Origin of the sequence: Candidatus Villigracilis proximus (assembly GCF_016717045.1) — a bacterium.
In the GTDB taxonomy this organism is placed as follows: domain Bacteria; phylum Chloroflexota; class Anaerolineae; order Anaerolineales; family Villigracilaceae; genus Villigracilis; species Villigracilis proximus.
Genome location: NZ_JADJUO010000025.1, coordinates 1 through 50371, shown reverse-complemented (window position 1 = coordinate 50371; position 50371 = coordinate 1). Strand labels below are relative to the sequence as shown.

The following is a 50371-nucleotide window of genomic DNA, read 5'->3' as shown; positions in this document are numbered from 1 at the left end:
CAGCGAGGCGGGTTGGGAAACGAAAAAACTCTATGTGTGGTTCGAGGCAGTCATCGGGTACCTCTCCGCTCCAATTGAGTGGAGTCAGGTATCGGGTCAGAAAGATGCGTGGCGTGAGTGGTGGATCAATCCACAGGCGAAACAATTCCACTTTATTGGCAAGGATAATATTTTCTTCCATACTTCGTTGTGGCCTGCCGAGTTGATGGGCGTCGGCAGCACGTTCATGGAATTCTTTGCACCCGAAGAAGAAGGCGGAAAGTTGATCCTGCCGTATGATGTGCCCGCCAATCAATTTATGAATCTCGAAGGCAAGAAGATCAGCGGTTCACGCGGATGGGCGGTCTGGGGACGTGATGCGTTGACCCGTTTTGACCCTGATGCGATCCGCTATTACCTGACCGTCAACATGCCCGAAAGCAAGGACAGCGATTGGGATTGGAAAGAGTTTGTGGCGCGCAATAATAACGAACTGGTGGGCGACGTGGGCAACCTCGCGATCGTGTACTGGCGTTTTGTTATAAGAACTGGGATGGGCAAGTGCCTTCATTTGAAACGGGCGGGGACGAGCCGCCGCCCCTACGCCCCGCGGACCTGGAACTGCTTGCCACCATTGAAAATGGATTCAACACTGTAGGCGCGGAACTCGATGCGGTGCGTCTGCGATCTGCGTTAGGTGAAGCCATGAAACTCGCCACGGTGGTCAATCAGTATCTCGATGTCAACGCGCCGTGGTCCGCCATCAAAGTGGACAAGGACGGCGCATCGAAAACCATTTACACTGCGCTCAAAGCCATTGATTCGCTTAAGGTGATGTTCGCTCCGTTCCTGCCGTTCACCTGCGAAAAATTGCACGGCTTCTTCAATTACGAAACTCCACTCTTCGGCGAGCAATACACCGAGACGGTCAAAGACTCGCTCGGCGAGCATACGGTGTTGAGATATAAACCTGTAGAAGGCTTACAGTGGAAACCAAGCGAATTGAAACCAGGTGCAAAGTTGAATCAACCTGGTCCGCTGTTCAAGAAGTTGGAAGAGATCGTTTCGGTGGAAGAACGAGCAAGATTAGGAAAATAAACCAAAAAATCGGATGTCGAGATGACATCCGATTTTGTTTTACACGTAGGGGCAGGCCTTGTGCCTGCCCCTTGCCCTATTCCTGATTTTCTTCCCCTTATTTTCTGCCCCCTGTGCCTGTCTCTTGTTTTCGGAGATGTTCATATCAAGGGCGGTCATAAAGAGGGCAGCCATAAAGGCCGCCCCTACGTGATCATATTTTTTTAAATTTCGGGTTTTCTTCATCCTCATCCCAATCAGCAGGATTGGATTGAATGTAATCGCGGATGCGTTCCAAATCGGCTTCATCACGGACAATGTGCTCATAATAATTTCTTTACCAAAGACGCTTATAGAATCGCGTCCAATTTTTATTATCCACACCGAGGATGTATTCATGGGTGGTAATGGATTTGAACGCCCCAACGATGTCACCCAATGTAGGGGCAGGCCTCGTGCCTGCCTTATTTTCGGAGTCAAGGGCGGCCATAAAGGCCGCCCCTACGACAATAATCCCGTGGAAATGATTGGGCATGGTTTGATATACATCCAATTCAACATTGGAAAATCTTTCGAGCAGGGCATTCCATTGTCCTTCGATCATCTTCCCTGCATCGTTTAATTCCATTTCGTAATTGACAATTTTTCCAAAAAGACATTCCCGATTCTGTACATTGATCGTGACGTAATAAGCCCCAGCCTGGGAATAATCATAGTCCTTCAAGCGAATCGATCGGCGGTGATGTTTTTGCGGGTCAAATTTCATTTGCGGTTTCCCCGAATATAAGATGGTCATCAAATTATACGGCAAGATTTACGTAAATTTTACATCGCAATAACAAATCATACATCGTCCGATTTTATAATCACTAAAAAATCAAACTGGAGAATATGATGCATAAAATTTCAAAAACACTGTCCGTTTTACTGGTTATATTTTTATTTCTGACCAGCGCCTGCAAAGCAATATTTCACGCAACAATGACGGCTCGTTCACCGTGGAGACAACCATCACCCAGCAGGAATTACAGGAAGCGATCAGCGCCGCGATCGCGGATCCGCTGGTACAGGATTTACAGGTTACTCTTCAATCAGGATATGTATCGGTCATCGGAACTCGTCAACGGTTGAATGACGCAAGCAAAACAGATGCATTAAGTTTTCGCCTTGATTTAAGTGTGAGCAACGGTCAATTAATTGCGTCGGTTTCAGATGCTCAAATTGACAACACTCCCCTCGATCAGGCCCGCGTGGACAATTGGAATCAAACCATTGCAAACCGTCTGTCAAAGATCGGGCAAAGGAATGAAAATAGCACACTGCAATCCATTAGCGTCACACCTGAAATTGTCACCATGACCTGGAATGTAGTCAGACAGTAGATCTCTTGCAAAAGCAAGTCGGTATAAATCAATTTGTGTCTTCGAGATTATCCTATAAGTTATCGTAAGAAAAGCGGCGGTTGATCTTTATACCGTCGCTTTTCTTCGGTCTGGGATCAGGAATAGCAAAAAACCAAACAACCTCAGACCGGAGCTCACCCACAATGCGCCGCCGAGACCGATATGATCCGCGAGCCAGGTGCCGATCAACGGGGCGGCAATGGCCGAAAGATATTGCATGGACTGTGCCAACGAGACGAAGGTCGCGCCATATTCCGGTGGAACTGTTTTCATCAATTCATCGAAGAAGACCAGATCAAGCCCCGCCTGGAAGAGTCCCGCAATGGCGGCGTAAAGAATGATGAGCGGCACTTGCGGAGTGGCGGCAGTCAGCGCGGGATAGAAGATCATGCCGAAGGTGGTGGCAAGCAGCACGAAGCGTCCGCCGTATTTGCGGGATGACCAGGGCCAGAGAAAGTATCCTGCGAGCATGACAATCGTCATCGCCATGGTGATCGTGCCGATCTGCGAGTCGGTCGCTTTCACTTCACGGACAAGAAACAAGGGCATAATGGGCGCACTTAACGTAATGGCGGAATAGTAAACGAATTTTTTTGTAGCGAAGGAAACAAAAGCTGGTTCGCGGCGAATTAGGGAGAAATAATTTCGGACTGAATCAAATGCCGATGAGGATGGAGCAAGCATGGGCGGAGTCTGATCCGGGAGTTTAATCTGCTTTGAAAAATAATAGCTGATCAATCCGCCAATGGATAATCCGAAAAACATCATTTCATAATTACGCGGGAATTCAATCAGGTCGATCATGCGCGTGACGAAAAAAGTCATCACCACACTGGTCAACCCGAAGATCGCCCAGCGGCGGCTGAGCAAGGCATAGCGTCCTTCCGGGCCTGCAACTGCGTTCATTACTACCGAGAAGGCAACGGCCAGCGCGGTTTGCGGAAGTGTAGCGAAAGCCCAAATAGCAAGCGTGGCAATCACTGCGTACTCTTTGGAAAGGATGAATGTGAGCAAACCGGTCAATGCATAACACGAGATGACCAGCAGACGCGAAAGGCTGTACCACGGCACAATATTTTTACGCGTTTGTAAAAATCGTCCAACGACAAGCGCAAGGATCAAGCCGGTAATGCCCGGCATGGATGTAAGCAAACCTACTTGAAAATTGCTTGCACCGAGACGGGTAAGAAAAACCGGAAGGAAAGGCGCGGCGACATTTGAAATGCTGACGCCAACGGCATCAATTTGCACGTAACGAAAATTATGTTTTTGAATTTCCTGTGATTCGGGTGTGTTTGTCATAAGAGTTTGGGCGGCGAAAAAGAATTATAACGCTCAATGAAAATAGTAAAATACAGACATGATCAATATCCTCCCCATTCAACCGCACCAAATCACAGAAGCCAAGTATCTGATCTCTGCCGTTGCGCAGCGCATCTTTGTGCCGGAAAAAACGGTACAGGAGTTTTATGATATTCTTGAAGAAGAAGGCGAACTGCGTGACATGGATCATTTCGAGCAAGCTTACGTAAAAAATCGCGGATTGCTTTTGGTTGTAATGGATGACGATCAATTAATCGGCACAGGCGGAATAAAAAAACTTGAAGAGAAAATCGCCGAGCTAAAACGCATCTGGCTGCTCGAAGAATATCACGGGCAAAAGATCGGTTATCAAGTGGTGATGCATTTATTGAATTTCGCGCGTACACAAGGCTATGAAAAAGTACGTTTGCAAACCGGAGAACAGCAGGAACGAGCCGTTCGTTTTTATACGCAGCTGGGTTTTTATCCAATTCCCAGCTATCAGGAAAGCATGGATAACATTTCGATGGAACTGAATCTTTAAATTTACGGGAACTTAAATCGAATGGGATCGTCTCAATCATAGGAGAAAATTATGAAATCACCCGCATTCAAATTATTTACATCTGTCATCACATTCAGCATGATGCTCGGCGCCTGTTCACCTTCGGCATCGTTGAATATGGCCGAATCAAACAAAAGCCGCAAAACAAATCTGACAATTGCCGGAGACGATCTCATCACACTCGTGGATGGGAATAACGCCTTCGCGCTGGATATTTATAACGCGCTTCACTCCGAAAGCGGAAACTTGATCCTGTCTCCGTATAGCATTTCCCTCGCTCTGGCAATGACGTATGCCGGCGCACGCGGCGAAACCGAATCTCAAATGGCACAGGTTTTACACTTCGCGCCGCAGGAACAATTGCATCCGGCATTGAATATGCTTGATCTCGCGCTGCAAAAAGAATCCATTCAAATGGATCAGACACAGGAACCGTTAAAACTCAAGATTGCGAATGCTGTCTGGGCCGAACAGACCACCCCCTTCCAAACAGATTTTCTGGATGTCATCGCGGTCAATTATGGCGCGGGAATCCATCTTGCAGATTTTATTAATCAAGCAGAATCTGCGCGTATGACCATTAATAACTGGGTCAGCGGCCAAACCGAAGACAGGATCAACGACCTGCTTCCAAAGGATTCAGTCGGCACAGACACGCGCATGGTGCTGGTCAACGCCATTTATTTCAAAGCAGACTGGCTGACCTAATTTGACGCGAACTTAACCAACGATATGCCCTTCTATTTAACAGACGGCTCGGAAGTCACTGCAAAAATGATGCAAAAAGAAATGTCCGGCGTCCCATATATGCAAGGACAGGGCTATCAAGCTGTGGAACTCGCCTATGCCGGTGAAACCGCCGCCATGGATATTTTCATCCCTGATGCCGGAAATTTTGAAGCCTTTGAGGCTGCCTTCAATCAGGAAACCCTGAATGAAACCCTGAATGAAATGCAGCCTGTTTCGATTGCGCTCGGAATGCCAAAATTTGAATTCAGCAAAGACTTTGGCGTATCAGACGCGCTCAAACAATTGGGCATAAGCGACGCCTTTGACAGCGCCCGCGCCGATTTCTCTGGCATGACCGGCAACAAAGAGTTATACATCGGCAATGTCATTCACAAAGCCTTCGTGGCCGTGAATGAGGAAGGCACAGAAGCTGCCGCCGCAACTGCCGTCATCATGGAAGGCAGAAGCGCACCAAGATATGATGTCTTATTACAAATTGACCGCCCCTTCATTTTCGTGATCCGCGACACGGTCAATGGGCAGATATTATTTATCGGGCGCGTATTAAATCCTGTGGAGTAATTTTTTAGAGGGGCGGGAGAATCCCGCCCCTCTAAAATTTATTTAATTTGATTCAACCACTCAGGCAACTGACGGAATAATTCACGCATCACGGTCTTTGTCCGCTCATGGAATAATTCGAGATTTCCATAGGCTTCTCCCCCGTCACCACCCACCAGATCACTTACCGCGCGCAAAATTAATACGCGCGTATTATTTTTTTGCGCCACCCATGCAATTGCCCCCGATTCCCAATCAGCGGCAACGGCGTCATATTTTTCGATCAGCATGGGGATATCTTCCACGATAATGTCACGATCAGCCGAAACCAAAAGGCCACGGACAGCAGGCAATTGCTCATGATTGATCCACGAGAGATCAATATCCGTTGCATAGTATTCAACCGCCTCTGCACCGTCTCCCATCTGCTCAATGATGTCGTAGACCAAAGTCCGCTCAACGAGAATGATCGTCCCGGTTTCAATGCGGCCTGTAAATCCGCCGCAGGTTCCCAAATTCACCAGGAGATCAGGGTTGAAATGATCGATCACATATTGCGCAGTGGCCGCCGCAGAAATTTTTCCCCATCCGCCATGAAACAATGTTACCCGTTGAACGTTCAATGTTATTTCTGCAAATTCACCATAGGGTGAAACTTGAATTTCAAGAGTTGGATACAGTTCCTTCACCACACGCCATTCGGCATTGGCTGAAATGATAATAACCGTGTTCATGCAAGTTTCCCCTCAAGATAATCAATAACAAATTGAAGCGCAGCCTCGGACGAATGATGTTTATTGTATACGCGGTCACCCTCCCAAATAAAGTGACGCGCCCATTCCCCAGTATTGGTAGCCAGTCCCAGCCAGGTGGAGCCAACAGGCTTATCCGGCGTGCCACCAGATGGGCCTGCGATCCCGCTCACAGATACGCCAATATCCGTGCCGAGTAATTTACGCGCGCCACGCGCCATTTCCAGCACAGTTTCCTTACTCACAGCGCCATGCGCGTTGAGCGTATCCCATGAAACACCGAGCAGCTTAACCTTTGCCTCATAAGCATAAGCCACCACACCGCCCGGAAAGAACTCTGAAGAGCCTGAAACATTTGTGATCCGATCTGAAACCAAGCCGCCGGTGCATGATTCAGCGGTGGCAAGTGTCATACCACGTACATGCATATATTCGCGCAATATTTCTTCAAGCATGATTGTCATTAAAGTCTCCTTGCAATTCGTTGCATTATACTATCGGGTATAATTTGCAAATGTCAAATTGGAATGGAAAAACTCTGGGAAAAGTCAAAATCGGCGAGTTGATCGCGCGCGGCGGCATGGCCGAAGTCTATCTCGGCGAGCATACAACGCTTAATCGCAAAGTTGCCGTAAAAATTATGCGCGACCATGTAGACTCTGACCCGGAAAACCATATCCGCTTTGAACGTGAAGCGCAGGTTGTTGCGGGGCTTCGTCACCCAAATATCATTCAGGTATTCGATTATGAACTGGTGGACGGGCAGCCCTGTCTGATCATGGAATTGGTATCAGGCGCATCGCTTGGAAATTATTTAAAAGCCCTGCACAAACGTGAAGAAAAACTCCCCCTAAATACCATTGCCCACATTCTATCTTTGCTCGCATCTGCCATTGATTACGCCCATCAACAAAATATTATTCATCGGGATATAAAACCCGCCAATGTGCTGCTGCGTTCAGCAAGCGGACCTGTCAACCCCGATCAACCTTTACCAGCGGATGTGGAACCGATTCTGACTGACTTTGGGCTGGTTCGCCTTCTTGATTCATCCATCCAAACCTCAACAGGGACCGTCTCCGGCACGCCATCCTATATGAGTCCCGAACAGGCTCGCGGCGATAAAGTGGATGCCAAAACAGATATCTACTCGCTGGGTGTGATGCTCTACGAAATGCTGGCCGGCACCGTGCCCTTTGAAGCGGAATCATCCTTCGGCATCTTGATGAAACACCTAAACGATCCCCCGCCGCCCATTTCCGGGATTTCATCTGACCTGCAAGCGATTATCAACCGAGCACTTGCAAAAGACTCCAAAGTCCGTTATTCATCTGCAAAAGAAATGGCCGATGAATTTATTGCAGTATTCAACGGGCAGACAATATCTGCACATACCTCAAATCTGGCAAAACTATCACAAAAGAACAATTCCAAAGCAAAACAAACAGGACAGCTATCATGGATCGGGATCGGAATTGGCGCACTGGTTTTAAGTATATTGGGCTTCGCCGCGTTCCGCTTCTGGATCTCACCCGCATTAAATAATAATCAGCCTGTCGGCCGCGTTTCATATCTCGATCAAAATGGATTGATGGATAAAGCAACCATTATGATCTCTGATCTTCCTGCGCCAAAAGCCGGCACGCATTACGAAGTATGGTATCTCGCGCAAGGCGGAGAGAGACGCCGCAATGTCGGTGTTATCGAAATCGACAAAAATAATCAGGGACAGTTGATCTTTACTGATCCAAATCAGGAAAATATTCTGGCGTTTTTTGACCAACTTGAAGTTACGGTTGAACCGGATAATGATCCCAACCCTGATGAATCTTCAGGCGAGGTTGCGGCATCCTCCATATTTCCTCCGCTTGCATTAATCCATGTACGGCACTTGCTTGTGTCATTTCACGACGCACCGGAAGGCATCGCTCTGATTCAAGGACTATGGGGTTCAGTGGATACGTTATACGGAACCACCGATGAATTACAAAATGCATTTATAAACAATGATGAAAAACTTTTTCGCAGCCGGAATGAAGAGATCATCAACCTGATCGCAGGAAGTGCGAACAAAGACCTGTATCGCGATTGGAATGAGAATGGCATGATTGACGATTCCAGCGATGGATTTGGTCTGCTCCATAACGGTCAACCGGGATACGCAGATCAGGGCTATATTAAACAGACAATCTCACACGCAAACTTTGCGGCGCAATCTGCTGATGCCACCGAAAGTATAAAAATTCATAGCGCGCATGTGGTTATTTGCGGAGAGAATATGACGGGCTGGTCTGAGCAATTGCTTGAAAAAGCCTTGCAGCTGCAAGAGATGCCCTTTGGCGCTGATATGCAGCCGGTCATTGCGGAAATAATAATACTCTCCAACCAAATAGTTTCCGGGGTAGACTCTAACGGGAATGAACTGATCGAACCGGTACTTGGCGAAGGCGGCGCCACCACCGCCTACGAACATGCCTATTACATGGCCGAAATGCCGCTCCTGCCGGGCATACATCGCATCCCACCGCCTGCGGTGCCAGGCAAGTAAATAGATTTGACCTCTTGCATAAGTAAAGCGTTGTAGACCACAAAGTCACAAAGACACTAAGTCACTAAGTAAGTTTTTCCTTTGAGTCTTCGAGACTTTGTACCTTTGTGGTAAAAAATGGACTTATGCAAGGGTTCTATTATAAAAATACATCCCGCTTGTACAAGCGGGATGTATTTTTATTGGCAGAAATTAATAATTTACGGAGCAAAACCCTGAAGCCCCTGAGTATACCCAATGTATGCACCGTAGGCGGCATTTCCGCAGCCCAGCAGCAGGCTAAGCCCGCACAATGCAATACCGATGATGGCTAATGTTTTTTGAGACGGGTCCTTCAATCCCATAACGCCAAGAACAAGCCCCACGAAAGCAAGGGGAATGCCGCAGATCGGTAAAAACCACGCGCATAAATTAATCACTCCCAATACAAGCGAAGCGATTGCCATGATCTTTTCATTTCCACCACCGGATTTGACAGGTTGGTTTGATACAGGATTATTTGAGTACGAGGGTTCCATTATAGATATCTCCTTTAAGATTGGTTTAAATACATTGTAAATTCAAAATAAAAAAAGTCAAACAGGACATTGGGGGCATAACGCCTGATTACAGCGCCGTTTGAAGGCTTTGATTAATCTCGCTAAACATATCTCCGGCGGTTGGCCCCAGGATCATCAAAACACCTGTGATCAATACAAGAACGCATTCCCCCTTGAATTTTTATTAAAAAAGTCAGAATTATAAAAGTCAACAGGAAATTGGGAGCAGGTTATTTTGGTTGCCTGCTGTAAATTATTCCTGCAGTTTTCTAATTTATAATAGCCGCCGATGAACATCTCTGAGAAACTACAGGGCATTCTTGCCACGCTACCTGCCAAGCCGGGCTGTTATATCTATCGCAATGCCGAAGGGACGATCATTTACGTCGGCAAGGCCATCAGCTTGAAGAATCGCGTGCGCTCTTATTTCCACTCGGATTCGAGTCACGATGCGAAGACACGCCGCCTGGTGCGTGATATTGTGGATATCGAATGGATCGTGGTCGGCTCGGAGCTTGAGGCGTTAATTCTTGAGATGAACCTTATCAAGAAGCATCGCCCCAAATACAACATCCGCCTCAAGGACGACAAGCGTTACCCGTATATCAAAGTCCACTGGAACGAGCCGTTTCCCAGAGTGACCGTCACCCGCCAAATGGACGAGGACGGCTCGCGTTATTTTGGTCCATACACATCGGCCTGGGCGGTCTATCAGACTTTGGAAGCGCTGCGCCGCATCTTCCCCTACCTGACCTGTGACCGTGAAATTACCGGACTCGACAAACGCGCGTGTCTTTACTTTGACATCAAGCTGTGTACGGCCCCCTGTATCGGAGCCATCGACCAGGCAGGATACCGCCAAATGATCTCCGACTTTATGGAGTTTCTCGGCGGACACAGTGAAGAGATCGTTTCGCGCCTCGAAGCTGAGATGCTAAAGGCCTCTGAAGAAATGCGTTTCGAAAAGGCGGCAGCAGTCCGCGATCAATTGAAAGCAGTCAGCTCGATCATTGAAAGACAGAAGATCGTTTTCGCCACCGATTACAAAGACTCGGACGTGCTGGCAATGGCCCGCTCTGACGGTGAAGCCTGTGTGCAGATCTTCTTCATCCGCGGCGGGAAGTTGATCGGGCGCGAATATTTTATTCTTGAAGGCACCGAAGATACCGACAATCAGGAAGTGATGACCGAGTTCGTCAAACAGTTTTACACTGAGGCCGCGAATATTCCCGAGCAGGTGATGATCCCTGAAGAAATACAAGTGGAGGAAGCGAAGATCATCGGGCAGTGGCTCAGATCCAAGCGCGGCGGACAGAAAGTGGAATTGATGGTGCCGAAGGATGGACAGCCGCATGACCTGGTAGAAATGGCTGCTGAGAACGCATCTGAAACTTTGCAGGCTTTGCGCGCCCAATGGCAGGCCGATGCCCACAAGCAGGAACAGGCACTCGGCGAGTTACAGTCTGCATTGAAACTATCAGCGCCGCCTAACCGGATTGAATGTTATGATGTCAGTCACACACAGGGCGTGGCGACTGTGGGCGCGATGATCGTCTTTGAGCAGGGCACGCCTGCCAAGAACCTGTATCGCAAGTTCAACATTGACAGCACCAGCATCGGCGCACCCGATGATTTTGCGTCGATGGAGGAAATGCTCACGCGTAGATTCAAAAGGTGGCGGGCTGCTCAGGAGACAGAAGCAGGCCCGGGGTCGAAGCCTGATGCGTCTTTTTCCTTCCTGCCTGATCTGATCATTATCGACGGCGGCAAAGGTCAGCTGGGACGTGTGGTCAAAGTCCTCGAAGAATTTGACCTGTTCGATAAAGTGCCGGTGGTGGGCGTCGCCAAGCAGGAGGAGGAAATTTTCTTCCCGCATAATAGTGTGCCGTTACTGCTCCCCCGCCATTCGCAGGGACTGTATCTGGTGCAAAGCATCCGCGACGAAGCGCATCGTTATGGCATCACCGCGCACCGCGCCCGAAGATCAAAACAGGGACTGGCCTCGCAGTTGGATTCCGTCCCCGGTATTGGGCCAACACGCAGAAAAGCGCTCTTGAAACATTTCGGTTCCATGGATAAGATTAAAGAAGCATCTCTTGAAGAATTAGCCGCAGTCAAAGGTATGAGCGGGAGTGCGGCGGAAAGTGTGAAGGCACATCTGGAATGAAAACAATCTGGATCGTTGATGATGATGAAGAAATGGGGCGGGCGGTTAGTTTGATGCTCAAACTGCTGGAATGTGAAACTAGGTATTTTTTTAATCCGCGTTTGGCGGCGCAGGCTTTGCTGGCCGGCGGGCGCCCCGATTTGATGGTACTGGATATCAACATGCCGGAAGTCAGCGGATTGGATATGCTTGAGTTTTTGCGCCGCCGCAAAGAGTGGAAGGACCTGCCGGTCATCATGCTTTCCTCTGAAGCCGCAGACGTCATGGTGGATAAAGCCATGCAGCTCGGCGCAGACGGATACGTGATGAAGCCTGTTACAATTGAAGAACTTGAAAAGGTGATGTCGCAAGCCTTTTACAACCATATCATTAAGTGAGTATAAACATGCCTGGAAAATCCTCAAAAAACAAGAAACAAACCAAGTCCCCTGAAACCACCCAGAACCGCACAGCGCAGATCATCTTTGCGATCTTTGCGCTCATTTTGATCCTATCCATGGTGCTCTCCTCAGTCGCAAATTACTAGCGTAGTTTCTGTTGGTATAATTTCGCCCGCGCGGCTTTAAGCCGCGTTTTCTTTCGCATATTTTTATTATAGAAAAACGGATAAACCATGCTCGACAAATTACAAGCAATCGAAGAACGCTACGAACAACTGGGCGAGGAATTGCTCGATGTGACCATTAACTATCAACGCGCCGGCGAAGTCAACAAGGAGCGCGTGGACCTTGAGCCGCTCATCATGAAGGCGCGTGAATATCGTCAGGCCATGAAAAGCCGCGATGAGGCCAAAGCTCTCATTATTTCAGAAAATGATTCAGAAATGATCGCGCTGGCCAAAGCGGATATTGAAGACCTTGATCCAAAGATCGAAGTATTGGAAAAGGAAATTAAGAGTCTGCTTGTGCCGAAGGATCCGCGCGATGACAGAAACGTCATCTTTGAAATCCGCGCCGGCGCCGGCGGTGACGAAGCCGCCATTTTTGCGGCGGACCTTTTCCGCATGTATACACGCTACGTGGAAGGCAATCGTTGGAAGGTTGAACTCATGTCTGAAAGCGCCATTGGTGTTGGCGGCTTTAAAGAAGTGATCTTTGAAGTGAAAGGCAAGGGTGCGTATTCCCGATTGAAATATGAATCGGGCGTGCATCGTGTGCAGCGTGTGCCGGCCACCGAATCTCAGGGACGCATCCATACTTCCACAGCCACAGTCACCGTGCTGGCTGAAGTGGACGATGTGGAAGTGGACATTCCTGAAACCGATATCATTATCGAAGTCTATCGCTCCTCAGGCGCCGGCGGACAGAACGTGCAGAAGAACTCCACGGCCGTGCGTTTGTATCACAAACCCACCGGCATGATCGTCACCTGTCAGGATGAACGCTCGCAATTGCAAAATAAATTACGCGCCTTGAGCATTTTGCGCGCGCGTTTGTATGAGATCGAAGAACAAAAACGCCGTGCCGAACTCGAAGCAGACCGCCGCTCACAAGTCGGCTCGGGTGACCGCTCGGAGAAGATCCGCACATATAATTATCCGCAAAGCCGCGTGACCGATCATCGCATCGGATATTCAAGCTATAACCTGCCCTCAGTCATGGACGGCTCGATCGATCAATTCATCGACCAACTCTCCACCCAGGATGAAGCCGAAAAACTGGCTTCCACGGGCATGGATGACGACGAATAAAAAGAACGTAGTATCCATTATCGCCACAGAGATCATTGAGGACACAGAGATTTTTTACCGAATCTCCAGATTCTCTCTGGCCTCTGTGGTAATTATTTAATGTAAATAACGGGCCCATCCCCCTCCCTCGGGAAACTTTTAAAAAATTCTTGTCCATATGGTTTTTTTTTTAAAAAACACAAAAAACAAAAAAAAGGGAGGAAGAAGGGCCCCTTGAAAGAAACCCCCCCAAAACCTGGGGTGAGCCGCCTTCCTCCGGGGTAAATCTTTAAAAAAATTTTTTTCCCTACGCTAAATAACCATCAGGAGAAAATCATGAACGACAACCCTGCATTCGGCGCCGGACTCCAACCTTTTATGGGTATTCCATCATTTATGCGTTTGCCCGTCACACGCGAATTAAAAAATATAGATGCGGCCATCATGGGCGTCCCCTACGATAGCGCCGTCTCTTATCGGAGCGGAATCCGCTTCGGGCCAAGAAAGATCCGCGAAATGTCGCTTCTGCTTTGGGGACATAATTCCACACTGAATGTCACTCCCTTGAAGGAACTCAATGTTGTAGATTACGGCGACGTTTCCGTCATCCCCACTTCCATTGAACACACCATGGCCGCCATCACAAAAATGGCTGGTGAAATTATTGAGACCGGAACCAAACTTATAACCCTCGGCGGCGATCATTCCATCGCGCTGCCGCTGCTGCGTGCCCATGCAAAAAAACACGGCCCCGTTTCCCTCGTCCACATTGATGCGCACATTGACACATGGGAATCAGAATTTGACGCCGTCCCCTACAGCCACGGCACACCCTTCCGTTACGCATTACAGGAAGGACTGATCCGCAAAGACGAATACATGCAGATCGGCATCCGCGGACCGCTGAGCGGCGCGAACGATTATGCCGAAGCCAAAGAACTTGGCGCGCGGACCGTTACTATTCACGAAGTGATGGAAAAAGGCGTAAAGGAAATTCTCAAGGAAGTACATGAGCGCATGACAGGTCCGGTCTACGTCACCGTGGATATTGACTCGGCAGACCCCGCCTACGCTCCCGGCACAGGCACACCCGAAGTCGGCGGACTTTCCAGTTATCAACTGCTGCAACTCGTCCGCGGATTGCACGGCCTCGACCTGATCGGCTTCGACCTCGTCGAAGTCTCGCCGCCCTTCGACCACGCCGACATCACCGCCATCCTCGCCTCAAACATCGTCTTTGAGTATCTCTCCCTGCTCGCAATCAAAGAAAAAAAATGAACGCCGGAGAACTGCTCAAACAACTCAATTCAAAACTTAAAAAACGATTCCACAGAACTGGACGCGCAGCTCATCCTCGCCCACGTGCTGGGACATCCACGCACGTGGCTGCTCGCCCATTTGGATGCGCATCTCACCCCGCCGCAAATTGAATCAACAACCCAAACATTCGACGAATACCAGGCAGGCACTCCCCTGCCATACATCCTCGGCCACTGGGATTTCTTCGGCCTCGAATTTGACATCACCAAAGATGTGCTCATCCCGCGCCCTGAAACAGAAATGCTTGTTGAAAATGCAATAGACTGGCTGCGCACCCATCCCGAAAAAAGAACCATCGCAGACATCGGCACAGGCTCCGGCGCGATCGCGATCACCCTCGCCCTGCAAATTCCAGATGCGCACATCCTCGCCACAGATATTTCACCTGCCGCATTGCAAGTGGCAAAACACAACGCCGAAAAATTCAACGTGCAGGATAAAATCGAATTTATGGAATGTGACCTGCTTCCTCCTTCCTCCTTCATCATTCCTCATTCCTCATTTGATCTTATTTGCTCCAACCCGCCCTACATCCCGACCGGCACATTGCATCAGCTCCCCATCTTTGGCCGCGAACCCACCCTCGCCCTCGATGGCGGCACAGACGGACTCAACGCCTACCGCAGACTCTTCAAACTCGCACCCGATTGGCTTGCCCCGCACGGAATGATCCTGCTTGAAACTGAAGCCACCATCGGTGTGCACGTCCTCAGCCTGGCCTACGACTCATTTTCCAATGTCGCCATCCATTTACATCAAGACCTTGCCGGACACGACCGTCTGGTACAGATCCAATTTCATTCATAGTAAACCGGACAGTGAAATAATCCGATAAGTACGATATATTTATTCAATTGCAGGCAAAGTTGCACGTATGATGGAAACTCCAAATCAACACCCAAAAAAATGGTGGGATCACTTCGCCGGAATGGTGAATATCCAAACCACCGATCCTGATGTAGAACGCAAAGGAAAAATACTTGCGCTCTATATCATGCTGCTCTTTGGGATCGTTGTATACATACTCATTAACAACATATATGTTATTGCTGTATATAAAATCCCCGAATATGACCTCTACCTGATCCAGGATATCGTCACATTCATCCCCCTGCTTCTCTTTTGGAAATTAAATCAAAAGGGATATGTAACCCTCACCGCGTATAGTGCAGTCCTCTTTTCAATTCTCGCCGCCGTTCTGGGAAGCGAGACAAAGTTCATGGAATATCTGATGGTAGTCTTTGCCCTGCCCATCGGCATTTCCAGTTTTGTCATCAAACCATCCAGTTCAATTTTCTTCGCCCTGCTTACCGCAATTGCATACACCATATCCAGTATTCTCGAAGGCTATATCTGGGAATACAACCTAACTGCCATCATCGCATTGTTCAGCCTTGCCATCATGACCTGGGCGATAGCACATCAACTTGAACAAACGCAGCAAAAAAATGATGCGCTAGTCCGCACTCTTCGAAAATCCAACCGGGATATTAAAGACGCCTATGAGACCACTCTCGAAGGATGGTCACACGCACTTGAGATCCGCGATCACGAAACAGAAGGTCACACCCAGCGCGTCACAGACTTCACGACTCGCATCGCCATCAAAATGGGCTTTAGCGAAGAACAATTGATCCAGATCCACAGAGGCGCTTTGCTGCACGACATTGGCAAACTTGGCATCCCCGATGTGATCCTGCACAAACCGGGCCCATTAACAGATGCCGAAATGGCAACCATGCGCACGCACACACAGATCGCCTACAACCTGCTCTACCCCATTGAATATCTGCGTCCGGCACTCACCATTCCCACTTACCACCATGAAAAATGGGACGGCACCGGCTATCCGCACGGCACCAAAGGAAACGACATTCCGCTCGAAGCGCGCATCTTCGCCGTCATTGATGTCTATGATGCGCTTTCCTACGACCGCCCCTATCGCAAAGCATGGACCAAAGAAAAAGTCATCGAATATATTAAATCCGAATCTGGAAAACATTTCGACCCCGATGTGGTGAAAATCTTTCTCCAGGAAATTATAAAAGATGGAAACTAAAATCATCCCCGCGGTAGAGATAGAACACGCGCTTGGCATTCTCCAAAGCAGCGGCATCATCGCCTTCCCTACCGATACCGTTTACGGCCTCGGCGCACTGGTCTTCAATCAAAACGCCATCGAAAACATCTACCCCGCGAAAAACCGTCCGATTGAAAAGGCCATTCCCATTTTGATCGGAGACTTAAGCGACCTCGATCAGATTGCAGTCGATATCCCAAACATGGCTCTCCGTTTCGCCGCCCGCTTCTGGCCCGGACCTCTAACCTGCATCGTCCCCAAAAAGCATACTCTCCCTTTGGCAGTTTCTGCCACACCCACCGTCGCAGTCCGTATTCCAGACCACCCAGATGCGCGTGCCCTGCTCCGCGCCGCCGGCCCCATGGCGGTCACTTCTGCTAACATCTCAGGCCAGCCAAGCCCCACCACCGCACAGGATGTATACGATCAACTCAATGGCCACATCCCATTAATTTTAGACGGCGGCACAACCCCCGGCGGAATCCCATCCACGCTGGTTGATTGCACGGGAGAAAAACCGGTTATTCTGCGTGAAGGTCCGATCACACTGGCAGAGTTACTGGCGGCACTAAAAGACTTCGGAAGTCTTTTATGAGTCGTTTTAATCGTGAAGCCTCCAGGCAGACTTCCGAAGTCTGCCCAAAAACGCACCAATTCTCTTATCGAATTCTTAATCAAGCTTCAGGAAAAACTTAAGTGCCATATCTATAATAGCAATACATTCTCCTAATGTGAAGCGCGGATCGACTTGGGCAAGTCGGTCCGCGCTTTGCGCTTAATGGGGAATATGAAGAATTTATCTGCCGACTTGTGATAACGGCCAGGTTGGCAGCACATCAAGATTCAATTCTGAAACATGGCCGAGTGCGTAGCGGTGATAACCCGCCGATGCGATCATGGCGGCGTTATCGGTGCATAAAGATAAGGGCGGAATGTGAACCGGGAATTCAGTCTGCGCTCTGAAGGTCTGGCGCAGCAAACGATTGGCAGAGACGCCGCCCGCGACCAGTATTTCCTTTGCGCCAAATTCTCGCGCTGCATTCATGGTCTTCTTGAAAAGCACATCCACTACCGCTTTTTGGAAGGAAGCCGCCAGATCAGAGACAGGCAATGAATTGCTCTTCTTTTTCAGCTCACGCACTTCATACATAACAGAAGTCTTCAATCCGCTAAATGAAAAGTCCCATGTGCCATCCAGCCAGGCGCGCGGAAATTTAAATCGATTCGGGTCACCCTCTTCAGCCGCGATCTGAATGGACGGCCCGCCCGGGTAGCCAAGCTCCAACAGCCGGGCAACTTTGTCGAAGGCCTCACCAGCCGCATCGTCCAGAGTTGATCCGAGCCGTTGATACGTCAAATGATCGGTCATGAGATTCAGTTCGCTATGTCCGCCAGATACCAGCAAAGCCATCAAGGGGAATTGCGGCGCAGCAGGGACGACATCTCCGGCATCATGCACCCAGGCCGAATATAAATGCCCTTCAAGATGATTGACGCCCACCAGCGGCAACCCTGAGCCCAGCGCCAGCCCCTTGGCCATGTTCATGCCAACGACCAGCGAGCCCGCGAGGCCGGGGCCTTGTGTGACGGCCAGCGCATCAATATCTTTAAGGGTAAGATGCGCCTGCGCGAGCGCCTGCTCCACTACCGGCATGATACTCAAGACATGCTGACGCGAAGCCACTTCGGGAAACACGCCGCCGTAACGCGCATGGATCTCCATTTGCGACGCGACAACAGAAGATAAAAGCGCGCGTCCATTTTCAATGATGGCGCAGGCAGTTTCATCACAAGAGGTTTCAACAGCAAGGATACGGGCGGGTTTTAAGTCGGTCATTGGATTCCAGTTATTAGTAATCAGTATTAGTTATTTGTTATAAAAACAAGTCATAGATGTCTTAAAAAAGAGTTGGGACTGTTCAAAAAATCCTTCGTTAATTTCACGTGCTCAAGTTCGTCATATTGTACCCGTTTCACTTCGCCGCGATCAAAACTCAAGATCTCCGCATCTGGAAAGGCCAGAATGATCGGTGAATGTGTGGCAATAATGAATTGCGAATTCTGTTCGACCATCTGTTTGAGCGCGGAAATAAAAGTCAACTGGCGCATGGGAGAAAGCGCAGCTTCGGGTTCATCGAGTAGATATAATCCGCCGGGAACAAAACGCGCTTGAAACAAGGCCATAAAACTTTCACCGTGCGAACTTTGATCGAGCTTATCACCATAACGCTGTTGAATGGCAGAGAGTTCATTTTTATAAGGCAGGCTTGCCAATGCGGCGGCATATTGCGAGCGGTCTTTATACTCATGCTTTACATCGTTTAAATCCTGCTGAAACTCATCCTGAGTCTGACGCATTTGTTTGGCGTATCCAAAAAAATCTTCGGCGCGCAGGAAAAATCCTTTATGAGTGCGCTTGTGCCACGCAAGGCGGAAATATTGAGCCAGCCTGCGCACCGCCGCCAGTGACTTATCTTTCTTAACGCTTTCACTGCCCACCGTAATAGACTCAATCGCGCAAGCCAGCGTTTCAAGCACGGTGGATTTGCCCGAGCCATTCTCTCCCACAAAAAATGTGACTGGTGCTGAGAATTCCATTCCACGCAGAGATTTGATCACTTCCAGATTGAATGGAAATAAATCAGCATCCTGCTCTTGAAATTCACGTACCGTGACAGATTTTAGATGAAGCATGGCAAATTTGCGAAATAAAATCTTTTATTTCTTTTTCCAATTCTTCATTGGTAGAACGAAATCGTAGGGATAATCCGCGAGGATCTCCATGCGGCCATCGGGGCGGACCCAAAGTGTATCTTCGATGCGGAAGCCCATACCTTTTTCGGGATAATACAATCCGGGTTCGGAAGTGACAATTACCCCTGGGGCGAGTCTTTGATCATCGCCGACGCTAAATCCGCTGAATGGTCGTTCGTGGATATTCAAGCCCACGCCATGTCCCAAACTGTGGACGTAGCCCTCGATCGGTGCTTTGGTATGCAGCGGAGTCTGGTGGCCTTTGCCTTCAAAATATTCGCAGGTCATTTGCTGATAATTTTTGAAAGGCACATTCAGATCAAAATTATCATTTAATGTATCGTAGATTTCCTTGACCTGATCGAACAATTCCTGTGCTTCAGGTGTGGCATAACCCAAACTCCAGGTACGCGTGAAATCGTAGTAATATCCGCCGCCCGCTTCGGCAGGATAAATATCGAAGACGATGGTCTGCCCAAGTTTCATCAGGTCAGTTGGGTTGCCAGCGGAATGCGGCACGCCCGCGTCACGTCCGATCGCGAAAATAAAACCTGAGGGTAATTCGGCGCCATGCTCGGCCACCCACAAGCGAATCTTCGAATGCACATCACCAACGGTCAATGCAGAATTATCTTCATTCAACAGGACTTCATCCTCACGTACTTTGCATGAGGTGAGAAACTCCGCGGTCTTGCGCACCACGTCTTTGGCGGCTTCGTCACGTTCCATGTCACCGAAAAGAGAGCGGCTTGTTCGCCGCGTTTCTTGATCAAGGTTGCGTGGCTTACATGTCCGCCGCCGGTGAGATAGGTCATCGGCGGGTTGTGTTCGGCATTTCCAAAAACAATAAACGCATCCAAATTTCTGGCTTGCATAAGGGCATCAAGTTCTGATTTCATTTAATCTCCATCTGCATATGATTTTTCTCTACCTTACACTTACATAGTTTCTTGACCGCGAAGAGCGCAAAGAACGACCAAAAAAACTGAAAGTTTCCTTTGTATTTCTCTTTGTGTCCTTTACATTAGTCAAAAATGATTTCTACTAAAAATCATTGAATACATTTTTCAACCCAACCAACAGCGAACCTTCCTGCTCAGGTAATACGGTGCGCGGATCGAGCAGCACTTTATCATTTGCAGTGCGAGCAACAATGGGTGGATTTTGCGCGCGCAGTCTTTTTAGAAATTTATCAGGCGACTCAACCGTCAGTGACAATAAATATGTGGGGAAGGATTCACCGGGCAGACTTCCCCCGCCCACAGTGGACTCACCTTCCACGATCTCACCTTGTGCCAACTCCCGAATCCACGCTTCAACCCGACCTTTGATCTGCTTCGGCGTATATGACATCATCTTCAAGACAGGGATTTCCCGCTCCGCTTCATCTTTGAGATAATGCAAAAGCGTGGCGGAGATTCCAGCGAGGCAGGCCTTATCCGCGCGGACAGCTCTCGCCAGCGGATGTTTCTTGATCTTATCGATCAGGTCTCTTCTGCCGATGATAATCCCCGCCTGCGGGCCGCCGAGCAATTTATCACCAGAGAAGCAGACCACATCCACGCCGGCTGCGAGGGACTCTTGAACAGTTGGTTCATGAGCCAGCCCATATTTGGCCGTATCATACAAAGCACCGGAGCCAAGATCGTCAATTACGAATACACCTGATTGATGGGCAAGGTCAACAACATCTTTTAATTCTGGCTCTTCAGTAAAACAAATGATCTTAAAATTTGACGGATGCGCGCGCATGATCAACGCGCCGCCATCTTGTAATGCTTCTTCATAATCTTTCAAATGGACTTTGTTCGTCGTACCTACTTCAAGCAGTTTTGCGCCGGATTGTTTCATCACATCCGGGATGCGAAATCCGCCGCCGATCTCAACCAGTTGTGAGCGCGAGATAATCACGCGTTTGCGATTCGCCAATGCGGATAAAACCAACAGCACTGCTGAAGCATTGTTATTAACGATCATCGCAGATTCAGCGCCGGTCAATTTTTGTAAAATGGATTCAGCATGGATCAAACGCGAACCGCGCACGCCTTTTTCAAGATCATACTCAAGGTTGGAATATCCGCGGGAAACAGTATCCATGGCGCGGATGGTTGCGTCACTTAATGGGGCACGTCCGAGGTTGGTGTGCAGGATCACACCCGTAGCGTTGATGACCGGGCGCAGAGTCGGCTTGATCCACGAAGTGAGGAGAGAGTCTGTTTGGGCCAGGATCAGATCATGTAAGGGCAGAACAGTTATCTGTCCAGAAGAGAAGCGGGCTCGTATTTTATCCAGTGTTTCACGGATGGCAGTTAACGTCAGCGGGCGGCCGAAGCGGGCGATCAATTCCGCGGCGTTTTTTGTTTGTAATAATTCTTCTACTGAGGGGAGGTCACGAAGGGTTGTCATCAAGGATCACCGGGGGCTGGCGGTTTGCTTTTTCGCGCAAACGAATAAAATACTCAGTGGCGATCAAACCGCCTGCGAGGCCAAGGATTACATAGAGGGTCACGAGCCCTCCCAATTGCAGCCATGCGAGCGTGGCTGCATAGACACCCACCCACAAAGCCTGACGCACGATGACATTTGATTCTGCTGCGGGTTCAGTTGGAAAACGACGATGCAAAAAGTAAACAACGGGCAGCGCGGTGCCTGTCAACGCCATAATGCCAAGCACAAAAAATCCCCAGCGTGCCCAAACAAAAGGCAGCGAGAAAAAGATCAGCGCGGCAATACCGCCCCAGCCAACGATCACGAGTGCAAGAGTTGAAGGAAGATAAGTTCGAAAATTTATCGGGTGAGAATTCATTGCGTGAATTATACCCGCAGAGGGAATGGGCTTTAATTACGATTCGGTCAGCACTACGGTACAAAAGTAACATGACCAAAGCATAGTTTTCCACCTTTGACCCGCCGAACAGGATATATTGCTAGTGCGCCCATCTTCCGATGGTGTGGTCTATTCCATTCTTAACCCAGGTGGCAAGTCACAATCATCAAAGAACACTCACGCTATTAAACCGGGGCACCCTCACATCTTAAATTTTCATCACTAGAGCGGGGTCATTTTTATACTTCAATAATCGCAAGCCCTCCAAGCGCAAGGCTTCAGGATAGAGCGCTTTGTAAATATTGCAATTTGGAGATTTCACGTCATAACGTCCTGTAGCCCGATGCGTCGCAAGCGGACATCCCCCCGCGCACCAATGTTTCCATTCGCAGGTTTTACACCCTTGCTTTTCTTCCACAGATAAATTCTGGATACCCGTTTGGTCTGTTTGCAAAACGGCTAATGGATCATTCACTGTCATATCTGTGATCGGTTTGTGAATTTGCATTTGGCATTTCGCAATCTGTCCATGTTGATCGAACACCAGATAATTTCGACCCACATCGCAGGTATGCGTATGCGGTGAGATCAAATTTGCACGGTCAACAATACTGCCAAGTACACTTCTGGTTGGCAAATTCTTTTCAAGTACGCGAAAGGCGGCCAATATGCCTGTGATGATCTTTTGCTCTTCAAGCTTCATATCTTCATCTGAAACAGAAAGATCATTCTCGCGATAAAAATTCAAATTAAACGGAAGACTGCGGTCCACCAGCCAGGTTAATAAAGAAGGCAGTCCCTCAACAGTTCTACCGCTGACAGTAACTGAAATATTGGGCACAAGTCCATGCTGAAGAGCCAATTCCACAGCATCTGAAACATCCGCAAAGGAACCACGTCCGCCTGCATAAGAACGATGAATATCGTGGTGGTCACCCAGTCCATCCAGCGAAATCATTAACTGAATATTCTGTGATTTAAATGCATCCGCGATCTCCGCATTCAACAAAGAGCCATTGCTTAACACCACTTCTTCAAGGATCAAACTATTTTCATCCGCCATGCGTCTGGCATGGGAATGCAGTTCCATAATCAAAGGGTATTGCAGTAAAGGCTCACCACCCGCATATTTAAATTTTATTTTTTTGAAATTATGAAGTATGGCTGAGCGGAACGCTGACTCGATGGCCGCTCGCCCAACCTCTGCAGACATATCCTCACGCACATGCGGAAGATAGCAATAGGAGCATCGAAAATTACAACGGTCTGTCAGATGAAGCCAGGAAGTAAGCATATCAGGCTGATGCAAGCATAGATCATTTGCATGGTTATCTTTTTCTGTTTCCAATAATCCTTGCGAGAAAAGCCGGCTGGTGAGGTCCGGCTGTGCTATTTGCCGCCTGTGATCACTTAATACTTCAATCGCCGCCATATTTAAAACAGACGCCCCTTTACTGCCAAACGGGGAAAGAAAGACCTGAAAATCATCATTCAACTTCAGCTTAATTAATCCGGCAGGGATCATAAAATCATCCTGAGGCACCGGGATAGGCAGCGAAATATCCACTGATGAAGACGAACATGCGCAATCCCCTTCAGTTTTATTTTCACGGGTGAAACTCGTCAACAGAAGAGGCATGGTTAGTGGTTTCATATCTTCATCTCCATTATGGTACTACCGTGCGAGCTTCGTTGTTTCAAGCGTTGCCTTAAGCGTTTTACGCATTTTGGACAGCGCAACCTTTTCCACTGGCGGAAGCTGCTCGATCTTCGCCAATAATCTCTTAACATAGGTCAATGTCTTTTCAATTCCCTCTTCACGCTCAAAAGCATGCAGGCGCTCCTGCATTTTATCGAGACTTTCTTCGTATCTTCTCTGATAAAAGCCGGAAGCTTTATGGCGAGATGCCCAGGCTTTCGCCATCAGGCTGGCAGCTTCAAAGTAATGTTTGAATGCAGCAGTATATTCTTCCTCCAAATAGAACAGGTCGCCAAGCACAATGTCTGCTTTGGCAACAAAGAAATCGGTCTCATCATTTTCAGCCAATTTCTGCGATTTATTCGCGTAATTCTTCGCCTTTTCAATATATCCCCCGCGATCTTTTTCATTTGAGCGGGTTGCCATTTTATAATAAGTAACAGCGATATCATCCAGAGTGTCGGTCTGTTGAAATCTCTTTCCCAATTTTTCACTCAGAACCAATGACTCATTCAAGTATTTCAGCGCGTTTGTCCAATCCTGTTTTTCACGATACGTTGTGCCTATTTCGTTCAAAACAGTGATCAGGTTGTCCTGGTCATATAATTTCTTTAATACTTTCTCTGCCCGGGTAAGTTCATTCAATGCTTCGTCATAATTATTCATAAAGCGTTGCATTCTACCGAGGTTAATCTGAGCCATTGCCTTGCCGCGATTGCTGTGCGCATCCTCAAATGACTGATAGGCCTTGGTAAACAGATCAACCGCATTTGGGATTCGCCCGCCATCTTCCATAATCAACCCAAACGTATTAAAGCCCAGACCAAGCTCGTAAGGTATATTAAGGTCACGTCGTATGTTCAAAGCCCTACCTACATAGGTTCGGGCACGTTCCACATCGCCGAGCCGGTAATAAATAAATCCCATATTGTTCAAGACGCGCGCCTTATGCTTCTTGGCTTGCAAACTTTGCCCAGGGATCTGTAATGCTTTTTTATAATATTCCAATGCCTGCTTATAGTTATCAGACACCCGGCAGGCAAAGCCCCAATTGTTATAGAGTTGTCCCAGTTGATTCTTCAACAGGGAACGATCGGAAGCGGATTTCGCAGTTTTAATCAATGCCAAATAAGCAATTTCAGCTTCTTTCGCGTGAAGAATCGCTTCTTTTGGATTGCCCGTGTAACTGTCCAATTCCACCAGTTGCATTAACGTGGTAGCCCGCTGCGCAGGGCTTACATCGGGACGCCTGATAAATGCGTGCCAGATACTGCCAGCCCGCTGATAGTCCTCCTTGCGAAATGCAGTCAATGCCATTCGAAAGTCAAATTTATCCCGCTCCTCCTGAGGCAGCTGATTCTTGAATTCCACTACTTCCTGATTAAGCATGTCACAATATGCGAGGTCAAGATAATGAACAGCGGTCGCAAATCGCGACTCATAAAACTTCAATCCCTCCGGCAAACTTCTCTTCAGACGATAATATAGATCCTCAGAGAGCAGGGCACGTTCACGGTCATTCACCGGGGTGTTTTTTCCTTCAAACAATTCAGGGTCATTAACGATCGTTTTATACCAATCAAGCACCAGCGGATAGGGCTTCCCCATCTCTTCAGTAATTTCCTTTGGCCACACATATTCATTGATCAACATTCTCATTTCATCATGCAAGTTGATAACAAAGTGCCCGTCTTCGATCTCACGATACTTAATAAAGCTAAACTTGACCATCTCGTCCACAATCTTCTGAACCTTATCCATGGGCAGGGCGAGAAGATCGCTTAATAACGACAACTCCATTCGCCGCCAGGCAAAGGCCATATACAGAATCGTCATTTTTTTATTCGGCTCAAGCCGGCGCACCCAGCCGACCAACCCGGCAGCGAATGAATCGGTCATACCAAGCAGCTCGCTCAATGTGCCGACATCGTTCGACAACCAATCGTAAACAAGCGCCACATAAAGCGGACGTCCACCGGTACGCTCATAGATCTGTTCAAATCCATTCTCATCAATCGATTCAGAAATATGAAGATCTGCGCAGAAATAATCTTTAATATCCTTAAGTTCCAAAAGCGGAAGTCTATACGTCCAGACCTGTCCCTTATATTTTTCATTTTTATGAAAATCACCCGCCTTCAGCAACTTCAACCATATCCCCTTCAATATTATCAATTTCTTCAAAAAACCTGTCCAACACCCATTCTTCAACCCCTTTCATTTCCTCACATGTGTCGAATAAGAGCAAGACTCTTTCCTTTTGTCCCAACAGCACTTTATATTCTGCAAGAAACTTTTCAAATACCTGTTCAAGACGATCCTGAAAGACTGCATTCTCCCCATCTTTTGAAGCACTTAATTTCTGAAACTCATTACTCTCTTTCCGAAAAGCCCCGGAAGGATCAAAGCCAAGCCTCAAGGCAATTTCATTCAACAAACCAATTTCAGATTGATTGCTCGTGTCATAAAAATCAATCAATCCCGTTACCGCAAGTCCACTCGTATATTGTTCGCGGGCAATCTTCTCGTATTTCTCCAGCAGACGTGTTTTCCCAATACCACCCTCTCCTGGAATATGTAAAATCCATTCCGGACGTTCCCGATTAAGAATTGATTTAAATCCTGCAATTTGTGGTTCACGGCCTACAAAAATGGACTTGCTTTCAGAAGGCAAAAACACCTGTGACATTTTATCCTCCACACTATTTATACAAATGATAGGTTGGGTCACCATACAAAACCCACCCGGCCCAAAAATCGGGTGATTTTTTTCGGAACGCCAATCGCGCCAGCCTGACAGATTCACCCAGAGTTTCCCCTGAAAGGGCGTGCTTATAAAACTCAAGCGCAAAACCTCGCGCCAGATCATCGCGGATCGCCCAAAGCGGACCGAGACAACCCATCGCGCCGCCCTTCAAAGTGGAGATGGCAACGCCCTCCATAAACTCGCCACGCGGATTACGCAAGCTGCTCTCTGTGTATGTTTGCGCAGTTTCACAAGCATTTAGATAAAGGAATGCCTGACTACTTAATTGGCGTTCAAACTCTTCAGCCAGCCATGAATAATCTTTAAATTTCAAACTGCTTTTCAAGGGAACATCCACATCGTAACGGGCATGTCCCGCAAAGTGGATCAGGCGATAGGGTTTGTTCCTCAGCTTCAAAGCAAAAGCATTGACCGTAGCCTCATCCCCGATCAATGTCTCAACATTCCAATCATGCTTCTTAAAAAGCGCTGCGACTTCATTTGCTTCGCGTTCAGCCTCAGGCAGATCGCCTGTGGGATTCCCAACCACCAGCGCATACTTTGAGCCTTCTGAAAACGGAGGATGCACAACGGGCGTATCAAACATTTGCGGTTTACGCGCCATCGCATGACGTAAGGAAAGAAAGTCCACGCCGTCATGAAATAATTCCCAGGGAATGTCACTGTAATTTGTAACCAATTGCAGCGGCACATCTTCGTGATTAAGTAAAAAATCCTGAGCTTCCCTTGGAAGGTATGCAGCAAATGCAGAATGACCTGTATCAGGCATTTGAGTTCGCCATTCGTTCCAGCCATAACGTTGGTTTGTATAAATACGTCTGGTGGGCCAGATCATTTGACTGCCCGGGAACCAGGTTACACGATATTCCGACGGCGCAAAAAACTCGCTGATCACATTGATATTTTCTGATGGGCGTCTTAGATGTTCATCAATTAACTGCGCCAGTTGTTCCACCGGCCTCCCGCCCAACAACTCGATCAATTCCACATCCTGCAAAAGGGAAAGTTTTAATTGCACAGCCTCCTGCATTTCAGATTCGTGCTTTGGGCTAAAGCGCTTCAGCTGTCCACTTAATTCATCCTTAACCGCAGTGAATACATCCCTCCGTGTCAGCAAAGAGATCGTAGCCACATGGAACAAAATCTCCAAAACAACCGAAGCCTCAAGACTATCGAGACTTTGATAAATATCCCTTACCTTTTGATGTAACTGGATCGTGTCCTGTGGATGAAGGATAGACAACGCCTTCTGCATCAACTTTCGCAGAGGACGTTCAATCTCATACGCATCACGGGTAACGATCACAAGATTCCACGGCGACTTCCGCAGATCCATTGCTTTATAAGTAAACCAGGTTGCATCTGCATCCGCGCGGAATTCTTCGGGTAAATTGGGAATGCCGCTAAACAGTTTCTTCAGCAGGTCAGGTTTGAACCAGCGCGGGATCGAAGCGATCTCCACAAATTTCCTAACCCAATCCTTGGCATCCTCCAAAATATGTTTGCGGATGACTTCCTCGTATAGTTTCTCTGCCAACTGCAGACGGTGCTGCTCAACCGCATCCACCTCAACCCCCAGCTTGCTCAATTCAAAAACGATCATCTCTGTGCTGTAAGGATGCCCATTCGAAAGGTCATAAATAAATTCTGTTGCCGATTGATAACGGATTCCAGATGGCAAGGAACCAATATGATGCTCGGTAAATTCAATACTGAGCGGATTTAACATATAGGCGCCGGACGCCTGCTTAAAATAATTTGGCCAGCGACTCTCCCGAATCAATTGCCCTCTACCAGCAAAGATGATCGCCATCCCCGGAGACCGATCTGCCTCAACGAATAACCGCGCAAAATCCGTGCCGATCCAGTTTAATAATTCCGCCGGACAATACTCAGTTTTATCCAACAGCAAAATAAGCGGATGATGAATTTTGGTTTGGATTTCCACCAGAACGCCGATAAACTCCTTGATCAGCGCACCATACTCAGCGACGCCTGTATCGCGCATCCTTTGAATATTCTCAAGGACGGTACTAGCAGACGCGGCCAGGCCGGCCATTTCCGACCTTCTCCCGATCTGCTCACAGACTGAACGTAAAAATTCAGAGACCAGCGTAGATTGATCTTCTGCATCCTGCCAATTAAAAGATGACTCGATGGTAATGAACGGGAGTTGTCTTTTTTCGCAGATCTCTTTTACAACGTTGAGGATTCTGGTTTTTCCAATTCCCTCAATGCCGTAAAACTCCAACGCACGGAATGGCAGCACTCCAGTATCTGCCTGAAAACTTTTTGCTTCGATATCCGCCAGCAATTCCTGTGTAAGCTTGCGCTGGTCTTCACGGTCAATGGGGCTGTCAGTCGTTGGGTAGTTCAACATTGTGTTTTCCTTGACAATCATGCAGGAAAAGTTTCATCTTTACTTCTTCAACCACAGCATTTCGATGCCTTAGATATAGATTCCTGCTTGAACATTGGGTAAAACCACGGCCGGTAAACAGCCGTAAAGATACGAAATTATCGAAAAGAATATCCGCCACCAGGCTTTTATAGCCAAACACAGGTGCGATATTAACAATAAAATCCAATAATTTAGTCCCAATTCGTTTGTGTCTATGCTTTGGCAATAATACGATCCCAACACTTCCGGTATAGCGCCCGCCTAAATCTTCCGGTGATAACCTGACAAAACCCGCCAATTCCTTTTCGTCACATACAGTAAGAAGAAAATACCCGTTTTCTTGGTCCGCTCCACATGCCAACAAATTTTCCCAGGTCAGTGAAGACACATAACACCCAGTTTGCAAAAACCTGTTTTCCGCAGCAACACGGTTAATAACCTCAATCACCCGCTCCCGATCATGTTTGTGAAAGACGCTATATGTAAACATTATAGCAACAATCTCCCATCAAAATCAAGCCTCATATTACATTGAAGAAACGCCGCCACTATCCAGCGCCAGCAAAATATCAGTGCATAAAACGCGCGCACGAAGAATCTCGTTTTCGGGCACAATTCGGTTATGCGCAAGGGGGTTTCTGACCTTCGTGATCTGTTTCATTTTGTCATAAAAGATCGCCTGATTTCTCGATTCAAAGCCGAAATCCAAACAACTTTGGAATAGCTTCCACTGGGATGAGATCAATTCAGAAAGATCATCGAATCCGGCGAATTCAAGGATGTCTGGTACGTGGTCGTTATAGTTTTTGAAAGCGGACTGCTCCCTCTTATGGTTAAGCACCCAATGTGAATACATCTTGGGATACACCGCTTCGATCTGGCTTATCCACTCTTTGCCATATCTCTGCTCATATTTGAGAACGATCAAAGCCCTGAGTCTCTGCTCCACCTGACCGATCAGTTTTCTCACCTGACGAGTGATATGCTCCTGATCCAATCCCTCTGAGACGTATTGAACATTTGCAACAAGCATAAATTCCTGTTGAATGATCTCCCCCAGTGAATTCAAAACAACTTCCAATAACTTCTTTTGACGCTTTGAACCGGTCATATCGATCATGTGCAGGGAATTCTTTATTTCAGATACCGCCATTAATGCTTTTCGAAGTAAATTTAACTGGGCGTATTTATCTTCTCGAAACACAGAAGCCAACAGGGAAGTTAGATCTCTTAATGCGAATACTGTCTTTCGAAACTCAGGAGCCCAGGCGATCTCTATCATCCGCAGCGCAGTTTCTATATCTTTTTGCAGGGAAATGATCGTGCCCAACGAACCTACCAGGGAGAAAAGTTTTAATATCTGCTCGATCAACCGCGCAGATTGGTCCGCCAATGCGTTTGCAATTTCAGGCTTGCATAAAGGAATAAGATTTTGTTCAAAGAGTAACGCATCAACCAGTATTCCTATTCCCTCCTGAGGTTTGCTGTTTTCACGTTCGATCAGCACATATCCACTTGCCATACTCCCCAACACAAGCGCCCCGTTCTGAAAGTCACCTTTTTCGAAATTATCCTCTACGATCTTCAACAATTCTCCAAACTTTATTTCATTTGTGTTGACAATATTCAAACTATGCAAAAAAAATAATGCTTCATTCGGAGCAGTCAGCAAAACCATTGACTCATCATGAACGAAATCAACCACCTGACTCAAACGTTCAGGAATGGAAATTATGTTCCCGGAAATGGTTATATTTTTGCGATCATAAACCACCAAGCACAGTTTAATTAGACAAACTTGATAGCAATAGCTAGCAATTGAACACCCAACTACATATAAGTATAACTCAAGATATTTGCTCAAGTCATATTCGAGCAATTGCGCTAAACTTGAATTGGCTGTTACGATTTATTCCCCGTAATAAGCCCCGCACTGACCAACCAACGAGGCCAGCGAAGCAAACAAGATGTCGACTGATTTACAGGCAGGCTATAATCTGAATTATTCAAACTAAGAGTGAAAAGAGGAACCCCAATGAACGTATCCGATGCCATTCGATTAAAGCGCGCCGTGAGAAAGTTTCAAGACACTCCCCTGCCCGATGACGTGGTCAATGCCATTCTCAACGCGGGACGCAGATCGCAGTCTTCAAAGAATACTCAAGCCTGGAAATTCATCGCGATCCGAGATAAAAAAATATTAAAGGCCTTGTCCGATTGCGGCGAGTGGGCGGGACATATCGCAGGTGCAGCCTTGTGTATTGCGATCCTCACACCCGACCCAAATGAGAAATTCCAGATCATGTTTGACGCAGGTCAAGCCGCGGCATTTATGCAATTGGCCGCCTGGGAGCTGGGAGTTGGTTCCTGCCCGGCTTCTCTTTATCAATTCGATAAAACACGCGAAATCTTAAGTTTCCCCGCTGAATGGCACTTGCGGATCGCTGTCTCGTTTGGATATGCACTGGAAGAAGAAAAACTATCCGCACCACCAAGAAAAGGCGGACGAATGACTCTGGATGAAGTAGTACATTGGGACAAGTGGTGAGGCGATTTACGATTTATGATTTTGGATTTACGATTTCGGATTAGCAATTGTTTCGTAACAAATTCTTAATATTCAACTGATAAAATCCAGATCAAGACCATTTTCCAAAGGAGATAAATTCATGAATATTCAAGATATCGAAGGCATTGGCGCTACCTACGCCGACAAATTCAAAGGTGCGGACGTGCAAACCACGGACGATCTGCTCAAGAAAGGCGGCTCTTCCAAAGGCCGCGCAGAACTCGCCTCTGCCACCGGGCTGACCGAGAAGCAGATCCTCGAATTTGTTAACCGCGCAGACTTGTACCGCATCAAAGGCATCGGCTCGGAATTCGCAGACCTGCTCGAAGCCGCCGGTGTGGATACCGTAGCCGAACTCGGCAATCGCAATGCTGAGAACCTCGCTGAGAAGCTAAAAGAAGTAAATGCAGAAAAACAAAAAGTCCGCGACCTGCCTAGCGCCGGCGAACTCGGCAAATGGATCGAAGAAGCCAAGTCCCTGCCGCGAGCAGTGGAGTACTAGAGAAGAGAAGACCTCCGAGATTGCTCTCGGAGGTCTTTTTATTTTGGACGGTAGGCGATTAATCAAATTTTACGATTTACTTAAAACAGGCGCACAACTGCTCCACTTCAGCCTTGCTTGAAATTGCAACGAGTCTTTCAATTCGCTTATCGGGGGATACCATAATCGAGAGAGTCAACCGGTCATTTTCCGCTTCGGCCCATGTGACTGATCTAATGGCACGCAATGGAATATATTGCCAGACACCGCCGTAATTTGACCTTACAAGTTTTCTGCCAGTCTCGTGAACATCCTGGATCAGGATCAATTCATGGTTGGTCAAAATGACAAGGTGCGCCAGTGAGACCGTGCGTTGAAACATATCCCCCAGCGGCGCCCAGAGGGGTTCTCTGATCTCAGGCTGTAAAAGAATCTGCGAAACAATATCCCCGCTGACCAGACTGCTGCGTCCATAGTTCATAAACTTAAAATTGAGCGTGGATAAATAATTGAATTTATTTTTCTCCGCGCTCCATTGAGTTTGATCAACGGCTTGATATATCGGGCGTAATTTATTGATGAAGGCTGCAAAATGCCGGGCGCTTGAAGTGTTATAGTCAATCGTTGAGATATTCGCTTCACCTGCGCTGGTTAACCCGCTGATGGTCAGCCACGAACTTAAAAGAACACTGCCCATCTCCACTGAGTAAACAGACCGATATGGATAACTCTTTGCAACGACCTGACTGTCCATCCGCTCAAGAATGTGGATGGCGTCAACAGAGTCAAAGATCAATTTTTCGGTTGTTTTGCCTTGAGCTTTTACAAATGAAGGTGTAAGCAGGGTATACGGAAATTGCCGGCCATCTGCAATATGAGATTCAAAAAAACTCCTGTAAATAGATGGAACCTCTTCGTAAGACTCGATCACTTTAGTCCACGAAGCCATGGTTTGCTTTGCCCCGGTCAACACAGTACTATCTTTGAAATTTTCAGACATGTGCATAAACCTTTGTATTTTTGTTGTGACGACGATCATATTTTGCATTGCGCAATGGAGCGGCGACGTACATCATTGTACTCCCTCAGGAAACCAATATCAACGGCAGAAGCCCAAAGTGGCTACACGCTTCTAGCGGAAGGTCTCAAAGATGTGGCGTTTGCTTTAGTACCGCTGAATCAGGCTGAGGCGCGTAGAATGATCCGCAAAACATGGGCTGGGAGAGAACTCAAAGGCTTCCGCAGCATCAGCCCCGTTGACGAGGATTCTGTTATCGATGTCTTGATCAAATTATCGCATCTGGCGATGGAACATGAAAACATCGAAGAGATCGAGATCAATCCATTGCGGGTTCTGAGCAAAGGCGCGGCGGCGGTGGATGTTCGAGTAAAATTGCGCGCATGATTACTTTATCCAACCTCACCTATTATCCGATCAAAGCCTGCCGTGGATTTGACATTTCTGAATCACAAGTGGAGCGCATGGGGCTGGCCAATGACCGGCGCATGATGGTGGTGACGCCCGATGGCGAGTTTCTCACCCAGCGCGAACATGCACGGCTTGCGCTCATCACGCCCGCGCTGAAAAATGATTCGGTCACACTCTCCGCGCCGAATTTTGATTCGATACAAATTGCAATTCAAACATCGGGCACCCCCACGCCCGTCAACATTTGGAAGAGCAAAGGCGTGAGCGCCATCGATCAGGGTGAGGAAGCCGCGCAATGGTTTTCTGATTGGCTCGGCACAGCGGTGCGCCTCGTGCACGTGGATAAAAATTTCAAACGAAAACTAAATCCGGATTTCGCCGTCAGCGCAGAAGACCACACTGGATTTGCCGATGGCTACCCGATTCTGATCATCTCTGAAGCATCGCTTCAGGACTTAAACTCGAAGCTGGATTCGGCTCTCCCGATGAATCGATTCCGCCCGAACATTGTTGTGCAAAATTGTGAACCCTTCGCAGAAGACACGTGGAAGCGCATCCGCATCGGTGACGTGGAAATGGCACTCGTCAAACCCTGTCCGCGCTGCGAAGTGACAACCATCGACAAAGAAACTCTCGCACGAGACAAAGAACCGCTCAAAACATTGGCCGCATATCGCAAACAGGAAGGCGGCGCAATGTTCGGCATGAACGTTATTCCGCTGAACGAAGGCACGATTAAAACCGGCATGAGCGTGGAAATTTTAGAGAGCGTCTAAAAACTTAACCACAAAGTCTCAAAGGCTCAAAGACACAAAGCTTTTTTTCTCTTGGTGTCTCCGTGACTTGGTGTCTTTGTGGTAAGAAAACTGACTTTTCAGAAGCTTCTTAGAATAATATACATCCTGGCGGAGCCGCCGCCGCCCGAGCCCGCGGTTCGTGCTTCGGCTACGTTCGACCGAAGTGCGCGGTCTCACTCCGCTCAGCATGTATTTCACGCAGAGATTTTTTGAAACTTGGCAGCACGGCGCTGCTCGCATCGCTCGGAATATCCGCGAGCAAATATATTCCATTGCAGGATGAGCCGAATTTCACCGCGCCCTTGATCTGGAACGGAACCCGCAAATTTAAGCGCATGGCATTTACTTATGATGATTGCTATCTGCTCAACAAAATGCAAGACCTTGAAGCGCTGCTCAATGAATTCCCCGATTTCAAAGTGACCTTCTTCCCGGTTGGCATAAAACTGCTCGACCTTGAACAGCAAGACCCCGGCATCTGGAAACGCCTCGTAGACAAAGGCCACGAGATCGGCTATCACACCTTCGATCATGTCAACCTCGGCGTGATGTCTCCTGCCACCGCGCTAATGGACTACGACAAATGGTACGGCGCATTGACTCAGGTACTGGAGGCAGAGCACAAAGTCCGCTTTATCCGCCCGCCGTATGATGTCATCAGTTACACATTGGATGTGCTCTGTCAGGAGCGCGGACTGGTTTCAGCGTTGTTCTCCATCGGCGGCGGCGGCGAACCTGATGTAGTGGTCCGCGCCATTCAGGAAGGCAAAGGCGGCGACATCGTGCAAATGCACATCCGCACCCAGGATTACAACTCCAGCGTACTGGCCTACCCGTGGCTAAAAGCCAACAACTGGGAACTGGTCACCCTAAGCAAACTCTACGACGATTATCTGCGCGAGCAGGTCAACTCTGATGGGTGTGATGTGAATGCAGGCGTTTCGTTAACAAGAACGTGCGTGGAGATCATTCCAGCCGCGGCGCGGCCCGTATAGACGGGATCAAGCAACAAACCTTCATTGCTGGCAAATAATTTAATCGCCTCCCGCTCCCCTGCTCCGAAGACTCCATAACCAGCCTGACAATAATTTTCGTTCGCAAGAACATCATCACCTGTGAAATGAATCCGCTCGCCGAGTTTTTCGCTGGCCTGTGACGCCAACTCAGAGACATGTGCCTTGAGTTGTGCTACCGGTTCGTCAATGCTGATTCCCAGCACTTTGCCTTTGAACCCAAACACCCGCTGCCCCAAGACCAGTCCCGCATGTGTGCCGCCCGAAGACGTGCCGAAGACGATCCAGTCCACGTTCATGTTTTGATTCATGAATTCTTCCATCGCGAAGGCATAACCCAGCGCGCCCGTCGGGCTTGATCCGCCGTAGGGTACGAGATAAGGTTTCTTTCCAGCGGCAACCGCATTATCAAACGTTTCCTGCAAAATGCGGTCACGATCTTTGCGATCAGCCACGGTGATAATTTCCGCGCCGAAGAGTTGGTCAAGTAAAAAATTTGCAGAAGGCTGAGCCGGACGATCACCAGTCAACACAAGCGTACAGTCAAAGCCAAACCGCGCCGCAGCCGCCACCGTCTGCCGGCAGTGATTCGATTGGATCGCGCCCGCCGAGATCAAGGTCCGCGCGCCTTGCTCGCGTGCTTCTGCTACAAGAAACTCCAACTTGCGGGTCTTATTGCCGCCAAAGGCAAGTCCCGTTTGGTCATCGCGTTTGACAAGAATGCGCGGTCCGCCCAAGGCTTCTGTCAGGCGCGGAAGTTCTTCGATCGGAGTGGGAAGATGTGCAAAATTTAATCGAGGAATAGTTTTCATGTTGACTCCTTTGTTGGTAAGAAGTAAAAGTAATAAGTGAGAAGCAAAACTTGTTTACTTTTTACTTCTCACCTTTTACTTCTCACTCACTCAATCCCTGCTTCGTCTTTTCTTTCCCGCGCGAGCGCATCACATCCAACACACGCGGCACGACTTCGGAATATAGTTTATAGAAAAATTTACTCGGCGCAAAATCATACGCACCCAGCGTGCGGATAACTTCTCCTCCCAGGCCTTCCTTGAAACGATAGACGCCCCACATCGAGTCACTTTCATCGAAGACTTCCGGCGCGCCCCACAGATCATACGCAGTGCAGCCATTTGCCTTTGCGCGCTTCATTGCTTCCCATTGCAAAAGATAAGTCGGCATTTTTTCACGATGAAGATTGCGCGACATACCATACACATAATAAGCACGGCCCGCAAACATAAAAAGAAAAATAGCAGCGACGGGTTGACCTTCGACTTCGGCGATCAAGGGAATAGCTGACGGCTGACCGCTGACGGCTGACCGCATAAATAATTTCCAGACGGTCATGTAATAGTTTTCATCGCGAATCACAAAGCCATCACGCACAGATGTTTCCGCATACATTTTGTAAAGCATCGGCAGATCATCGGCTGTGCCAACACGCACGGTCACACCTTTTTTTTCTGCGAGACGCACGTTGTAGCGCGTCTTCGGTTTCATGCGTGCGAGCATTTCTTCTTCAGTGGATGTGACATCGATCAGGACTGAATTGCGGAATTGGATCTGATCCGACGAATAGACCCACCCCCTGCGCGTCAATTCGGACCGGATAGCTGGGCCGCTGTTTTCTGTGACATCCCCTTCGCTGGCAGGGACTCCGCGCCCGAGGACAACATCAGGGTCAATTTTCAGGAAGATGGCACTTTGTTGTTTGGCAAAAGTTTGCAAATCATTCAGCACGCGAGTCCGCAGGGACGTATTCTCCCAATCCATAAGCGGACCCTTCGGCGCATACAGCACAGACGAGCGTGCGACAAATCCGCGTGAGAGGATGGTGCGTTTGAGGACAAGGCAGGCGGCAACCACTGGTGAGTGGAAAGTAGAAAGACATTGAATCTTTCTTTCTCACTTTCATCTTTCCATCTTTATCCCAAACCACATAAAACGGCACCCAACCATACTTCGCCTTCACCTGTCCCCATTCATAGGTTTGGAGAAAGTGCGGGTTCGGGAGTTTCGAGATCAGTTCATTCCATGAATTAGACATTATTTCTGGTTTTCTCTCTGCCGGGCTTGTGATTGCCAGCCGCTAATAACTTGATCGTGCCCGCCCTTTGTCAGATACGGCGGGATTTCCTGCCATGAGAAATACTGCGCGGCTGTTGATTCTTCGTTGAGTTTGATTTCGCCAGAGATCATCCTGGCCTTATACACAAAGGAGACGCCATTTCCACGCGGATCATCTGAAAAATAATAAGCGTAGATGAATTCACTCGCTTCCACAACAAGACCCGTTTCTTCAAAGACTTCGCGATGAGCGGCATCCTGCGGGTCTTCATCTGCTTCGACGTAACCCGCGGGCAGCATCCAACTCCCCTTCCAGGGTTCTTCCGTACGCTGTAAAAGCAGCAATTGATTATCACGTTCGATCAACATCGCCGCGCCTACTTTCAGTTGAGCGTAATAGATCCAATTACAGGCGGGACAAACCTCCCGTTCGCGTTGGTCAATGTGACGTAATTCAAGTGCATGTCCACATTGAAAGCAATAGTGAGCTGACATTATCGATTTCCAAGAAAACGCAAATACGCCCAATACAACAGCGGATTATAGACTCTGTCCAGGGCTTGCGCGGCGCGCTTTAACTGTCCGCCAAAGCCGCGCTTGAAACGGTAAACGCCCCACAGGCCGTCGTGGCGGTTTTCAAAGTTGGCTTCGAGTGTTTCTTCGTTTTCGTCGGGAACACCCCATAGATCATATTCTTCGCAGCCGCGTGCCTTTGCCCAGCGGATCGCTTCCCACTGCAAAAGATAAGTTGGCATACGGTTGCGTTCCTGATCGTTGGATGCGCCGTAGACATACCAGGCGCGAGTCGCGTCTGCAAAGACCATCAGCGAGGCGAGCGGTTTGCCTTCGAATTCAGCGACCAGTAATTCACATGTCCCTTTGGGATGGAACAATTCATAGGCACGTTGATAATATTCTTTTGAATGCACGCCAAAATTATCACGTCCGCCGGTGACGGTCATCATTTCATGGAATGCAGGAATATCGTCCCATGTGCGGACGGTGATTCCCTTTTTCTCAGCAAGGCGGATGTTATAGCGGCATTTGGGTTTCATGCGCGCAAGGATTTGTTCTTCGCTGTCTTTAATTGAAATGACGATGGTGCGCGGAGGTTGGATATTGTGGGGAGAAATGTCGAAGGTCGAAGGTCGAAAGTCAAAGGTTTCTTCCCATGCATCGGGTTCTATTTTTAGGAAGATGGCGTGATTCTTTTTACAAATGGAATCAACTTCTTTCCAGAACTTTTCACCGTCCCCTGTCCACTGTCCACTGTCCACGGGTTTCGGCATGTAGCCGAGAGTCAGGCCTAAAGGCAGGCGGCGGAAGAGGATCTGCGCACCAATTTCGTTGTTAGGAATGCGATGCGTTGAGCTTGTCGAAATGACGCGGGCTGGTTTCCATCCAAAGCCCCTCTTTAATTCTCCCCATTCCCCCATTTGAAGTAAATGTGCATTGGGGTGGGATTTAAGAAAATGATTCCATTCGGTGAGATTAACTTCAGGCATAAGTTTTATAGATCAAGGGTTAAGGGTTGAAGATCAGAAGGCTGCGTTTCACTGATGTGCGAGCCGGGAATTAATTCATCAATAAATTTGTTGATGGCGGCACGGTCTGTGCCGAGGGCAGATAACTGCTCAATGGCCTGAGGCAGATTTGGGATTAGGAAAGATGCGTCTTGATCGAGGCGGAAAATATCGGGGTGTGAAGTCTGCATGAGAGGCGTGCCCTCATCCCATAATTCTTCCGCGAGTTTTTCGCCGGGGCGAATGCCGGTGAAAGTGATCTCAATATCTTTGTTGGGTTCAAGGCCTGAAAGTTTAATGAGGTCTTCGGCCAGATCGAGAATGCGCACAGGCTGACCCATGTTAAGCACAAATACTTCGCCGCCATTTTGCATGGACGATGCTTGCAGCACGAGATACACGGCTTCGGGAATGGTCATGAAAAATCGAACCATATCGGGATGTGTAATGGTAACGGGACCGCCATTGGCGATTTGATTTTTGAAAATGGGAATGATACTGCCGCGTGAGCCAAGCACATTTCCAAAACGGACAACGGTGAAAGCGCGCTTGTGTTGATGCGCCGCATCAATGACTGTCATTTCTGCGAGGCGTTTGGTTGCGCCATAAATGCTGGATGGGCGCACCGCTTTATCGGTGGAGATGAGCACGAAGCGTTCGATGTTGTGATCGAGCGCAGCTTGCACGAGGTTGCGTGTGCCGATCACATTGTTGGTGATGGCTTCAACAGGATTGGCTTCCATTAATGAAACGTGTTTATGCGCGGCAGCGTGGAAGACAATTTGCGGTTGATGTGTTTTGAAGACCGAGTCGACGCGCTCTGCATTGCGAATATCAGCGATGACCGGAACAAGTTTTAAGGATGGGGGTAATTGCTTTGCAGTTCAAGCAAAATCTCAAAGATGGAATTTTCGCCATGACCAAGCAGCACCAACTCTGCGGGATTCCGACGCGCAATCTGACGACTGAGTTCGCTTCCAATGGAGCCACCCGCCCCTGTGACAAGTACGCGCTTGCCTTCGAGTGAGAGCCCCACTTTTTCATCGTTAACACGGATCGGTTCACGGCGCAGCAAGTCGGTGATGTCCACTTCGCGCAAACGGTTGACACTGACCTTGCCGCCGATGAGTTCATAAATGCCGGGCATGGTGCGCGAAGGGATTCCCTTTTGGCGGCAGGCATCGTTAACCAAACGAATGATATTGCCGGGCGCAGATGGAATGGCGATGATAACTTCATCTACTTGCTGGTTGTCGAGAATGCCTGAGAGTTTATCCACTTTGCCGATGACGGAGACGCCGTAGATCTGGTGATTCTGTTTCGCGGGGTCATCATCAAGAAAACCGATCGGGATGAGATTTAATTGCGAAGGTCTTTGCAGTTCACGCACAACAAGCGCGCCCGCATCACCGGCGCCGATTATAAGTACGCGTTTGGCTTTTCCATCCGGGCGTGTATTAGATTGCTCCGAGAGAATACGCAAGGCAAAACCGAGCCGCCGATCAAGACGAGCGAGAGGAGCCAGTCGATGCCGAGAGCGGAGCGCGGCATACCGGGCTGGAGGAATTCAATATTGATCAACACGAGCATAATGCCCGAGGTTAATACGGAAGCGGTGGTGACGGCAACCGTAATAAGCCGCAGTTCGCTTGTGCTGGCATAGAGCCATAAGCGGCGATATAGGCCAAAATAAAAATATACCGGAACTTTAACCAGCAAAGATACCGCGCACATCATCAATGCAGCGGGGAAATAAAACGGGAGCTGACTCACATCCAGCCGCAATGCGAAACTGCCCAGCACCGAAACGATGATGAGGGCGAGGTCGCCAATTAAGACGAAACGGTTGCGGACGTGGAACGGGAGGAGGACATTGAAAGGATGAAGGCAGAAGGATGAAGGATGAAAAAGGTGAAGTGAGAAGTGAGAAGTGAAGTCGGCGTTACTTTTTACTGCTTACCTTTACTTTTTACTGCCCATTTCCTCAACGGCTTCCTTCACACCATCAGCCAATGTGACCTGAGGTTTGAAGCCGAGGATATCCATGGCTTTTTTGGGTGGTGCCGATCGAGCGGTAGATGTCGCCGGCGCGTGGTTCAGCGTGGACATGTTTAGGGGCGTTGGGAAAACTTCGTAGAGAATATCGAGCAGGTCAAGCAGACGAGTCTCGATACCGGTGCAAACGTTGAAGATTTGTCCGGGAGCGGCGGGATGAGTTGACGCAAGCAGATTGGCCTGTACCACATCGCGCACGTTGACCAGGTCACGGCTTTGGCCGCCATCGCCAAAGATAGTGATGGGCTTGTTATCCAGCATACGGCGGATGAAGATCGGTACCGCGGCGGCATACATTGAATCAGGCCGCTGGCGTGGGCCGTAGACATTGAAATAACGCAGCACGGCAACTTCCAAGCCAAATTGATGAGTGAATAGTTCGGCATACATTTCATCCACACGTTTTGAGGTGGCGTATGGCGAAAGCTGTTTTAGCGGAGTATCTTCCACGAGCGGCATGGCGGTTGTGTCACCATAGACTGCGGCACTGGAAGCGATGACAATTCGATTCACACCCGCCCTGCGAGCTGATTCAAAAAGAATGGAAGTTCCCGTCACATTTACATCGAAACATTCCTGGGGTTTCTCCATCGACTCAGCCACAGAGACAAATGCGGCTTCGTGGAAAACAACATTCACGCCGCGCACAGCTTCAGTCACGCGTGAAATGTCACGCAGATCACCTTCGATGACTTCGACGTCGAGCCCGCTTAAGTTTTCACGTTTGCCTGAAGAAAAGTTGTCCAATATACGAACGTCAGCGCCCTGTTGAAGCAAAGCACGCGCAATGTGAGAACCGATAAACCCTGCTCCACCAGTGATTAGATATTTCATTTTATATTTTCTCCATGAGATTAAACCTTCGGGACATTATTGATTAATGGCAAGAGCCCCAACAGAAAGACTTCAGAAGTCTTTCTGTTAATGATTATCTGCCAGTTCTTCGAATAACTGTGCCGATGGTGCGCAGCACAATATTAAAGTCCATATTTAGCGTGCGGTGTTTGATGTAATACAAGTCATATTCAAGTTTAACGACAGTTTCTTTAACGCTTGCCACATAGCCATAGTTGATCTGCGCCCAGCCCGTCAGCCCTGGTTTGACCAATAGACGCGCACGGTAAAAGGGAATTTGCTTTTGAAATTGCGCCACCAATTCTGGCCGTTCGGCACGCGGACCGACGAGACTCATCTCGCCCGTTAATACGCTCAGGAACTGCGGCATTTCATCCAGACGGGTGCGACGCAGGAAGTTTCCAACACGTGTCACTCTAGGATCATTGATCGTAGCAGGTCTGGCTTCGCCATCCTCCCGCGTTTTGTAACATGGATCGAAATTTATAGATCCTGAATATACGCCCGCCTTTACCCAATCTTTCCTGTGAATAAAAAATAGGGAAACCGCTTTCTACAATGATCGCAAACGCTGTAAATGGAAACACGATCACAAAGATCAATAAGCCGGTCAATCCGCCAAAAATATCCATCAGGCGTTTGAATAATTCATATACGCCGCTCACACGCACCTGATCTACAAATGAACGGATAACCCAGTCTGATTCAAGATGCTCAACAGGCACACGCTGGGTCATCTCTTCATACATAATGGGCATACGAGTCACTTCCACGCCCCGCTCCTGCACATCCAGGATCGTTTGGAATGTAGTGCCTTTTACCTCGCCGGTGATCGCAACCACAATATCAGAAATATGCATTTCTTCGATAATATCCAGTAATCGTTCACTGGGACCAAAAACCCTGAAACCGTGAAAACTTTTTCCTTGTTTTCTCGGATCATCATCAATATAACCAATTAAATTAAAGGGCGGCGGATTTAATTTGCGGTAAATATCAGCGAGCGAATAGCCGGCTTTCCCCGCGCCAACGATCAACACACGACGCATAAACCCTGATGAGGTGTAGAGTCGAATATAGATGCCGCGCCAGATCAAGGTTAAGAGAGATGCGAGCACCAGAAACGCACCCACTGCGATACGGGGAAGAGAGTTCGGGTCAAGATTAATCGTGAAGAGCAGAGAATAAGCCAACAGCCCGACAATCGGAGCCACGGCAATGCTTCGCAGAGTCTTTTTCCAACTGGAAGCGGTATGGGTTTCATAGGATTCAACCATTAACAATAGCCAGACAAGCGGAAGCAAATAAAACCACAGAGGGACTTCGATTGTCAACAGACGTTCAGCCCGGGCTTCTGTTAATCCGCTTTGAATCAATTTATTTAAGGAGTATTGATACCAAAAGTAGATCGCGCCGCCCATGGCGCTGACAGATGCAATAAAATCGCCCAGCAGTAAAATAAATCGCTGCTCGCTTGGTCGTAGCCTTAATGAGGGTCGGTAAATATCAGCCATTCTTGGTAAAAAGACTTGAAATTCCGCTCCACAAAAATCCCGTGCCCCATGTTATGTGCATGGTCGAGATCGCGAGCGGAAGCCCAAGTAAAAGAGATCCTGTATTTTTTTTGATTGACAATCTTAAACCAGCCAGCCCCAGCACAAAAAAATAAACAAATAATTGGGCAGCCAGAACATAACGCGCGAACCCGATAAATAAGGATAACACAATAAGAATAAACAGGCTTAATACAAATAGCGGGGGCAATGCCTGCCGCCAGCGCAAGGTATGCGGATAGCGTTGCAGCATTTTCATCTTCCAAAATCCATAACGCCAGTATTGGCTTGCAAGTTTCCCCAATGTGCTGCGTGAAAAATATACCGAACGAATCGACGGATCCAGCCAGACCGTGCCACCTGATTCACGCACCCGTGTATTGAATTCATAATCTTCATTTGCCAAAAGCGTTTCATCGAACGCGCCGATCTTTTCGACCAATGAACGGCGGAAAGAACCGAACGGAACCGTATCCACCGCGCCAGCTTTTGCGTTAAGGCGATACATCGCATCGCCCACACCCAGCGGATGCGCTGCCGCGAACGAGATCGCATTTGCAACCCAGGTCGGCGCCCCCGAGCGGATCTCCCACACACCGCCCACATTGTCACCCAGGCCCGCTTCATGTGCCGCGACACAACGCTCCACATATTCTGGAATGGGCATCGAGTGCGCATCCAGGCGGACAATGATCTCGCCTCTTGACTCACGAATAGCCTGATTCAGTCCCGAGGGAATCGTCCGCGCTGAATTCTCAACCACCCGCACCGCAAGGTCAGCATGTTCCTTTTGAAAGCCTGCCACCACATCCCGTGTCCGGTCAGTGGACATACCATCAGAGATGACCAACTCCATCTGCGCGCGCGGATAGGTCTGCGCGAGAACGGCATCAAGCAGATGAAGAATGGTGGTCTCTTCGTTATAACAAGGGACAATGATCGAAACAAAAGGAAGTTTTGGCATAAGGCGATAAAAATTCGGAAGTCTGCTTTGAACTGTCTGAAAAGAAGACTTCCGAAATTTAGGTGTTTATTTTCCCATCAAAGGCAGGAACACATCAAAAGATGTCCCTTCCCCCAGCCTACTGCGGACGTTTATTTTACCACCATGCGCCTGCACAATATCGTGCGCAATCGCCAGCCCCAGCCCAGCGCCGTGCTTCTCACCGCCCTTGCGGGAAGGGTCGGCCTGATAAAAACGGTCGAAGATATGCGCCTGGGATTCATCCGGGATTCCCGCGCCGGTATCCGTCACAGAGATATGCATTTCTCCATTTTCAACTGAAGCACTCAACAACACCGCACCGCCCTCCGGCGTAAACTTCAGCGCATTATCCACAAGATTGGTAAAGACCTGCGCCAGACGGTCACCATCTGCGATCAAAGCTGGCAGATTCGCCGCAACATCTACAGTCACTACCACGCCCGCCTTTTGCGATTGCGGCATAAATTTTTCACGAATGGCATTCAACAACGCAGGCACATTAACCGGCGACATCGTAATATCCGCCGTGCCTGCATCGAGCCGCGCCAGATCAAGCAGATCCAAAACCATGCGATGCATACGGCCAGACTCATTAAAGATCACCTGCGCCGCCTGCTGACGAGTCTGCTCTGTATCGGCTGTGCCATCCAAAATAGCTTGAGCAAATCCCTGCACAGAGGTCAGCGGTGTTTTCAATTCATGAGACACATTCGCAACAAAATCTCTTTGGGATTTTTGACTCGCCTGCGTGCGCACGATCATGGAATTAAAAGCGCGCGTCAACTCCTGGACTTCATGCGGGCCCTGCGGTTCTACCGGCTTAATCTCAGCGGACGGCATTCCCCGGGCCGCGATCACCACCTTTTGCAGCGGGTCTGCGATCCAACGCGCAAAGAGAAAAGCCAGAACCAGAGAGAGCAGCAGTGCTATTAATCCGCCTCGTAGGAAGGGCGACAAAAATTCATCAGCAATGATATTCACAATCGAAAGCCGTGGCCGCGGCGCAGCCACAACCAGATAGGTTTTATCAGGAAGCTGTTCAATGGAATACAGCCACACCCCGCCGTTTCCATCACGCATAATGGGATTCTTGCGCTGAAGCGCCTTCTTTTCAGGAAACGGTAGTGATGCCTCTTTATCAGCAGTATCCAGCATCAATTGCTTGTCCTGAGAAAATATCAACACCCGCACATCAAAGGTCCGCGCGGCTTTTTGCGCCGCCACAGAAATGGGCTGATTCTCAGGCACATTCTCCCGCTCCATCACAATTGACTGTACAGCCTGCAATCTTTCAGTTGTCTGGCGATACAACAAGGGATTACGCACCAGATAAACAAATAGAAACGTCGCCACAACACCCAGTGCTGTGACGATCAGCAAGGCATAACTCAACCAAAGACGGGAACGCAGAGAGGAAAACATAAGGGAAATATATTACATCCTGAGCGGAGCCGCACGAATTTTGTTTTGTGCGGCGAAGTCGAAGGACATCCTGAGCGAAGCCGAAGGGCGGCTCCGCAAATACAATTTTGGGAAGAGGCAGTTACATTACATCCTTCGGCTTTGTTCCTCAAAGTGCATTCGTCACTCCGCTCAGGATGTAATATATATAGTTATACGATCAACTTATACCCCACGCCGGTGACAGTTTCTATTTTCACAGAACCGCCCTCCAGCTTTTTACGCAGATGCGCAATGTGGACATCCACCGTGCGGGTCTGGCCGTAGAAGTCAAATCCCCAGGCGAGCTGAAGTAACTGCTCACGGCTAAAGACACGGCCGGGCTGCTCTGCCAAAGTGAGTAAAAGGTCAAATTCCTGGGTACGCAGCTCAACGGTCCGCGCAGCGATGCGCACTTCACGTGAAGAGGGATCAATCGTCAAGTCACCACGATGGATCGGCTTGCCGTCTGTCTTTTGCTTCCCGTCACTACGGCGCAAGATCGCCTTGACGCGCGCAATCAATTCACGTGGATTAAACGGCTTGGTCAGATAATCATCCGCGCCGAGTTCGAGACCGAGAATTTTATCGATGTCTTCATCGCGTGCCGTGAGCATGATGATCGGAGTTTGATCTCCGCTCGCACGCAATTTACGACAGACTTCAAAACCATCGAGTTTTGGCAGCATGACATCCAACACGATCAACGCCGGACGATGCTTTACAACCGCCTCAAGCGCAGCCTCACCATCGTTGATCTCCTGCACACGAAAACCATCCCGCTCAAAATACATGCGCGAGAGTTGAATAATGGATGGTTCATCGTCTACCAGCAGGATCAGTTCAGATGTCATGTTTTTATATAAGACCCTAAAGGTTTTAAAAACCTTTAGGGTCTGTAATATTAATTACCCAATCAATACAACCGCTTCGATCTCAACCACTCCACCTTTGGGCAAACCAGCCACAGCCACTGTACTGCGAGCGGGCGGATTCTCGCCAAAGAACTCGGCGTAAATCGCGTTCATCTTTGGGAAGTCACTCATGTCTGTTAAGAACACAGTGGTCTTGACTACATTCCCGATCGAGGAACCAGCCGCTTCGATCACATTTTTCAAATTGACAAGTACCTGACGTGTCTGCGCTTCAACACCGCCTGCGACCAACTCACCTGTGGCGGGGTCCAACCCGGTCTGGCCTGCGGTGTAGATCATGGTTTCAGTGCGGATTGCCTGTGAATACGGGCCAATGGCCTTGGGCGCTTTATCAGTATGGACAACGGTTCTATTCATGATTACCTCTTGTAGGGATTTGATTTCAAAGATCACGCATAAGACCCGTTCATTTTACCGCTTGTTATTAAAAATTATTAAAACTTCATCTGATTAGAAAGACTTCGGAAATCTGCCTTGCCTAAGCCGAAAGGCATATTAAAAGATTTCCGAAGTCTGGATATGTTTGCTTCGCGGAAGGCTTTCAATGCATCGCGCAAGGCCTTGCCCGTCCCACCCATTGCGGATTTAAGTTCCTGCATCTTGGTGCGCATCTCCTGCACCGTGGACTTGGCTTTCTCGGCATCAGTTACTTTTCCGCTTGCATCAAATCCTTCGTGTAAAGTAACAACACCTCGAATACTGTCATAATTCGGTTTGGCACTCTTCAACGCGGATTCAAATGCATCCAACGCGGACTGCAAGGCAGTCACATCCTTGCCACTTTCGGCGGCCTTGTCGATTCTGGCCTGCATCTTTGCAATTTGCGCATCGGTGTCTTCAAATCCCTTGCCGATCTTTTCATATGCTTTCAACTGACGCGCCCAAACCTGCTCAAGTTGCTCATTGGTCACATCGGTCTTGGGTGGATTTTCTCCCTGCGCAAAAGCGCTGGTCATCGGGAACGCGGCGAAGACGAGGGCTGCAACCAGAGCGGTCAATACCATTTTGTTGAATATATTTTTCATCGTAAGTCTCCTTTTTAGATTTAGATTACGATGTGATTTTAGATTTACAGAGTAATGCGGGTGTGGCTGGGGTGTAAAACAATTGTAAATTTTAGAAACATAAAAGACGAAAGAAAAACAATCTTTTACACCCTTCGCACGGCAAGCATGGTCAAATCATCACCGAGCGGAACTGATTCAATAAACTCATTCAAGCGATGTTCAACCAGCACAAGAACCTCATCGGCGGTGTGCCTGGTTTCAATGGCATGAAGCGCATCCATCAAACGTGAATCGCCGAATAAACTTCCATCGGGAGCAAAGGCTTCGGTCAGGCCGTCGGTATACAACATCAACGTATCCCCTTCTGCAAGCGTCACCGTGCGCTCTTTCATACTGGGCTGTTCCATAACACCCAACGCAACCGCGGTGCGAGTTAATTTTTCGATCTCACCATTGCTCTTCATCCAAAACGGCGGATTATGCCCCGCATTCACAAAAGTAAAATCGCCACTTTCAATATCCAATACACCATACACCGCGGTCACGAACATACCTTGCTGCGTATCAGGCAAAAGCAGATCGTTCACACGCCGCAAAACATCCACTGGAGAATTCATCTCATTCACAGCCGCCCGCACCAAGGTCCGCGTGAGCGCCATGAACAACGCGGCGGGCATGCCCTTATCGGCCACATCCGCAATAAAAATACCGAGTCTATTATCCGGCAATTCGATCACATCATAAAAGTCACCGCCCACCTGACGCGCCGTGCGCCAACGCGCCGCAAACTGCCACGCATCGCGTACCGGCAAAGACTGCGGAATAAAAGTCTGCTGGATCTGGCGCGCCAGTTGCACTTCCGTTTCGAGGCGCTCACGTACCACCATCTCCTGCTGCAAGAGATCGTTCTGAATTGCAAGCGCAGCTTGTTGCGCAATGCCATTGATGATTTCAATCCGGCGTGAGCGGAAGCGGCGTCCATTCTCTGCCTCTTCGATTAACATCACACCAAAGAGATCATTCTTAATCGAAAGCGGGACTGCCATCAGCAGACGCTCTGCATTTACGACATCCGCTTCACCCTCAATCTCGGGCCTGATACCCAACCAGGACATTGGCTCCGCGTTGGGTGTGAGCGACAGAGAGAACATACGGCCTTGTTCGCGTGCAAAATTAAGCAGAGGGAATTCGCCCAGCTTGAATTCCTTTTCGGTCATAATAAGTTCTTCTTCTTCCGAGAAGCCATATTCATGAGAAGCCGTGAACGACTCGCGCTCAACATCCCAGCGATATAAGGCAATACGATGCACACCCACGAGGATCGGGATGATACGTGTGATTGAGCCTAATATTTCATCGAGGTCATTCAAACTTACAACAGCCTGTGCCACCTGCAACAACGCCGCAGACGCATACGCCTGTTCCTGTGCGGCATCATACAAACGCGCATTTTCGATCGCCACCGATGCATAACTCGCAAACGTGGTGGTAATCGCCTGCGCTTCGTGACCATAACGCCCCGACGTATGATGCGCCAGCGTCAACACCCCCAGCGGACGGTCACCCACCCGTAGCGGCGCGGCAATCGACGAGTAATTATTTTCGTAACCAGCGGTGAGACCAGAAGGCCAAAGTGCTTCATCTGCGCGGCGGATCACAGGCACATCTGACATTAAAGCTTCAGCCATGGCGTAGATCGCGTCCGGGTTGGCAATACACACGCTTTCAAGTTCGCTGGCGTCCACGCCATGCACAGCGGATAGACATAGATCGTCATCCTGCAAAAGCCAGATGGCGGAAATATCGATCGGCAGATTGCGATCCAACTCAGAGAGGATCATCTCGAGCACTTCGTCCACACCTACATTGTCAGAGACCAAACCTGCCACATCACGCAGGCTATCAGATACCTGCCGGCGCCATTGCTCCGAACGGTATAAGTCTGCATTGCGGATAGCGGCGGCCATCGTATCAGCCACAGCTTCAAACATCATCTGGTCATCTTCAGTGAAGGCATTCGTTTTATCAGATTGAATATCGAGCAGGCCAACCACTTTATCGTCAAAGATCAGCGGCACGCACAATTCTGAGCGTGTATTTTTTGGCGGCAAAGGCGATGGGACATAACGATCATCCAGTGTGACATCGTTTACCAGGATCGTTTTGCCAAGTCGCGCCGCCCAAACCATGATGCCCTTCGGTGTGTCCAAAGAGATAGTGTAGCCTTCTAATTTTTTACTGCGTTTACCGCTGCCGGCTTCATAGGCAATAATTCTTCTGTTTGGGTGAACCGTGAACAGTGAAACATGCGGATATTTAAATTTTTCGTGAATCAGATTCGCCGCATCTCGCATGATCATGGATAGATTAAGTGTGGAACTTACACTCTTGCTGACCTCTGAAACAAGCGTAAGCTGGTCGGCACGGCGGCGCAAACTTCCATATAAACGTGCACCTTCCACAGCGCGGGAGATATTATCCGCCAGCGCTTGCAGGATCAGCAGGTCATTGGGGTGAAAG

53 protein-coding genes and 1 pseudogene are annotated in these 50371 nt (G+C 48.6%); 19 read left to right on the top strand and 35 right to left on the bottom strand.

What is annotated here, in order from left to right; all coding sequences use genetic code 11:
* A partial coding sequence (locus tag IPL71_RS21905) for a class I tRNA ligase family protein (protein WP_345325339.1) occupies window positions 1–637 on the top strand: 637 nt, incomplete at its 5' end.
* A complete protein-coding gene (locus IPL71_RS21900; RefSeq protein ID WP_345325337.1) occupies window positions 541–1077 on the top strand; it encodes a class I tRNA ligase family protein in 537 nt (178 codons plus the stop codon). The genes IPL71_RS21905 and IPL71_RS21900, both read left to right, overlap by 97 nt.
* A gap of 39 nt (window positions 1078–1116) precedes the next feature.
* Here the strand turns inward: IPL71_RS21900 and IPL71_RS21895 are convergent, their stop codons facing one another.
* Both IPL71_RS21895 and IPL71_RS21890 read right to left on the bottom strand, forming a co-directional pair.
* Complete coding sequence (locus IPL71_RS21895) at window positions 1117–1383, bottom strand: hypothetical protein (RefSeq protein ID WP_345325336.1); 267 nt, start codon at window positions 1381–1383, stop codon at window positions 1117–1119.
* A gap of 10 nt (window positions 1384–1393) precedes the next feature.
* The gene (locus tag IPL71_RS21890) at window positions 1394–1822 is read right to left on the bottom strand and encodes a transposase (protein ID WP_345325334.1); all 429 of its coding nucleotides are present in this window, start codon (window positions 1820–1822) and stop codon (window positions 1394–1396) included.
* A gap of 232 nt (window positions 1823–2054) precedes the next feature.
* Between IPL71_RS21890 and IPL71_RS21885 the strand changes: the two genes are divergently transcribed.
* Window positions 2055–2438 (top strand): hypothetical protein, encoded by a 384-nt coding sequence (locus tag IPL71_RS21885; protein WP_345325332.1) that lies wholly within the window; start codon window positions 2055–2057, stop codon window positions 2436–2438.
* Window positions 2439–2525: 87 nt separating this feature from the next.
* Here the strand turns inward: IPL71_RS21885 and IPL71_RS21880 are convergent, their stop codons facing one another.
* Complete coding sequence (locus IPL71_RS21880) at window positions 2526–3761, bottom strand: MFS transporter (RefSeq protein ID WP_345325330.1); 1236 nt, start codon at window positions 3759–3761, stop codon at window positions 2526–2528.
* Between the two features lie 58 nt (window positions 3762–3819).
* On the opposite strand from IPL71_RS21880, the gene IPL71_RS21875 reads away from it, so the two are divergent.
* Window positions 3820–4305, top strand: a complete 486-nt coding sequence (locus IPL71_RS21875) for a GNAT family N-acetyltransferase (protein ID WP_345325328.1) — start codon at window positions 3820–3822, stop codon at window positions 4303–4305.
* A gap of 51 nt (window positions 4306–4356) precedes the next feature.
* Window positions 4357–5637 (top strand): annotated as a pseudogene (locus IPL71_RS21870) (serpin family protein).
* A gap of 38 nt (window positions 5638–5675) precedes the next feature.
* Here the strand turns inward: IPL71_RS21870 and IPL71_RS21865 are convergent.
* Window positions 5676–6350: a 5'-methylthioadenosine/S-adenosylhomocysteine nucleosidase family protein gene (locus IPL71_RS21865; RefSeq protein WP_345325326.1), complete on the bottom strand. Its 675-nt coding sequence runs from the start codon at window positions 6348–6350 to the stop codon at window positions 5676–5678.
* Window positions 6347–6832: a CinA family protein gene (locus IPL71_RS21860; protein ID WP_345325324.1), complete on the bottom strand. Its 486-nt coding sequence runs from the start codon at window positions 6830–6832 to the stop codon at window positions 6347–6349. Before IPL71_RS21860 ends, IPL71_RS21865 begins: the two co-directional genes overlap by 4 nt.
* A 50-nt stretch (window positions 6833–6882) precedes the next feature.
* On the opposite strand from IPL71_RS21860, the gene IPL71_RS21855 reads away from it, so the two are divergent.
* The gene (locus IPL71_RS21855; protein WP_345325323.1) at window positions 6883–8916 is read left to right on the top strand and encodes a serine/threonine protein kinase; all 2034 of its coding nucleotides are present in this window, start codon (window positions 6883–6885) and stop codon (window positions 8914–8916) included.
* 200 nt (window positions 8917–9116) lie between these two features.
* Here the strand turns inward: IPL71_RS21855 and IPL71_RS21850 are convergent, their stop codons facing one another.
* The gene (locus IPL71_RS21850; RefSeq protein ID WP_345325321.1) at window positions 9117–9434 is read right to left on the bottom strand and encodes a hypothetical protein; all 318 of its coding nucleotides are present in this window, start codon (window positions 9432–9434) and stop codon (window positions 9117–9119) included.
* A 310-nt stretch (window positions 9435–9744) separates the two neighbouring features.
* Between IPL71_RS21850 and uvrC the strand changes: the two genes are divergently transcribed.
* The 8 genes from uvrC to IPL71_RS21810 all read left to right on the top strand — a co-directional run bounded on the left by uvrC (window position 9745) and on the right by IPL71_RS21810 (window position 17286).
* Complete coding sequence (gene uvrC / locus IPL71_RS21845) at window positions 9745–11622, top strand: excinuclease ABC subunit UvrC (RefSeq protein ID WP_345325319.1); 1878 nt, start codon at window positions 9745–9747, stop codon at window positions 11620–11622.
* A complete protein-coding gene (locus IPL71_RS21840) occupies window positions 11619–11999 on the top strand; it encodes a response regulator (RefSeq protein WP_345325318.1) in 381 nt (126 codons plus the stop codon). The genes uvrC and IPL71_RS21840 overlap by 4 nt, the downstream gene beginning before the upstream one ends.
* Before the next feature lie 8 nt (window positions 12000–12007).
* Window positions 12008–12148: a hypothetical protein gene (locus IPL71_RS21835; RefSeq protein WP_345325316.1), complete on the top strand. Its 141-nt coding sequence runs from the start codon at window positions 12008–12010 to the stop codon at window positions 12146–12148.
* 87 nt (window positions 12149–12235) lie between these two features.
* Window positions 12236–13312 carry a peptide chain release factor 1 gene (gene prfA / locus IPL71_RS21830; protein WP_345325314.1) on the top strand — a complete coding sequence of 359 codons (1077 nt, stop codon included), beginning with the start codon at window positions 12236–12238 and terminating at the stop codon, window positions 13310–13312.
* Between the two features lie 315 nt (window positions 13313–13627).
* A complete protein-coding gene (speB, locus tag IPL71_RS21825; protein WP_345325312.1) occupies window positions 13628–14569 on the top strand; it encodes an agmatinase in 942 nt (313 codons plus the stop codon).
* Between the two features lie 27 nt (window positions 14570–14596).
* Window positions 14597–15418, top strand: coding sequence for a peptide chain release factor N(5)-glutamine methyltransferase (gene prmC, locus IPL71_RS21820; RefSeq protein ID WP_345325342.1), 822 nt, complete (start codon window positions 14597–14599; stop codon window positions 15416–15418).
* A gap of 67 nt (window positions 15419–15485) precedes the next feature.
* The gene (locus IPL71_RS21815; protein WP_345325310.1) at window positions 15486–16670 is read left to right on the top strand and encodes an HD domain-containing phosphohydrolase; all 1185 of its coding nucleotides are present in this window, start codon (window positions 15486–15488) and stop codon (window positions 16668–16670) included.
* A complete protein-coding gene (locus tag IPL71_RS21810) occupies window positions 16660–17286 on the top strand; it encodes an L-threonylcarbamoyladenylate synthase (RefSeq protein WP_345325308.1) in 627 nt (208 codons plus the stop codon). Before IPL71_RS21815 ends, IPL71_RS21810 begins: the two co-directional genes overlap by 11 nt.
* Before the next feature lie 201 nt (window positions 17287–17487).
* Here IPL71_RS21810 and tsaD read toward each other — a convergent pair whose 3' ends face one another.
* The 12 genes from tsaD to IPL71_RS21750 form a co-directional block, all read right to left on the bottom strand.
* The gene (gene tsaD / locus IPL71_RS21805) at window positions 17488–18528 is read right to left on the bottom strand and encodes a tRNA (adenosine(37)-N6)-threonylcarbamoyltransferase complex transferase subunit TsaD (RefSeq protein ID WP_345325306.1); all 1041 of its coding nucleotides are present in this window, start codon (window positions 18526–18528) and stop codon (window positions 17488–17490) included.
* A gap of 50 nt (window positions 18529–18578) precedes the next feature.
* Window positions 18579–19385, bottom strand: a complete 807-nt coding sequence (locus tag IPL71_RS21800) for an AAA family ATPase (RefSeq protein WP_345325305.1) — start codon at window positions 19383–19385, stop codon at window positions 18579–18581.
* A gap of 24 nt (window positions 19386–19409) precedes the next feature.
* Window positions 19410–20174, bottom strand: coding sequence for a M24 family metallopeptidase (locus tag IPL71_RS21795; protein ID WP_345325303.1), 765 nt, complete (start codon window positions 20172–20174; stop codon window positions 19410–19412).
* Complete coding sequence (locus IPL71_RS21790; protein ID WP_345325301.1) at window positions 20084–20344, bottom strand: hypothetical protein; 261 nt, start codon at window positions 20342–20344, stop codon at window positions 20084–20086. The genes IPL71_RS21795 and IPL71_RS21790 overlap by 91 nt, the downstream gene beginning before the upstream one ends.
* A 145-nt stretch (window positions 20345–20489) precedes the next feature.
* Window positions 20490–21851, bottom strand: coding sequence for an L-seryl-tRNA(Sec) selenium transferase (gene selA / locus IPL71_RS21785; protein WP_345325299.1), 1362 nt, complete (start codon window positions 21849–21851; stop codon window positions 20490–20492).
* Window positions 21835–22251 (bottom strand): hypothetical protein, encoded by a 417-nt coding sequence (locus IPL71_RS21780; protein WP_345325298.1) that lies wholly within the window; start codon window positions 22249–22251, stop codon window positions 21835–21837. Before IPL71_RS21780 ends, selA begins: the two co-directional genes overlap by 17 nt.
* Window positions 22252–22480: 229 nt before the next feature.
* On the bottom strand, window positions 22481–23926 hold the full coding sequence (locus IPL71_RS21775; protein ID WP_345325297.1) for a radical SAM/SPASM domain-containing protein: 1446 nt from the start codon (window positions 23924–23926) through the stop codon (window positions 22481–22483).
* 21 nt (window positions 23927–23947) lie between these two features.
* Window positions 23948–26122 (bottom strand): tetratricopeptide repeat protein, encoded by a 2175-nt coding sequence (locus IPL71_RS21770; protein WP_345325296.1) that lies wholly within the window; start codon window positions 26120–26122, stop codon window positions 23948–23950.
* The gene (locus tag IPL71_RS21765; protein WP_345325294.1) at window positions 26100–26660 is read right to left on the bottom strand and encodes an ATP-binding protein; all 561 of its coding nucleotides are present in this window, start codon (window positions 26658–26660) and stop codon (window positions 26100–26102) included. The genes IPL71_RS21770 and IPL71_RS21765 overlap by 23 nt, the downstream gene beginning before the upstream one ends.
* A gap of 13 nt (window positions 26661–26673) precedes the next feature.
* Entirely contained in the window at window positions 26674–29118 is a 2445-nt protein-coding gene (locus IPL71_RS21760; RefSeq protein WP_345325292.1) for a CHAT domain-containing protein, read from the bottom strand.
* On the bottom strand, window positions 29096–29629 hold the full coding sequence (locus IPL71_RS21755; RefSeq protein WP_345325290.1) for a GNAT family N-acetyltransferase: 534 nt from the start codon (window positions 29627–29629) through the stop codon (window positions 29096–29098). The genes IPL71_RS21760 and IPL71_RS21755 overlap by 23 nt, the downstream gene beginning before the upstream one ends.
* A 36-nt stretch (window positions 29630–29665) precedes the next feature.
* Complete coding sequence (locus tag IPL71_RS21750; protein ID WP_345325288.1) at window positions 29666–30844, bottom strand: hypothetical protein; 1179 nt, start codon at window positions 30842–30844, stop codon at window positions 29666–29668.
* 330 nt (window positions 30845–31174) lie between these two features.
* On the opposite strand from IPL71_RS21750, the gene IPL71_RS21745 reads away from it, so the two are divergent.
* On the top strand, window positions 31175–31687 hold the full coding sequence (locus IPL71_RS21745) for a nitroreductase family protein (protein WP_345325287.1): 513 nt from the start codon (window positions 31175–31177) through the stop codon (window positions 31685–31687).
* Between the two features lie 121 nt (window positions 31688–31808).
* The gene (locus IPL71_RS21740; RefSeq protein WP_345325286.1) at window positions 31809–32210 is read left to right on the top strand and encodes a DUF4332 domain-containing protein; all 402 of its coding nucleotides are present in this window, start codon (window positions 31809–31811) and stop codon (window positions 32208–32210) included.
* Window positions 32211–32286: 76 nt separating this feature from the next.
* Here IPL71_RS21740 and IPL71_RS21735 read toward each other — a convergent pair whose 3' ends face one another.
* Window positions 32287–33189, bottom strand: coding sequence for a hypothetical protein (locus IPL71_RS21735; protein WP_345325285.1), 903 nt, complete (start codon window positions 33187–33189; stop codon window positions 32287–32289).
* A gap of 54 nt (window positions 33190–33243) precedes the next feature.
* Here IPL71_RS21735 and IPL71_RS21730 point away from each other — a divergent pair, with 54 nt between their 5' ends.
* The 3 genes from IPL71_RS21730 to IPL71_RS21720 all read left to right on the top strand — a co-directional run bounded on the left by IPL71_RS21730 (window position 33244) and on the right by IPL71_RS21720 (window position 35410).
* Window positions 33244–33594 (top strand): acetate--CoA ligase family protein, encoded by a 351-nt coding sequence (locus IPL71_RS21730; protein ID WP_345325283.1) that lies wholly within the window; start codon window positions 33244–33246, stop codon window positions 33592–33594.
* Window positions 33591–34394: an MOSC domain-containing protein gene (locus IPL71_RS21725; protein ID WP_345325281.1), complete on the top strand. Its 804-nt coding sequence runs from the start codon at window positions 33591–33593 to the stop codon at window positions 34392–34394. The genes IPL71_RS21730 and IPL71_RS21725 overlap by 4 nt, the downstream gene beginning before the upstream one ends.
* A 230-nt stretch (window positions 34395–34624) precedes the next feature.
* Window positions 34625–35410, top strand: coding sequence for a polysaccharide deacetylase family protein (locus IPL71_RS21720; protein WP_345325279.1), 786 nt, complete (start codon window positions 34625–34627; stop codon window positions 35408–35410).
* On the opposite strand, the gene IPL71_RS21715 is transcribed toward IPL71_RS21720, so the two are convergent.
* From IPL71_RS21715 to IPL71_RS21640, 16 genes are all read right to left on the bottom strand, one after another.
* Window positions 35305–36240 (bottom strand): D-cysteine desulfhydrase family protein, encoded by a 936-nt coding sequence (locus IPL71_RS21715; protein ID WP_345325277.1) that lies wholly within the window; start codon window positions 36238–36240, stop codon window positions 35305–35307. The two genes, IPL71_RS21720 and IPL71_RS21715, sit on opposite strands and share 106 nt — an antisense overlap.
* 82 nt (window positions 36241–36322) lie before the next feature.
* The gene (locus IPL71_RS21710; protein WP_345325275.1) at window positions 36323–37297 is read right to left on the bottom strand and encodes a lipid II:glycine glycyltransferase FemX; all 975 of its coding nucleotides are present in this window, start codon (window positions 37295–37297) and stop codon (window positions 36323–36325) included.
* Window positions 37298–37477: 180 nt separating this feature from the next.
* On the bottom strand, window positions 37478–37993 hold the full coding sequence (locus tag IPL71_RS21705) for an NUDIX hydrolase (RefSeq protein WP_345325273.1): 516 nt from the start codon (window positions 37991–37993) through the stop codon (window positions 37478–37480).
* Window positions 37993–39003 carry a lipid II:glycine glycyltransferase FemX gene (locus IPL71_RS21700; protein ID WP_345325272.1) on the bottom strand — a complete coding sequence of 337 codons (1011 nt, stop codon included), beginning with the start codon at window positions 39001–39003 and terminating at the stop codon, window positions 37993–37995. The genes IPL71_RS21705 and IPL71_RS21700 overlap by 1 nt, the downstream gene beginning before the upstream one ends.
* A gap of 5 nt (window positions 39004–39008) precedes the next feature.
* A complete protein-coding gene (locus IPL71_RS21695) occupies window positions 39009–39863 on the bottom strand; it encodes a polysaccharide biosynthesis protein (RefSeq protein WP_345325341.1) in 855 nt (284 codons plus the stop codon).
* A gap of 14 nt (window positions 39864–39877) precedes the next feature.
* Window positions 39878–40504 (bottom strand): nucleoside-diphosphate sugar epimerase/dehydratase, encoded by a 627-nt coding sequence (locus IPL71_RS21690; RefSeq protein ID WP_345325270.1) that lies wholly within the window; start codon window positions 40502–40504, stop codon window positions 39878–39880.
* The gene (locus IPL71_RS21685) at window positions 40441–40824 is read right to left on the bottom strand and encodes a hypothetical protein (protein WP_345325268.1); all 384 of its coding nucleotides are present in this window, start codon (window positions 40822–40824) and stop codon (window positions 40441–40443) included. The genes IPL71_RS21690 and IPL71_RS21685 overlap by 64 nt, the downstream gene beginning before the upstream one ends.
* Before the next feature lie 159 nt (window positions 40825–40983).
* Window positions 40984–41910 (bottom strand): NAD-dependent epimerase/dehydratase family protein, encoded by a 927-nt coding sequence (locus tag IPL71_RS21680; RefSeq protein WP_345325267.1) that lies wholly within the window; start codon window positions 41908–41910, stop codon window positions 40984–40986.
* Between the two features lie 94 nt (window positions 41911–42004).
* Window positions 42005–42346, bottom strand: a complete 342-nt coding sequence (locus tag IPL71_RS21675) for a sugar transferase (RefSeq protein WP_345325265.1) — start codon at window positions 42344–42346, stop codon at window positions 42005–42007.
* A 7-nt stretch (window positions 42347–42353) separates the two neighbouring features.
* Window positions 42354–43445: a sugar transferase gene (locus IPL71_RS21670; protein ID WP_345325263.1), complete on the bottom strand. Its 1092-nt coding sequence runs from the start codon at window positions 43443–43445 to the stop codon at window positions 42354–42356.
* On the bottom strand, window positions 43438–44448 hold the full coding sequence (locus IPL71_RS21665) for a glycosyltransferase family 2 protein (RefSeq protein ID WP_345325261.1): 1011 nt from the start codon (window positions 44446–44448) through the stop codon (window positions 43438–43440). Before IPL71_RS21665 ends, IPL71_RS21670 begins: the two co-directional genes overlap by 8 nt.
* 66 nt (window positions 44449–44514) lie before the next feature.
* Complete coding sequence (locus tag IPL71_RS21660) at window positions 44515–45891, bottom strand: HAMP domain-containing sensor histidine kinase (RefSeq protein WP_345325259.1); 1377 nt, start codon at window positions 45889–45891, stop codon at window positions 44515–44517.
* Between the two features lie 191 nt (window positions 45892–46082).
* A complete protein-coding gene (locus IPL71_RS21655; RefSeq protein ID WP_345325257.1) occupies window positions 46083–46763 on the bottom strand; it encodes a response regulator transcription factor in 681 nt (226 codons plus the stop codon).
* A 54-nt stretch (window positions 46764–46817) separates the two neighbouring features.
* Window positions 46818–47201, bottom strand: a complete 384-nt coding sequence (locus tag IPL71_RS21650; protein ID WP_345325255.1) for a RidA family protein — start codon at window positions 47199–47201, stop codon at window positions 46818–46820.
* 77 nt (window positions 47202–47278) lie between these two features.
* On the bottom strand, window positions 47279–47869 hold the full coding sequence (locus IPL71_RS21645; RefSeq protein ID WP_345325253.1) for a hypothetical protein: 591 nt from the start codon (window positions 47867–47869) through the stop codon (window positions 47279–47281).
* A gap of 125 nt (window positions 47870–47994) precedes the next feature.
* A partial coding sequence (locus IPL71_RS21640; protein WP_345325251.1) for a SpoIIE family protein phosphatase occupies window positions 47995–50371 on the bottom strand: 2377 nt, incomplete at its 5' end.

Coding starts and splice junctions, on each gene's coding strand:
- IPL71_RS21895 (WP_345325336.1), bottom strand. CDS start 1,383: ATGAGCACATTGTCCGTGATGAAGCCGATTTGGAACGCATCCGCGATT.
- IPL71_RS21890 (WP_345325334.1), bottom strand. CDS start 1,822: ATGAAATTTGACCCGCAAAAACATCACCGCCGATCGATTCGCTTGAAG.
- IPL71_RS21880 (WP_345325330.1), bottom strand. CDS start 3,761: ATGACAAACACACCCGAATCACAGGAAATTCAAAAACATAATTTTCGT.
- IPL71_RS21875 (WP_345325328.1), top strand. CDS start 3,820: ATGATCAATATCCTCCCCATTCAACCGCACCAAATCACAGAAGCCAAG.
- IPL71_RS21865 (WP_345325326.1), bottom strand. CDS start 6,350: ATGAACACGGTTATTATCATTTCAGCCAATGCCGAATGGCGTGTGGTG.
- IPL71_RS21860 (WP_345325324.1), bottom strand. CDS start 6,832: ATGACAATCATGCTTGAAGAAATATTGCGCGAATATATGCATGTACGT.
- IPL71_RS21855 (WP_345325323.1), top strand. CDS start 6,883: ATGTCAAATTGGAATGGAAAAACTCTGGGAAAAGTCAAAATCGGCGAG.
- IPL71_RS21850 (WP_345325321.1), bottom strand. CDS start 9,434: ATGGAACCCTCGTACTCAAATAATCCTGTATCAAACCAACCTGTCAAA.
- uvrC (WP_345325319.1), top strand. CDS start 9,745: ATGAACATCTCTGAGAAACTACAGGGCATTCTTGCCACGCTACCTGCC.
- IPL71_RS21840 (WP_345325318.1), top strand. CDS start 11,619: ATGAAAACAATCTGGATCGTTGATGATGATGAAGAAATGGGGCGGGCG.
- IPL71_RS21835 (WP_345325316.1), top strand. CDS start 12,008: ATGCCTGGAAAATCCTCAAAAAACAAGAAACAAACCAAGTCCCCTGAA.
- prfA (WP_345325314.1), top strand. CDS start 12,236: ATGCTCGACAAATTACAAGCAATCGAAGAACGCTACGAACAACTGGGC.
- speB (WP_345325312.1), top strand. CDS start 13,628: ATGAACGACAACCCTGCATTCGGCGCCGGACTCCAACCTTTTATGGGT.
- IPL71_RS21815 (WP_345325310.1), top strand. CDS start 15,486: ATGATGGAAACTCCAAATCAACACCCAAAAAAATGGTGGGATCACTTC.
- IPL71_RS21810 (WP_345325308.1), top strand. CDS start 16,660: ATGGAAACTAAAATCATCCCCGCGGTAGAGATAGAACACGCGCTTGGC.
- tsaD (WP_345325306.1), bottom strand. CDS start 18,528: ATGACCGACTTAAAACCCGCCCGTATCCTTGCTGTTGAAACCTCTTGT.
- IPL71_RS21800 (WP_345325305.1), bottom strand. CDS start 19,385: ATGCTTCATCTAAAATCTGTCACGGTACGTGAATTTCAAGAGCAGGAT.
- IPL71_RS21795 (WP_345325303.1), bottom strand. CDS start 20,174: ATGGAACGTGACGAAGCCGCCAAAGACGTGGTGCGCAAGACCGCGGAG.
- IPL71_RS21790 (WP_345325301.1), bottom strand. CDS start 20,344: ATGAAATCAGAACTTGATGCCCTTATGCAAGCCAGAAATTTGGATGCG.
- selA (WP_345325299.1), bottom strand. CDS start 21,851: ATGACAACCCTTCGTGACCTCCCCTCAGTAGAAGAATTATTACAAACA.
- IPL71_RS21780 (WP_345325298.1), bottom strand. CDS start 22,251: ATGAATTCTCACCCGATAAATTTTCGAACTTATCTTCCTTCAACTCTT.
- IPL71_RS21775 (WP_345325297.1), bottom strand. CDS start 23,926: ATGAAACCACTAACCATGCCTCTTCTGTTGACGAGTTTCACCCGTGAA.
- IPL71_RS21765 (WP_345325294.1), bottom strand. CDS start 26,660: ATGTCACAGGTGTTTTTGCCTTCTGAAAGCAAGTCCATTTTTGTAGGC.
- IPL71_RS21760 (WP_345325292.1), bottom strand. CDS start 29,118: ATGTTGAACTACCCAACGACTGACAGCCCCATTGACCGTGAAGACCAG.
- IPL71_RS21755 (WP_345325290.1), bottom strand. CDS start 29,629: ATGTTTACATATAGCGTCTTTCACAAACATGATCGGGAGCGGGTGATT.
- IPL71_RS21745 (WP_345325287.1), top strand. CDS start 31,175: ATGAACGTATCCGATGCCATTCGATTAAAGCGCGCCGTGAGAAAGTTT.
- IPL71_RS21740 (WP_345325286.1), top strand. CDS start 31,809: ATGAATATTCAAGATATCGAAGGCATTGGCGCTACCTACGCCGACAAA.
- IPL71_RS21735 (WP_345325285.1), bottom strand. CDS start 33,189: ATGTCTGAAAATTTCAAAGATAGTACTGTGTTGACCGGGGCAAAGCAA.
- IPL71_RS21730 (WP_345325283.1), top strand. CDS start 33,244: ATGGAGCGGCGACGTACATCATTGTACTCCCTCAGGAAACCAATATCA.
- IPL71_RS21725 (WP_345325281.1), top strand. CDS start 33,591: ATGATTACTTTATCCAACCTCACCTATTATCCGATCAAAGCCTGCCGT.
- IPL71_RS21715 (WP_345325277.1), bottom strand. CDS start 36,240: ATGAAAACTATTCCTCGATTAAATTTTGCACATCTTCCCACTCCGATC.
- IPL71_RS21705 (WP_345325273.1), bottom strand. CDS start 37,993: ATGTCAGCTCACTATTGCTTTCAATGTGGACATGCACTTGAATTACGT.
- IPL71_RS21700 (WP_345325272.1), bottom strand. CDS start 39,003: ATGCCTGAAGTTAATCTCACCGAATGGAATCATTTTCTTAAATCCCAC.
- IPL71_RS21680 (WP_345325267.1), bottom strand. CDS start 41,910: ATGAAATATCTAATCACTGGTGGAGCAGGGTTTATCGGTTCTCACATT.
- IPL71_RS21670 (WP_345325263.1), bottom strand. CDS start 43,445: ATGGCTGATATTTACCGACCCTCATTAAGGCTACGACCAAGCGAGCAG.
- IPL71_RS21665 (WP_345325261.1), bottom strand. CDS start 44,448: ATGCCAAAACTTCCTTTTGTTTCGATCATTGTCCCTTGTTATAACGAA.
- IPL71_RS21660 (WP_345325259.1), bottom strand. CDS start 45,891: ATGTTTTCCTCTCTGCGTTCCCGTCTTTGGTTGAGTTATGCCTTGCTG.
- IPL71_RS21655 (WP_345325257.1), bottom strand. CDS start 46,763: ATGACATCTGAACTGATCCTGCTGGTAGACGATGAACCATCCATTATT.
- IPL71_RS21650 (WP_345325255.1), bottom strand. CDS start 47,201: ATGAATAGAACCGTTGTCCATACTGATAAAGCGCCCAAGGCCATTGGC.
- IPL71_RS21645 (WP_345325253.1), bottom strand. CDS start 47,869: ATGAAAAATATATTCAACAAAATGGTATTGACCGCTCTGGTTGCAGCC.